The 57,671-nt window shown below is 34.6% G+C and carries 51 protein-coding genes, 2 tRNA genes, 3 rRNA genes and 1 other RNA gene (2 of these 57 running past the window's edge); 34 read left to right on the top strand and 23 right to left on the bottom strand.

The annotated features are described in order from the left end of the window. The 6 genes in view from MG290_RS04970 to MG290_RS04945 are tightly spaced (at most 53 nt apart) and all read right to left on the bottom strand, a layout consistent with a single transcriptional unit that may run on beyond the window. Positions 1-1,472 carry the 5' portion of a hypothetical protein gene (locus MG290_RS04970; protein WP_264562769.1) on the bottom strand. The gene continues 46 nt to the left of window position 1, outside the view, so the window shows 1,472 of its 1,518 coding nt (coding positions 1-1,472); its start codon is at positions 1,470-1,472; its stop codon lies off the left edge, out of view. A 53-nt stretch (positions 1,473-1,525) separates the two neighbouring features. Continuing rightward, positions 1,526-2,659, bottom strand: a complete 1,134-nt coding sequence (locus tag MG290_RS04965; protein ID WP_264562768.1) for a glycosyltransferase family 4 protein — start codon at positions 2,657-2,659, stop codon at positions 1,526-1,528. 8 nt (positions 2,660-2,667) lie between these two features. Continuing rightward, positions 2,668-3,612 carry a hypothetical protein gene (locus tag MG290_RS04960; protein WP_264562767.1) on the bottom strand — a complete coding sequence of 315 codons (945 nt, stop codon included), beginning with the start codon at positions 3,610-3,612 and terminating at the stop codon, positions 2,668-2,670. Between the two features lie 14 nt (positions 3,613-3,626). Beyond that, entirely contained in the window at positions 3,627-4,577 is a 951-nt protein-coding gene (locus MG290_RS04955) for a hypothetical protein (protein ID WP_264562766.1), read from the bottom strand. Between the two features lie 9 nt (positions 4,578-4,586). Next, entirely contained in the window at positions 4,587-5,675 is a 1,089-nt protein-coding gene (locus tag MG290_RS04950; RefSeq protein ID WP_264562765.1) for a glycosyltransferase, read from the bottom strand. Next, positions 5,672-6,463 carry a DUF5672 family protein gene (locus MG290_RS04945; protein WP_264562764.1) on the bottom strand — a complete coding sequence of 264 codons (792 nt, stop codon included), beginning with the start codon at positions 6,461-6,463 and terminating at the stop codon, positions 5,672-5,674. The genes MG290_RS04950 and MG290_RS04945 overlap by 4 nt, the downstream gene beginning before the upstream one ends. Before the next feature lie 145 nt (positions 6,464-6,608). Here MG290_RS04945 and MG290_RS04940 point away from each other — a divergent pair, with 145 nt between their 5' ends. Next, entirely contained in the window at positions 6,609-7,376 is a 768-nt protein-coding gene (locus MG290_RS04940) for a lipopolysaccharide kinase InaA family protein (protein ID WP_264562763.1), read from the top strand. 1 nt (position 7,377) lies between these two features. Here the strand turns inward: MG290_RS04940 and MG290_RS04935 are convergent, their stop codons facing one another. Further along, complete coding sequence (locus MG290_RS04935) at positions 7,378-8,130, bottom strand: glycosyltransferase family 2 protein (protein WP_264562762.1); 753 nt, start codon at positions 8,128-8,130, stop codon at positions 7,378-7,380. Next, positions 8,120-8,992, bottom strand: a complete 873-nt coding sequence (locus tag MG290_RS04930; RefSeq protein ID WP_264562761.1) for a glycosyltransferase family 9 protein — start codon at positions 8,990-8,992, stop codon at positions 8,120-8,122. Before MG290_RS04930 ends, MG290_RS04935 begins: the two co-directional genes overlap by 11 nt. A 259-nt stretch (positions 8,993-9,251) precedes the next feature. Between MG290_RS04930 and MG290_RS04925 the strand changes: the two genes are divergently transcribed. Then, complete coding sequence (locus tag MG290_RS04925) at positions 9,252-10,076, top strand: glycosyltransferase family 2 protein (protein ID WP_264562760.1); 825 nt, start codon at positions 9,252-9,254, stop codon at positions 10,074-10,076. Positions 10,077-10,088: 12 nt separating this feature from the next. On the opposite strand, the gene MG290_RS04920 is transcribed toward MG290_RS04925, so the two are convergent. Further along, on the bottom strand, positions 10,089-10,301 hold the full coding sequence (locus MG290_RS04920) for a hypothetical protein (RefSeq protein ID WP_264562759.1): 213 nt from the start codon (positions 10,299-10,301) through the stop codon (positions 10,089-10,091). Between the two features lie 117 nt (positions 10,302-10,418). Between MG290_RS04920 and ettA the strand changes: the two genes are divergently transcribed. Continuing rightward, complete coding sequence (gene ettA / locus MG290_RS04915) at positions 10,419-12,107, top strand: energy-dependent translational throttle protein EttA (protein ID WP_264562758.1); 1,689 nt, start codon at positions 10,419-10,421, stop codon at positions 12,105-12,107. A gap of 37 nt (positions 12,108-12,144) precedes the next feature. Here the strand turns inward: ettA and MG290_RS04910 are convergent, their stop codons facing one another. Then, positions 12,145-12,405 (bottom strand): DUF2007 domain-containing protein, encoded by a 261-nt coding sequence (locus tag MG290_RS04910; RefSeq protein WP_257498546.1) that lies wholly within the window; start codon positions 12,403-12,405, stop codon positions 12,145-12,147. 79 nt (positions 12,406-12,484) lie between these two features. Continuing rightward, the gene (gene clpB / locus MG290_RS04905) at positions 12,485-15,070 is read right to left on the bottom strand and encodes an ATP-dependent chaperone ClpB (protein WP_264562757.1); all 2,586 of its coding nucleotides are present in this window, start codon (positions 15,068-15,070) and stop codon (positions 12,485-12,487) included. A 189-nt stretch (positions 15,071-15,259) separates the two neighbouring features. Here clpB and ytxJ point away from each other — a divergent pair, with 189 nt between their 5' ends. Together ytxJ and MG290_RS04895 are read left to right on the top strand one after the other, a co-directional pair. Further along, positions 15,260-15,589, top strand: a complete 330-nt coding sequence (ytxJ, locus tag MG290_RS04900; RefSeq protein ID WP_264562756.1) for a bacillithiol system redox-active protein YtxJ — start codon at positions 15,260-15,262, stop codon at positions 15,587-15,589. After that, positions 15,590-16,093 (top strand): hypothetical protein, encoded by a 504-nt coding sequence (locus MG290_RS04895; protein ID WP_264562755.1) that lies wholly within the window; start codon positions 15,590-15,592, stop codon positions 16,091-16,093. Between the two features lie 33 nt (positions 16,094-16,126). On the opposite strand, the gene MG290_RS04890 is transcribed toward MG290_RS04895, so the two are convergent. Further along, positions 16,127-17,131: a PhoH family protein gene (locus MG290_RS04890; protein WP_257498549.1), complete on the bottom strand. Its 1,005-nt coding sequence runs from the start codon at positions 17,129-17,131 to the stop codon at positions 16,127-16,129. A gap of 85 nt (positions 17,132-17,216) precedes the next feature. Between MG290_RS04890 and MG290_RS04885 the strand changes: the two genes are divergently transcribed. The 5 genes from MG290_RS04885 to dnaN all read left to right on the top strand — a co-directional run bounded on the left by MG290_RS04885 (position 17,217) and on the right by dnaN (position 22,011). After that, on the top strand, positions 17,217-18,041 hold the full coding sequence (locus MG290_RS04885) for an SAM hydrolase/SAM-dependent halogenase family protein (RefSeq protein WP_264562754.1): 825 nt from the start codon (positions 17,217-17,219) through the stop codon (positions 18,039-18,041). Between the two features lie 8 nt (positions 18,042-18,049). Continuing rightward, the gene (locus tag MG290_RS04880; RefSeq protein WP_264562753.1) at positions 18,050-18,346 is read left to right on the top strand and encodes a putative quinol monooxygenase; all 297 of its coding nucleotides are present in this window, start codon (positions 18,050-18,052) and stop codon (positions 18,344-18,346) included. Positions 18,347-18,403: 57 nt separating this feature from the next. Continuing rightward, positions 18,404-19,129 (top strand): gliding motility-associated ABC transporter permease subunit GldF, encoded by a 726-nt coding sequence (gldF, locus tag MG290_RS04875; protein ID WP_264562752.1) that lies wholly within the window; start codon positions 18,404-18,406, stop codon positions 19,127-19,129. After that, positions 19,129-20,808, top strand: coding sequence for a gliding motility-associated ABC transporter substrate-binding protein GldG (gldG, locus tag MG290_RS04870; protein WP_264562751.1), 1,680 nt, complete (start codon positions 19,129-19,131; stop codon positions 20,806-20,808). Before gldF ends, gldG begins: the two co-directional genes overlap by 1 nt. A gap of 84 nt (positions 20,809-20,892) precedes the next feature. Next, positions 20,893-22,011 (top strand): DNA polymerase III subunit beta, encoded by a 1,119-nt coding sequence (dnaN, locus tag MG290_RS04865; protein WP_264562750.1) that lies wholly within the window; start codon positions 20,893-20,895, stop codon positions 22,009-22,011. Positions 22,012-22,190: 179 nt separating this feature from the next. Here the strand turns inward: dnaN and MG290_RS04860 are convergent, their stop codons facing one another. After that, positions 22,191-22,655 (bottom strand): Dps family protein, encoded by a 465-nt coding sequence (locus MG290_RS04860; protein ID WP_264562749.1) that lies wholly within the window; start codon positions 22,653-22,655, stop codon positions 22,191-22,193. A 104-nt stretch (positions 22,656-22,759) separates the two neighbouring features. Between MG290_RS04860 and MG290_RS04855 the strand changes: the two genes are divergently transcribed. Beyond that, positions 22,760-23,698, top strand: coding sequence for a LysR family transcriptional regulator (locus MG290_RS04855; protein WP_264562748.1), 939 nt, complete (start codon positions 22,760-22,762; stop codon positions 23,696-23,698). 31 nt (positions 23,699-23,729) lie between these two features. On the opposite strand, the gene MG290_RS04850 is transcribed toward MG290_RS04855, so the two are convergent. Genes MG290_RS04850 through MG290_RS04835 form a run of 4 tightly spaced genes read right to left on the bottom strand, consistent with a single transcriptional unit; the run spans position 23,730 to position 25,590 of the window. Beyond that, the gene (locus MG290_RS04850) at positions 23,730-23,918 is read right to left on the bottom strand and encodes a hypothetical protein (RefSeq protein ID WP_257498558.1); all 189 of its coding nucleotides are present in this window, start codon (positions 23,916-23,918) and stop codon (positions 23,730-23,732) included. A 54-nt stretch (positions 23,919-23,972) separates the two neighbouring features. Next, a complete protein-coding gene (gene mnmD / locus MG290_RS04845) occupies positions 23,973-24,629 on the bottom strand; it encodes a tRNA (5-methylaminomethyl-2-thiouridine)(34)-methyltransferase MnmD (RefSeq protein ID WP_264562747.1) in 657 nt (218 codons plus the stop codon). Next, entirely contained in the window at positions 24,629-25,072 is a 444-nt protein-coding gene (locus MG290_RS04840) for a hypothetical protein (RefSeq protein WP_264562746.1), read from the bottom strand. The genes mnmD and MG290_RS04840 overlap by 1 nt, the downstream gene beginning before the upstream one ends. After that, the gene (locus MG290_RS04835) at positions 25,072-25,590 is read right to left on the bottom strand and encodes a DUF4920 domain-containing protein (RefSeq protein ID WP_264562745.1); all 519 of its coding nucleotides are present in this window, start codon (positions 25,588-25,590) and stop codon (positions 25,072-25,074) included. Before MG290_RS04835 ends, MG290_RS04840 begins: the two co-directional genes overlap by 1 nt. A gap of 212 nt (positions 25,591-25,802) precedes the next feature. Here MG290_RS04835 and MG290_RS04830 point away from each other — a divergent pair, with 212 nt between their 5' ends. The 8 genes from MG290_RS04830 (at position 25,803) to rrf (ending at position 36,213) form a co-directional block, all read left to right on the top strand. Continuing rightward, a complete protein-coding gene (locus MG290_RS04830; RefSeq protein WP_264562744.1) occupies positions 25,803-26,873 on the top strand; it encodes a branched-chain amino acid aminotransferase in 1,071 nt (356 codons plus the stop codon). A gap of 263 nt (positions 26,874-27,136) precedes the next feature. Then, positions 27,137-28,186, top strand: a complete 1,050-nt coding sequence (locus tag MG290_RS04820) for a hypothetical protein (protein ID WP_264562743.1) — start codon at positions 27,137-27,139, stop codon at positions 28,184-28,186. A 668-nt stretch (positions 28,187-28,854) separates the two neighbouring features. Next, positions 28,855-30,279, top strand: coding sequence for a sodium:solute symporter family protein (locus tag MG290_RS04815; RefSeq protein WP_264562742.1), 1,425 nt, complete (start codon positions 28,855-28,857; stop codon positions 30,277-30,279). A gap of 620 nt (positions 30,280-30,899) precedes the next feature. After that, positions 30,900-32,417, top strand: a 16S ribosomal RNA gene (locus MG290_RS04810). A 70-nt stretch (positions 32,418-32,487) separates the two neighbouring features. Beyond that, positions 32,488-32,561 (top strand) — tRNA-Ile (locus MG290_RS04805). A 130-nt stretch (positions 32,562-32,691) separates the two neighbouring features. Continuing rightward, a tRNA-Cys gene (locus MG290_RS04800) sits at positions 32,692-32,765 on the top strand. A 264-nt stretch (positions 32,766-33,029) separates the two neighbouring features. Then, positions 33,030-35,907, top strand: a 23S ribosomal RNA gene (locus tag MG290_RS04795). A gap of 194 nt (positions 35,908-36,101) precedes the next feature. Next, positions 36,102-36,213: ribosomal RNA gene (gene rrf / locus MG290_RS04790) — 5S ribosomal RNA — on the top strand. The 16S, 23S and 5S rRNA genes sit together here with 2 tRNA genes alongside, the layout of an rRNA operon. 836 nt (positions 36,214-37,049) lie before the next feature. On the opposite strand, the gene MG290_RS04785 is transcribed toward rrf, so the two are convergent. Both MG290_RS04785 and ffs read right to left on the bottom strand, forming a co-directional pair. Continuing rightward, positions 37,050-37,430 carry a hypothetical protein gene (locus tag MG290_RS04785; RefSeq protein ID WP_264562741.1) on the bottom strand — a complete coding sequence of 127 codons (381 nt, stop codon included), beginning with the start codon at positions 37,428-37,430 and terminating at the stop codon, positions 37,050-37,052. An 81-nt stretch (positions 37,431-37,511) separates the two neighbouring features. After that, positions 37,512-37,610: signal recognition particle sRNA small type (gene ffs, locus MG290_RS04780), an RNA gene on the bottom strand. Positions 37,611-37,699: 89 nt separating this feature from the next. Between ffs and MG290_RS04775 the strand changes: the two genes are divergently transcribed. Continuing rightward, the gene (locus tag MG290_RS04775; RefSeq protein ID WP_264562740.1) at positions 37,700-38,770 is read left to right on the top strand and encodes a glutaminyl-peptide cyclotransferase; all 1,071 of its coding nucleotides are present in this window, start codon (positions 37,700-37,702) and stop codon (positions 38,768-38,770) included. A gap of 71 nt (positions 38,771-38,841) precedes the next feature. Here the strand turns inward: MG290_RS04775 and MG290_RS04770 are convergent, their stop codons facing one another. The 3 genes from MG290_RS04770 to MG290_RS04760 all read right to left on the bottom strand — a co-directional run bounded on the left by MG290_RS04770 (position 38,842) and on the right by MG290_RS04760 (position 41,964). Next, on the bottom strand, positions 38,842-39,231 hold the full coding sequence (locus MG290_RS04770; protein ID WP_264562739.1) for an acyl-CoA thioesterase: 390 nt from the start codon (positions 39,229-39,231) through the stop codon (positions 38,842-38,844). A 15-nt stretch (positions 39,232-39,246) separates the two neighbouring features. Beyond that, the gene (locus tag MG290_RS04765) at positions 39,247-40,905 is read right to left on the bottom strand and encodes a ribonucleoside-diphosphate reductase subunit alpha (RefSeq protein ID WP_264563178.1); all 1,659 of its coding nucleotides are present in this window, start codon (positions 40,903-40,905) and stop codon (positions 39,247-39,249) included. An 84-nt stretch (positions 40,906-40,989) separates the two neighbouring features. After that, positions 40,990-41,964, bottom strand: coding sequence for a ribonucleotide-diphosphate reductase subunit beta (locus tag MG290_RS04760; protein WP_264562738.1), 975 nt, complete (start codon positions 41,962-41,964; stop codon positions 40,990-40,992). 659 nt (positions 41,965-42,623) lie between these two features. Between MG290_RS04760 and MG290_RS04755 the strand changes: the two genes are divergently transcribed. The 5 genes from MG290_RS04755 (at position 42,624) to MG290_RS04735 (ending at position 48,676) form a co-directional block, all read left to right on the top strand. Further along, positions 42,624-45,134: an adenosylcobalamin-dependent ribonucleoside-diphosphate reductase gene (locus tag MG290_RS04755; RefSeq protein ID WP_272586438.1), complete on the top strand. Its 2,511-nt coding sequence runs from the start codon at positions 42,624-42,626 to the stop codon at positions 45,132-45,134. Between the two features lie 65 nt (positions 45,135-45,199). Beyond that, positions 45,200-45,718 (top strand): transposase, encoded by a 519-nt coding sequence (locus MG290_RS04750; protein ID WP_264562736.1) that lies wholly within the window; start codon positions 45,200-45,202, stop codon positions 45,716-45,718. Positions 45,719-45,806: 88 nt separating this feature from the next. After that, complete coding sequence (gene prfA, locus MG290_RS04745) at positions 45,807-46,880, top strand: peptide chain release factor 1 (RefSeq protein WP_257500739.1); 1,074 nt, start codon at positions 45,807-45,809, stop codon at positions 46,878-46,880. A 175-nt stretch (positions 46,881-47,055) separates the two neighbouring features. Next, the gene (gene pyrF, locus MG290_RS04740; protein WP_264562735.1) at positions 47,056-47,874 is read left to right on the top strand and encodes an orotidine-5'-phosphate decarboxylase; all 819 of its coding nucleotides are present in this window, start codon (positions 47,056-47,058) and stop codon (positions 47,872-47,874) included. Between the two features lies 1 nt (position 47,875). Beyond that, the gene (locus MG290_RS04735) at positions 47,876-48,676 is read left to right on the top strand and encodes an ABC transporter substrate-binding protein (protein ID WP_264562734.1); all 801 of its coding nucleotides are present in this window, start codon (positions 47,876-47,878) and stop codon (positions 48,674-48,676) included. 102 nt (positions 48,677-48,778) lie between these two features. Here MG290_RS04735 and MG290_RS04730 read toward each other — a convergent pair whose 3' ends face one another. Continuing rightward, a complete protein-coding gene (locus MG290_RS04730; RefSeq protein WP_264562733.1) occupies positions 48,779-49,693 on the bottom strand; it encodes a phosphatase PAP2 family protein in 915 nt (304 codons plus the stop codon). Positions 49,694-49,925: 232 nt separating this feature from the next. Between MG290_RS04730 and MG290_RS04725 the strand changes: the two genes are divergently transcribed. The 9 genes from MG290_RS04725 to MG290_RS04685 all read left to right on the top strand — a co-directional run. After that, a complete protein-coding gene (locus MG290_RS04725) occupies positions 49,926-50,696 on the top strand; it encodes a ParA family protein (RefSeq protein WP_264562732.1) in 771 nt (256 codons plus the stop codon). A 2-nt stretch (positions 50,697-50,698) separates the two neighbouring features. Continuing rightward, complete coding sequence (locus tag MG290_RS04720) at positions 50,699-51,601, top strand: ParB/RepB/Spo0J family partition protein (RefSeq protein ID WP_257498431.1); 903 nt, start codon at positions 50,699-50,701, stop codon at positions 51,599-51,601. A 74-nt stretch (positions 51,602-51,675) separates the two neighbouring features. Then, positions 51,676-52,173, top strand: coding sequence for a DUF5683 domain-containing protein (locus MG290_RS04715; protein ID WP_264562731.1), 498 nt, complete (start codon positions 51,676-51,678; stop codon positions 52,171-52,173). 35 nt (positions 52,174-52,208) lie between these two features. After that, positions 52,209-52,910 (top strand): 4-hydroxy-tetrahydrodipicolinate reductase, encoded by a 702-nt coding sequence (gene dapB / locus MG290_RS04710; RefSeq protein WP_264562730.1) that lies wholly within the window; start codon positions 52,209-52,211, stop codon positions 52,908-52,910. Positions 52,911-53,131: 221 nt separating this feature from the next. After that, positions 53,132-54,703, top strand: coding sequence for a signal peptidase I (lepB, locus tag MG290_RS04705; RefSeq protein ID WP_264562729.1), 1,572 nt, complete (start codon positions 53,132-53,134; stop codon positions 54,701-54,703). Beyond that, positions 54,703-55,320 (top strand): WbqC family protein, encoded by a 618-nt coding sequence (locus MG290_RS04700; protein ID WP_264562728.1) that lies wholly within the window; start codon positions 54,703-54,705, stop codon positions 55,318-55,320. The genes lepB and MG290_RS04700 overlap by 1 nt, the downstream gene beginning before the upstream one ends. 122 nt (positions 55,321-55,442) lie before the next feature. Next, positions 55,443-56,522, top strand: coding sequence for a hypothetical protein (locus MG290_RS04695; RefSeq protein ID WP_264562727.1), 1,080 nt, complete (start codon positions 55,443-55,445; stop codon positions 56,520-56,522). Then, a complete protein-coding gene (locus MG290_RS04690) occupies positions 56,513-57,370 on the top strand; it encodes a tetratricopeptide repeat protein (protein WP_264562726.1) in 858 nt (285 codons plus the stop codon). Before MG290_RS04695 ends, MG290_RS04690 begins: the two co-directional genes overlap by 10 nt. A 58-nt stretch (positions 57,371-57,428) precedes the next feature. Further along, positions 57,429-57,671: the 5' portion of a DUF5004 domain-containing protein gene (locus MG290_RS04685; protein WP_264562725.1), read on the top strand. It continues 207 nt past the right edge of the window; 243 of the gene's 450 nt are visible here — the first part of the coding sequence; it begins with the start codon at positions 57,429-57,431; its stop codon lies beyond the right edge, outside the window.

Genomic DNA, 57,671 nt, shown 5'->3' with positions numbered 1-57,671 from the left:
GTAGTTAGTCTGCTGTTTCCCAACAAATCGTTCGGAACTTGTTGCGCAAAAAGCGGATTTCCGTAATTAATTAACGACGTTGCTTTATCGGTAATCATCATTTTATTTTTCTGTGTGTTTGAAAAATAGGGTTGATGTTCGTTGAAATTTTTAGCGATTAAATTATTGTTGTAATTTGTTGGATTATTGAAATTATAAGGAAAAACTTCGGTATTGTATCGGTTTCCTGTATTTTGAAATTTAATCAGGCAATAATTGAATGAAAAGTTGAAATTTGATTGATTATTTGCCGGAATTAATACAATTGATTCGCTGGCATTTCCATAAATAATACTGTTTTTAAATTGTGCCTGCAAAGCAAACGGAAGGGTTCCATCGCCATTATCTATTATTGCAGCGGTTTGGTTTTGTCGGCTCCAATAATTTGCAAACGTACAATGTGTAAAATCATACACGCCGCCGTTGGTAATTGCCAATGCAGCCCTACCACAATTGTTGGTAACAACATTTTTGCCCATAACATTTGCAGTTGCCAATAACAAACCAAATTGTTCGCAATTGTAAATCTGTACATTTTCTAACGAAGCTGTGCCGTTATTCGCGTTGATTAATAAGCCGTTAACTGCATTTTTGATAACGGTGTTTGCAATAGAAATGTTGCTGTTTTGCCCAATCCAAACCCCTGTCCATTGTCCGGGAGTGACTTCAAAATTGGGTTCTAAACGGTCGCCTTGCATTAAAATAGGATTTTCAATACTTCCTTGTGCATTGATTGTTGATGTAGGGAAAGCGATTAAAGCAGAATTGCGGTGAAAATGTACTTCTGTGCCAGCAGAAACGTTTAAAGTTTTACCAGGCGGAACAGCTGCTGCGCCATATATCACATACGGTTTGGTGTTGTTCCATTCTAATTCGTTGCCGTTTGTAGCATCGTTTTCATCTAAAAAGAAACCATATACTTGTTCGTCGTTTATGGTGATGCTTTCGTAAGAACCGTTTTGAAATTTCTGCGGATACAAAAAAACAGCATCTTTAACCAAAGTAACCAAATTCACTTTTTGCAGATTGCTGCCTGCCTGAAAAAGAATTTCATCGGTGTATAAAAATTCGGCTCCATTGGTTTGCTGTTTAATGTCAACCGTGGTTTCAACGAAGATAAACATACTGTCTTTTGCTAAAAGTTCTACATTTTCAAAGCTTTTTCCGGGCATTCCATCAACCATTAATCGAAAATTAGAATTATCGCCTTTACCCAATCGAATCGATGGTATTTTAATGTCTTTATTGCTGTTGTTGTAAACTCTTAAATTGTACGTACTTGAACCGATATTTGAAAAAATAGTGTCTAAATAAACAGTATCTTTAGAAAAAGTGAGTTCGGAACCTGTTGCGGGCTCAAAATTAAAATCATCGCGGCACGAAGCAAAGCTAATGATTGTTATTAAAAACAAAATGTTATAGAGGGTTTTCATTTTATTAATTTTAATAAATATAACGAAATTTGTGAATATATAATGTGTAAAAATTAATTATTTAATATACTTTTTAGTGTTTGGTAATGCAATTGATTACTTTTTGAAGCTTTTAAATTTTCATTGTAAGCTTCTAAAGCGTTGCGTGTTTTTTGTTTAACGAACGTTGGGTCATTAATTATTGATTCTATTTGTGTTACAAAATCATTAATATCTAAATAATTGGCATAAAAAACACAGTCTTCATTTAGAACATCTGATACACCAACAGCATTTTTAAACATTATTATTGGTTTTTCAAATTTTGCAGCATGCATTGCCATTAAAGAAAAGGAATCTTCTCTTGAAGGTATCAAGTAAATATGAGCAATATCTAAATAATTTAAAGGTTTGGGTGTGTGTGGAACTAATTCGATAAAATTTGTCAATTGAAGTTTATCAATATCTAACTGAATTGCTTTTAAATACTCATTGTTATTAAGAATACCTACAATATAAATTTTAAATTGTAATGAAGGATTTTTCTCTCTTAAACGGTGTGCAATTTGCGGAATTAAATCGGTTCCCTTTGTAAGGTTTGGATGACCAATTGTTACAAGAGTTAATTCAGTAGAATTAATTTTTTTTTCAAAATTAAAATCTTTGATGAACGATTCTTCTGGAATTGTAGGATAAATAATTGAGCATATTTCTGGCGGAACATTATAATTTTCAACCAAATTAGTGAGAGCAGCTTTGGAAACTGCAAAAACATAATTTATATTTTTAAACTGATTGGCAGCTTTTTGTTTCTCTAAATATATATTGGTTAAAAACGTACTTTCATGTACGTATAATAACGTTTTAATGTTGGGGTGATGTTGTTTTAAACCGCTTAATAAATTTAAAGTAACAATGGTATTCCCGTAAACTAAATCGTATTTGTTTTTTTTTAAAATGCTATGAATAGAACTGCCGAATATTTTAGCTATTTTGCCAAAAAAGGTCTTTTTTTTCTTGTGAATGTAAAAATTACGGCTAATTTCTCTTAACTCTTTTTCGATTCCGCCAAAATAACTTAAAACATAAAGATCTATTACAAATTCACCTTTGTGCTGCGTATGCAGGTATTTTAAAAAAGATAATAAAGCGTTTGGAGCTCCGGTTTGTGAATCTTCGTGTAAAACAAATAATATTTTTTTCGGCATTTTGATAATTATTTTAAAATAAAATTTAACCAGCTGCTTATATGGTATTTATTGTAAATATCTTCAGAAATCTTTTCGTAAGGTTGTTCTAAAAAGGAATTAGGAATATCTAAATTATCAAAATCCTCAATGATATAGATATTATTAGGATTATAGAAATCATATTTTTTAATTTCGCTATTGTTTGTGATCAGTTTTCGTTCTAAACCTAATGCTTCGTAAGGACGCATCGAAAGCCCTTTTTGGTTTGGGTGCGAAATATCAATAACAATTTGGGTGTTTTCAGCAAATTTATAAATTTCAGCAAATGGAATTCCATTTTTTATTATTTCAACACCATCGGTTTTATCGTTTGTAGTTTTTTTACCAACCAGTAATGCTTTGGCATTCCAATTTTTGTTTTTTAGATAAGCTATTAATTTTGATATATTATGTAATCTAGAATCTTTAGAACCAAAGAAAAAGGCATCATAATGAACTTTCTTATCAGAAAATCTATGGATATAAAAATTTGAAATTTTTTTTAAATTATATTTTAGGGCATCTTCTTCTTCAAAAGTGAAATATTGGTTAAAATAAGGTAGGGTTTCTTTAAAAGCAGGTATTTTATTAAAACTATCCCAATAAAAAACTTTTCGGATAGGAATTGTATTTTTAATTTTTTCTAGCACATTTTTTTCTAATAAATCCGGACGCATCATTAAACATAAATCGAACGGTTGATTTGTAAGTATTTCTTCCATTTGTATTTTTGCCATCCATTGCTTTTTTAAGGTTTTTTTTAAGAATATTTTTCCTAAAAAATTATATAACCTTTCCAAATTATTTTTGTAACGGTATTTATTACTAGATAATTTAGTTACCTGATATTGCTTTAGCTTTTCTAATTCTGTTAGAATAGCTTTATCAATATCAAAATGATACGGAGCATAAAATAATATTTTCTTTTTCATGGATTAATTATAAACTAGATACCAAAAACATTTTTAACCCAGGTATTTAAAGTGTATTTTTCATAAATATTTTCTGGAAGCTTTGTATAGCTACTTGAAAGAAATGAACTAGGAATTTTCGAAAAATTATCATCAATTAATAATATGTTATTTTCATTATAAAAATCATATTCAAGTATTGCTTGATTGTTGGTAATGATTTTTTTATGTAAAGCCATTGCTTCAAAAAAACGAAAACTTAAACCACTTTGATTTTCGCGTACTAGATCAATAAGAATTTCTGAATTATCCATCTTGTCATAAATAATATCCAATGAGAGCGGATTTTCTAACTGGATAATATTTTTATTTGTGTTTTTTAGGGCAGGATCAACAACAATAAATTCATAATTTGTGATGTTTTGTTCATCCAAATTATCTGCAATTCTTTTCAATATAACTTCTCGTTCTAATGAATGTAATAGAATTATAAATGCCTTCGTTTGTGGTTTATCATTAATCTTTTTATCAAGATAATTAAAATTTGTAAGTGGTTTTAAACGAGGGTTTTTCTTAAGATCATTAATGTCAAATGAAAAAACAGTATCAAATAGCTCTAAATAATTTTCTGGCAACGGATTTCGAGCTAGTGAATCATAATTATATGCAATGTATTTTCTTGTTTTTAACTTAAGATTGTTTACAATTTCAGGTCTAAAATGATCAGGATTAACAATGAGTATAACGTCTTGCATCTCTAACCTTTCAATAAGTGATAAAACAGTATTATGACGATAGTTTTTCTTAATATTTTTATTTAAAAATGTTTTGCTAAAAAAATTTTTTATTCTTTGCGATTTACTTTTGTAGGTAAAATGAATTTTGCTACTGTCAATAAAATTTACTTCAGCACCTTTGTTTTTAAGATGCTCTACGATTTTTTTATTAAACCCCCAAAGGTCAAAAGCTACAATTGTTATTTTCATAAATTGTAATTATAAATTAGTGTAAAAATTATAATAATTTTCTTCTAAGTTTTTTAAATCGAAATTATTTTTTACCAAAGTAAACGATTTTTCTTTAAAATTATTGGCTAAATTGTTGTTGTTAAGTAGCATTAAGCACTTTTCTGCAAGCGTTTTGTCGTCGCCAATTTCTGTTAAAAAACCATTTTCTCCATCTATAATTACTTCAGGAATTCCTCCGGCTTTTGTGGAAACTATTGGTATTTGCGAGGCAAAAGCTTCGTAAATTGTTAAAGGCAAACCTTCGGTAACCGAAGTCATTAATAAAATATCAAATTCGTTTAAATAATCTGCAACATTTGGCTTAAAACCTAAGAAAAACACATAGTTTTCTATTTTTTTTGTATGCACCAATTCTTTCAAGAGTTGTTCTTCTGAACCGCTTCCAAGAATAACAAATCGCACATTTTGATTTTTCTTAATTACTCTTTCAGCAGTATTTATAAAAGTAACCAAATCTTTTTGTTTAGATAATGAAGAAATGTTTCCAATGATTTGTATGTCTTGCGAAAGATTTAATTCTTTGTGAATTAACCCAACTTTATTTTTATTGCTAAATGCAGCCACATTAATTGCGTCGTAAATTGTGAGCAGTTTCTCGGGAGAAATATGGATGTCATGAAATATTTGCTCTACAGCTTTCGAAACGGATACAATTTTATGAATGTATTTATTATCGTATTTCAATTTTTTGAAAAAATTCTTTTTTATTCGATTGTTTCTTTTGCGACTATAGATGAGTTTCAACTCTTTTTTTAAACATATTTTCGCAATAATTGCTGCCGATAAAGCACTAGAATCATGAATGTGCAATACATCGATATCATGTTTTTTAACCGCATCAATTATAGGGTTTATAAGCGAAAAAACTTTATTTTTTTTGATATACGATAACACTTGAGCATCGTCTTGAACGGCTTTTTCATACAAAACGGAATTTATTGGGCACAAGATATATTGGTTAAGTGCTTTGTGCTTTTTTAACAAATTATATATCGTGTACATTTGCGCATCACCACCACGCCATTCTACAATTGAAGTTACATTTAAAATATTCATGATATGTATTTAGACCAAAATTTCACAACACCTTTTTTGTTAAATCCATGACAAGCAAAAGGTAATTTGCCATTTAAATAGGTAAACGCAACTTCAGGTTTTCTATCTACACAAAAGCGCATAGCAGTTTGATAATCGGGTTTTAAAAAAGGATATTTTTGAGGAACATATAACGACCAAAAAACATCTTCTATATGATAGTTTTCTTTTTGTTTGTTTTTTAAAAAATTGTTGATAGCAACCTCTTCTTTGGTTGAAATTTCATGAAATTTTGCAGTTTTTCTCAGAGAAAATCCACCATTTCCTACTTGGTTTATATGGTTGTATAACCTTTCTTTTAAACCGATTTTTTTCTTTATTTTATTAAAAATAGATCTTGATGTGTGATTAAACAACACTTTTTTACTGTCAAGCCATGGAGCACCAATGTAGTCAAAACCTTTTGAAACCCATGAAGATAATTCGTTTTTAAAAACATAAGCATCAGTTTGGCAAATCAGCAGGTATTCATAATTTAGAAAAGCTTTATAAAAATGCGATGAAAGTAATAATTGGTTGTATCCTTCTATTGACCGAAAATAATCATCTTCGAATCTATAAATTTCAAAATTAAAAGTAATTTCATAACGATTCAGAAAATCGGTATTTAACGATTCCGGTGCAATAAAGATGATAGGAAAATTACTAAGTTCGTTATGAACACTTTTTAGCGATTTTATTTCAAAATCATCAAAAAAATCTCTGTATATAGGAATTAAAACAACTACTTTCTGGGTGTCATTTTTCATTAAGCATCAACATTTTCCTACAAATATATGTATATTTATTATAATTGAAAGTTTATCATCTATGGCTTTGTGCGTATTGATTAAATAATAAATGAAAAGAGACAACTATTATCGCTATTTTTGTAGCATTAATACTAAAAGTAAAATGAAGTTTACAGTTCATCAAATTTTTAAGCGTTACAAAGCTGAAATAGGAAAAATTATTGAAAATTTTGAAATTACTGGGGATTTGTTTGTGAAAGGCAGCAGAAACACCATTAAAACTTTTCAGTTAAGCGATTTGGTTTTAAACATAAAAGCGTTTAAAAAGCCCAATTTATTGAATGCTTTTGTTTATCGATTTATTCGTGCTTCAAAGGCAAATCGTTCTTATGAATATGCGCTTAAATTACTCGATAAAAATATTGGAACACCGCAACCAATTGCTTTTGCAGAAGAACACCTAGGGTTGGGCTTAGGAAAAAGTTTTTACGTTTGTGAACATATTGTAACGGAATATACGTATAGAGATTTGGTACAAAATCCAAGTTTAGAAAATCACGAAGAAATTTTGCGTGCGTTTACAAGATTTTGCTATCAATTGCACCAAGCAGGAGTAGAGTTTAAAGATCATTCACCCGGAAATACGCTGATAAAAATCAATGACGACCAAACCTATTCTTTTTATTTGGTAGATTTAAACCGTATGCGTTTTCACAGCGAATTGCCTTTTGAGCAACGCATGTACAACCTTCGCCGATTAACACCCAAAATGGATATGATTGCGGTAATGGCAAATGAGTATGCAAAATTATACACGCAAAAGACCGAAACAGAAATTTTTGAGTTGTTGTGGGAATTAACCAGCGGTTTTCAGGAAAAATTTCACAGAAAGCAAAGGCTTAAAAAACGTATTAAATTTTGGAAAAAATAATTTATTTTTTCTGTAAGCGCTTCATTTCTTTGTAGCGTTCTTTAATTCCTGCCGCATATACTTTACAGATTACGAATCCTTTTTTTCCATCAAGAAAGCCCAATCTAAAAAAGTAACGGTTTAAAAAAGTGTATATGGGATGAAAAACAGCTAAAAAAGTGTTGTTTTTTGCGCCCTTTTTAATTTTTTCAATAGCTTTTAATCTGTTGTAGTAAAATACTTTTTCTTTAAAATGTTCATGATGTGCATATGAATAATGAATGAGATGATTTTTTAAAACGCCTACATTTTCATTAAAGTTTAATTTTTCGTGAACAATTCCATGGTATTGAGCGTGTTCTCTTTGAAATAAACGCAAGTTTTTATCAGACTGTAGTCCTGAAAAATGGACAGGTTTATTAAAAAAATAAAATTTTCGTTTTAAATAATAACCGCGTTTGATGTTGCTTAAGCGAAGCGTTTGTTGTATTTCATTTTTTAAATTATCAGAAATTCGTTCATCAGCATCAATAAATAAAACCCAATTTGTAGTTGCGTAACTTAAGGCAATATTTCGTTGCGAAGAAAAGTCTTTAAAAATATGCTGATAAACCTTCACTTCAGGAAAATCTTTAATTATTTCTAATGTTTGATCGGTACTGAATGAATCAACCACAATAATTTCATCTGCAAAATCTAAATTATGCAAAAGATCCCTAATGTTTTTTTCTTCATTAAGCGTAATTATTAGAGCAGTGAGTTTATTATTGTTCATTAATCAAATGTGTATTGATAAAATGGGTCAGCAAATGTCCGAAAAAATCAGGTAAAAATAAATCGTAAAGTTTATTGTTTTCTTTTTTTATTTCTTTTAAACTTTTATTGATAAAAAGGTCGGGTTTATAGTCATTTAAATGTACAGAAATATGATTTTCTTCATCTTCATAGGTATTCCAAGCTTTTTTTTCAATCCAAGGTGAAAATATTATAAAAGTAGGTTTGTTTAATGCTTTTGCCATATTCATTGTGCCTCCATCATTTCCAATCACAAAATTGCATTGATTTAATAATGCAAGTAAACCACGTAAATTTTTCCCTATAATGTTAAAGAATATTTTTTTCTTTGTTTCGGCATTACATAGGCTAAGAATTTTTTTTGCTATTTCAATTTGGTTTGGAATATAATTAAATAAAATTTGAACATCATGTTTGCCAATCAAATCAGCTATTTTAGCCATATAAGCAACAGGATATGTTTTTTCCTGGTTACTGCCTATAATATTAAGCATAACAATTGGTTTGTGCAAATCTACTTTGTTTTCTTTTAACAAATTTCTTGCATTTTGATTTTCAGAGGCAGTTATTGTTATTGCTGGATGTGTTACGTATAATTTTTCGGAAATATTTAGCGGTTCAAGAAGTTTTAAACGGTGTTCTATTACCAAGCCTAAATTGGTTGTGGGCGTTTCATGCCGGTCTATTAAGTGAGTGTATAAAAAATTAGATAACGTTTTTTTAAATGAAATCTTTATTTTTGCATTTGACAATCCAACAATTATCCAACTTTCTAATTTGCTATAAGCGTCTATAACAATATCATAATTTTCCTTTTTTAACGATAATGCAAACTTTATCAAAGCTAACTTACTATTTCGGTATTCATTTTTAAAAAAAAGTATGTTATACTTCTTATCGTTTGCAGAGATTACTGGATAGGTGTTTTCGTAAATTAGGTAATCAACTTGTGCATTTGGATAAGCTTTGCAAAGTGTTTCACACAAAATAGTACTCACCAACACATCGCCAATCATTTTTTGTTGAATTACCAATATTTTTTTCATACTTTCCTAAAAAGTTATTTTTACAAAAATATTAAAATACTCTATATTTGTCTGCATGAAACCAAATATTTCCATAATTATTAGTACATATAATTCACCTGAATGGCTAGAAAAGGTTATTTGGGGATTTTCTGTGCAAACATATAAAGAATTTGAGGTCGTTATTGCCGATGATGGCTCTACAAGTGAAACTTTTCATTTAATAGAGAAACTTCAAGCTCAAGTACCTTTTCCTATGAAACATGTTTGGCATGAGGATAACGGTTTTCAAAAAACAATTATCTTGAATAAAGCACTACTAGAAACTACTACAGATTATATCATTATGACCGATGGCGACTGTATTCCTAGAAAAGATTTTGTTGAAGTACACAAAAGGATGCGCAAACCTAATTTTTTTCTCTCGGGCGGATACCATAAACTGTCAATGGATTTATCAAAATTAATCTCAAAAGAAGATATCATTTCAGGAGATTGCTTTAATGTGAAATGGCTGATGGCTCATGGAATGAAAAAATCATTTAAAAATAATAAATTAAATTCTTTTGGATTTAAAAGTGATTTTTTAAACTTTCTCACCCCTACAACACCCTCTTGGAATGGTCATAATTCATCAGGATGGAAAAAAGATCTCATAGCAGTAAACGGTTTTGATGAGCGAATGGAATATGGTGGTGAAGATCGGGAATTAGGTGAACGATTGGTCAATAAAGGCGTTAAAGGCAAACAAATACGTTACAGCACCACTTGCATACATTTAGATCATGCTCGGGGATACGTTAATGAAAAAGCTTTAGCAATAAATAAAAAAATCAGAGCCCACACGAAAGATTTACGCAGCGTTTGGACAGATTTTGGTATTAAAAAAGGAACTTTTTAAAGTTCCTTTTAGTTATATCGTAATATAATTTACCTCATCTTCATACGACCGTACACCACCGCTTTTTAAAACAACAATTAAGCGTCCTTCATCGCTCCATCTTGCAGCTTCAATTTCTTCTCCAACAAATAGTTCTAATTCATGACCATTTGCATCTGTAATATATAGCAGTTGACCGTTTATTCTAAAATCGTTCGATTTTCTAAAGTTCTCTGTAAATTCCATATTAGTTATATTTTTCGTCAAAAATACAAAATGGTTTAATAAGTACCATCATATTATTTTTTATTAATACAAACTTTTGTGGTATTTTTGAAAGGTATTAAAATTCACTAAAAAATTATGTCAGACGATAAAAAAGTAATCTTTTCAATGTCGAAAGTGAGTAAAACCTATTCATCGACAAATAAAACAGTACTTAAAGATATTTATTTAAGCTTTTTCTACGGAGCTAAAATTGGAATTTTAGGTTTAAATGGTTCTGGTAAATCATCTTTGCTTAAAATCATTGCAGGGGTTGATAAAAACTATCAAGGCGATGTGGTTTTTGCACCCGGATATTCCGTAGGATATTTAGAGCAAGAGCCGCAGTTAGATGAAACCAAAACCGTAATTGAAGTTGTGCGTGAAGGAATGGCCGATGTGGTGGCTATTCTTGACGAATTCAACAAAATTAACGATATGTTTGGTTTGCCAGAGGTTTATGAAGATGCAGATAAAATGCAGAAACTGATGGATCGCCAAGCAGATTTGCAAGATAAAATTGATGCAGTAGGCGGATGGGAACTAGATAATAAACTAGAAGTGGCTATGGATGCCCTTCGTTGTCCGGAACCTGATACCCCAATTTCAGTACTTTCAGGTGGTGAGCGCCGTCGTGTTGCTTTGTGTCGTTTGTTGTTACAAGAACCAGATGTTTTATTGTTAGATGAGCCTACCAACCATTTAGATGCCGAATCGGTGCATTGGTTAGAACAGCATTTACAACAATATAAAGGAACCATTATTGCCGTAACCCACGACCGTTATTTCTTAGACAATGTTGCCGGTTGGATTCTAGAATTAGACAGGGGAGAAGGTATTCCATGGAAAGGAAACTATTCTTCATGGTTAGATCAAAAAGCAAAACGTTTAGAACAAGAAGAAAAAACAGCATCAAAACGCAGAAAAACTCTAGAACGTGAGTTAGATTGGGTGCGTCAAGGTGCGAAAGGCCGACAAACAAAACAAAAGGCACGTTTACAGAATTACGACCGCTTGTTGAACGAAGATCAAAAGCAATTGGAAGAAAAATTGGAAATCTACATTCCAAACGGACCGCGCTTAGGTACAAATGTGATTGAGGCGAAGGGTGTTGCAAAAGCTTTTGGCGATAAAATTTTGTATGATAATTTAAACTTTACACTTCCGCAAGCTGGTATTGTGGGCATTATCGGGCCAAACGGTGCAGGTAAATCAACCATTTTCCGTATGATTATGGGCGAGCAAACGCCTGATGCCGGAGAATTTGTAGTGGGCGATACGGTTAAAATTGCGTATGTGGATCAATCGCATAAAAATATAGATACAGAAAAGTCAATTTACGATAATTTTGCCGAAGGACAAGAGTTAATTATGATGGGTGGTCGCCAGGTAAATGCTCGTGCTTATCTATCGCGATTTAATTTTGCAGGATCTGATCAAAATAAAAAAGTTGCTACTTTATCGGGTGGTGAACGAAACCGTTTACACTTAGCAATGACACTGAAAGAAGAAGGAAACGTGCTGTTATTAGATGAGCCAACTAATGACTTGGATATTAATACCTTACGAGCATTGGAAGAAGGTTTGGAAAACTTCGCAGGTTGTGCCGTAATTATTTCGCACGACCGTTGGTTTTTAGACCGTGTTTGTACGCATATTTTGGCTTTTGAGGGTGATTCTGAAGTATATTTCTTTGAAGGATCTTTTTCAGAATACGAAGAAAACCGCAAGAAACGTTTGGGAGATGTTGCACCAACACGTATCAAATACAAAAAATTAGTACGCTAATTAAAATTAAAAAGCTGTTCATGAGAACAGCTTTTTTTTATTCTTCGCTTGTATCGTCGATTAAATCGCCCACTTCATCAATATCGTCAAAATTGGTTTCGGCTAAAGCGTAACGGGCTTTTTCTTCATCTGTTTCCAAAACAAAAATATGCACTGCTTTATCAGCTGAACCAAAACCTGCGGTGATGGCTGACTCAATATCGTTGCGTTCAATATAACCAATATTGTTTTCTTCTAAAGTGTTTTTTACCGCCATTGCCATAATAGCGCTTCCTGCAAAAATTTCTACATGTTCCATAGTTTTTTTATTGGTAAGATAGGGAATATATTTGTATAAAAAAACAAAAAGTGCCTTAATTTAAGACACTTTTTATTGTTTATTCTTGGTTTCTGAAAACCAATTGATCTTCAAAACTATCCAACAAAATAATACTGTCGGTTTTAATTTTTCCTGCTAATATTTCTTTCGAAAGCTGGTTTAAAACTTCGCGTTGAATCACTCGTTTCACCGGTCGGGCACCAAAATGCGGATCAAAACCTTTTTTAGCTAAATAGTTAATTGCTTCGGGCGTTGCATCCATTGTGATGTGTTGGTTTGCCAGCATCTTGAACACACCTCTTAATTGTATGCCTACAATTTGTTCAATGTTTCCTTTGGTTAACGGCGTAAACATTGTAATTTCATCAATACGGTTTAAAAATTCCGGGCGAACCATTGTTTTTAATTGGTTCAACACTTCTTCTTTTGCATTTTCTGCGGCAATTTCAGTTGGATGATTATCAAATTGTTCTTGAATGATCGCACTTCCCATGTTTGACGTCATGATAATAATGGTGTTTTTAAAATCAGCCAAACGACCTTTATTATCGGTTAATCGCCCTTCATCTAACACCTGTAACAAGATATTGAAAGTATCAGGATGTGCTTTTTCAATTTCATCTAACAAAATAACCGAATAAGGTCTTCTACGAACTGCTTCTGTCAATTGTCCGCCTTCATCATAACCCACATATCCGGGAGGTGCACCAACCAATCTGCTCACGCTGTGACGCTCAGAATATTCGCTCATATCAATTCGGGTCATGGCGTTTTCGTCATCGAACAAATATTCCGCTAACGCTTTTGCCAATTCGGTTTTACCCACACCCGTTGTTCCCAAAAATAAGAACGATCCGATGGGTTTTTTAGGATCTTGCAAACCGGAACGACTGCGACGAACGGCATCTGAAATGGCTTCAATTGCTTCTTCCTGACCCACCACGCGTTTGTGTAGTTCGTTTTCTAAATTCAACAGCTTTTCTCGATCGCTTTGCAACATTTTCGTCACAGGAACACCTGTCCATTTTGCAACCACTTCGGCAATATCTTCGTAAGTAACTTCTTCTTTGATTAGCGAAGTTCCCTTTTGATTTTCTTCTAATTGCTTTTGATAAGTAGCCAAACGGTTTTCTGCATCCTGAATTTTTCCATAACGAATTTCGGCTACTTTACCATAATCACCGTTGCGTTCGGCGCGTTCAGCTTCTAGTTTGTATTCTTCAATTTCTAATTTGGCATTCTGAATATTGTCAACCACATCTTTTTCCGATTTCCATTTCGAAAAAATCTGATTGCGTTCTTCTTTTAAATTTGCCAAATCAATACCTAAAGCTTTCAGTTTTAACTCGTCATTCTCACGCTTAATCGCTTCAATTTCAATTTCAAGCTGCATGATTTTTCGGTCTAAAACATCTAATTCTTCTGGTTTTGAATTGATTTCCATTCTGATTTTCGATGCCGCTTCGTCCATTAAATCGATTGCTTTATCGGGTAAAAATCTATTTGAAATATAGCGCTGTGAAAGTTCTACAGCCCCAATTATAGCTTCGTCTTTAATACGCACTTTATGATGTGTTTCGTACTTTTCTTTAATTCCACGAAGAATAGAAATGGCACTTTCAGTATCAGGTTCTTCAATAATTACCTTTTGAAAACGACGTTCTAATGCTTTATCTTTCTCGAAATATTTTTGATATTCGTCTAAAGTTGTCGCTCCGATTGCTCTTAATTCGCCACGAGCCAAAGCTGGTTTTAAAATGTTGGCTGCATCCATAGCACCTTCGCCACCGCCGGCACCAACAAGCGTGTGAATTTCATCGATAAAAAGAATAATAGCTCCATCTGACGAAGTTACTTCTTTCACCACCGATTTCAAGCGTTCTTCAAATTCACCTTTGTATTTTGCTCCGGCAATTAAGGCACCCATATCTAGTGAAAAAACCATTTTATCTTTCAAGTTTTCAGGTACATCGCCCTGAACAATTCGGTGTGCTAAACCTTCGGCAATTGCGGTTTTACCAACACCTGGTTCACCAATTAACATAGGGTTGTTTTTAGAACGGCGTGTTAAAATCTGTAAAACTCGACGAATTTCTTCATCACGCCCAATCACCGGATCCAGTTTTCCGCTGTTTGCCAATTCATTTAGATTTTTGGCGTATTTATTCAAAGAGTTGTAGGTTTCTTCTGCTGATGCCGACGTTACGCGTTCGCCTTTGCGTAGTTCCGTAACTGCAGCTTCTATTTGTTTTTCGGTGGCTCCGCCTGTTTTTAGAAACGATGCAATTTTACTGTTCGATTTAAAAATTGACAAAAATAAATGTTCGATGGATACATATTCATCGTTCATTTTTTTGGCGATGACTTGTGCTTCATTCAAAGCATTTCCAGCCGCACGCGACAAGCCAATCTGCGCACCTTCGACCCTTGGAAACGACTCAATAATTTGATCGTTTTGCGATTTTAATTGATCGATATTTATACCGACTTTTTTTAAGATAAAAGGTGTTACGTTTTCATCGACCTCTAAAATGGCTTTTAAAAGATGTTCGTTTTCTATTTGTTGTTGCCCAAAAGTTTGTACTAAAACCTGAGCTTGTTGCAATACTTCCTGCGATTTTATTGTAAAATTATTTAAGTTCATTTTTTTAATTTTTATGGTTGTGTTGTTGATATCTACTTTTCAAACGGTGTTCCAAATGTTATTTAATGACTATTTGTCTTGTTTTGAGTGTTTTAAGTAGGGTGAAAATGACAAAATGACGTTTTTAAGCTTTTACGAAAGTTATCAAATAGGATAAATTGACGTATATTTGAGATTAAATTTACAAAAATGAATTGGAAGGTTTTAGAACATATAGATCAAATTGATCAAATAATTAACGAATCTTGGAACAAACCTGTTTTGATTTTCAAACACAGCACGCGTTGCATCATCAGTAAAATGGCGTTAAAGAATTTTGAAAGCGATTTTTCATTGCAGAATGTGATGGATGCCTATTATTTAGATTTGATTGCTTACAGAAACATCTCTAATGAGATTGCTGAAGTATTTAAAGTGGAACATCAATCGCCACAAATTTTGTTGATTAAAGATGGTATAGTTATATATCATACATCGCACGAAAGTATTGATGCGAATGTTTTGATGAAGTTGGTTTAAATGAAAAGGGTATTTTTAATATTTCTCATCTCAATAAATTGTTATTCGCAAAATATTACTTATTTCAGTGATAACATTGACAAAATTGAGAATGAATTGTATTATCTTCTAGAAAATAAAGATTATATATTATTTGGGACAATTCATAAGATGAATTTAATTGTAAAGGAGGAGAATGAGTTTAGTCATTATGTGTTTGTTAATCTAAAAGAAGATATGAAGTTATTAGATTTAACAAGTATTAAAAATAATTGTTTAGAATTAGTTTTTGATAAAACTAACTATATCAAAGGAATTATTGACTCTAATTCAAATTTTTATAAAGAAAATCCAATAGAAATGATTATAGGAGACCCTTTTTATTTCTCATATAATCAAAGTTATAAAAATAGGTATTGTGAATATTTTCTAACAACAGGTATGAAACCAAACCCTATCAAACAAGAAGTGAATACTTATTTAGGATCTATAATGATTGGATATTCATATAATTGTGAATATTAATAAAAGTAATCTATAATTAAACAAAAAATCCGACTAACTCGTCGGATTTTCTGTATTTTGATTATTCTGATAATAATTTTGATGTGATGCAAACTCGTTGGCAGTTTCAACCTTTTTGTAGGCTTCCACAATTTTCTTAACCAAACGGTGGCGCACAATATCTTTATCGTCTAAAAACACAAAACCAATACCTTCTACACCTTCTAAAATTCGTAAGGCTTCACGCAACCCCGATGTTACTTTTCGTGGTAAATCAACCTGACCAGGATCGCCCGTAATGATAAACTTGGCATTTTTACCCATACGCGTTAAAAACATTTTCATTTGGCTGTGGGTGGTGTTTTGGGCTTCGTCTAAAATCACAAAAGCATTGTCCAACGTACGTCCGCGCATAAATGCCAAAGGCGCAATTTGTATAATTCCTTTTAACAAGTAATCTTCTAAGGTGGTTGGTGGCAACATATCGCGCAAAGCATCATATAAGGGCTGCATGTACGGATCGAGTTTTTCCTTCATATCGCCCGGTAAAAAACCTAAATTTTCGCCGGCTTCAACTGCTGGGCGGGTCAAAATAATGCGCTTTACCTGCTTTTCTTTCAACGCTTTTACCGCCAAAGCAACTCCGGTGTAGGTTTTACCGGTTCCCGCAGGACCAATGGCAAAAACCATATCGTTTTTAAAAACCAAATCGACCAACTTCTGCTGATTAGGTGTGGTGGCTTTAATGAGCTTTCCACCCAAACCGTGCACCAAAATTTCATCTGATTTATCCATTCGTTGCGGAACATCATCTAAAATCAATCGTTCAATAATGTTTTCGTTGAGCTGGTTGTATTTATCGTAATACTTTAAAATACGTTCAAAACGCGTTTCAAACTGATCCAAAATTTCAGCTTCGCCAAAAATTTTCATGGTAGTTCCGCGGGCTACTATTTTTAGTTTTGGATACAGCTTTTTAATCACCTCTAAATGTATATCTTGCGGACCCCAAAAATCTTTCGGGGTAATGTGTTCTAATTCTATGATTCTTTCGTTCAAAAGCTACATTGTTTAATTAAAATAATTAGTTTTGCATATATCAAATCTAATAAAAAAAAACAAAAAACACTAACAAAAAAAGCGAATGTCAATTATTACATTAACAACAGATTACGGTATAAAAGATCATTTTGTTGCAGCGGTTAAAGGTAAAATTTTATCGCGCATGCCGTTGGTTCAAATAGTTGATATTTCGCATTGTATTGATTTTTACAATATTGCCAACGCAAGTTATGTGCTTTATGGGGCATATAATAATTTTCCGAAAGGTACTATTCACATGGTTTTGGTGGAAGCAGAAATGTTTGATCAAACATCGTTTTTGCTTGCAAAATTAAACGGTCACTATATTTTAACGGCCAACAATGGTACCATTACGCTATTGGCTTCTGCCGAAGATGCGATTGAAATTATTGATTTAAAAATACCCGATTTTTGTTCGGATACCATTTCGCTTTACAATCATGTGGCAGAACGTATTTTAAACAAGGAACCTTTTAAGGAATTAGGTGCTCCAATCGATTATAACGATTGCGAATTGTTGGTGGAATTGCGCCCAAAAGTTGCAGACGACGAAAACGCCATTAAAGGTTCTGTGATTTATATTGACCATTACGGAAACGCTGTTACCAATATTACCAAGGAACTGTTTGAACGTGTTCGGAAAGAACGAAAGTTTGAAATTGCTGCCAAAAGATACCGCATTAACCGCATTAATGCTTTTTATGGTGATTTTAATACAGAAAACAAGTCGTTGCGCGAATTTGAAGGCGATATGTTGTTTATTTTTAATGATTTGGGTTTTTTGCAAATGGCAATATATAAGTCTGATTTAGAAAATGTGGGCAATGCCAAAAGCTTGTTTGGTGTGTCATACCGCGACACCGTAATTATTGAATTTACCGAATAAATAAAGATATGTTTGTAAGAATAGTTAAAATGAGTTTTCACGAAGAGAAGATTCCGTTGTTTTTAGAGAGCTTTCACAGTGTTAAAAACGATATAAGAAATTTTCCAGGAAACAATTTTTTAGAGCTTTATCAAGATAAAAGCAATCCAAGTATCTTTTTCACATATTCTATTTGGAATGAAGAGGAAGATTTAGAAAAGTATCGAAATTCCGAGCTTTTTAAAGAGGTTTGGGCTTTTACAAAAGCATTTTTTAATGATAAACCCCAAGCGTGGAGCGTTGATAAATTGGTTACATTGGATTGATTTGTTCAAAATTGCATAAATTTTACCACCTTTACACTATTAAATTGAATTTATAGAATGAAAGCATTGTTATTAAGAGAAATCAAATCGTTTTTTGGTTCGCTTACCGGCTATTTGGTTATCGCCGTATTTTTAATTTTAAATGGAATTTTTCTGTGGATTGTTGACGGATCTTATAACATTCTGCAAAGCGGCTATAATGATTTAACCCCGTTTTTTCAACTAGCACCGTTGGTTTTGCTTTTGTTGATTCCGGCAATTACCATGAAAAGTATTTCAGACGAGCGCAAACAAGGAACTATTGAATTATTGGTAACCAAACCATTGAGTTTAAACCAAATCGTTACTGGTAAGTTTTTTGGTGCTTTTTTGTTGGTTGTTATCGCTATTTTACCAACGCTTTTATACATCATCATATTAAATCCGTATGGTTTGCCGGCAGGAAATATGGATATGGGCAGTACCATTGGTTCTTATTTGGGATTATTGTTTTTAATGGCTGCTTACACGAGTATCGGTATTTTTTGTTCGTCGTTATCTGAAAATCAAATTGTAGCGTTTATTACAGCAGTAGTCATTTGCTTTGTTTTGTATATGGGGTTTGATCAATTAGCAGAATTGTTCAAATCATCGGCAACCTTAATAGAAAAAGTGGGAATGAGCTATCATTTTAAAAGTATGAGTAGAGGGGTAATTGATACCCGAGATGTTATTTATTTTGTATCATTAACTATTTTCTTTTTAATGGCAACTGTGTTTAACCTTAAAAGCGTGCGTAAATAATGAAAAATAGTAAAAGAATTCAGTCGTTTTTAGGCATTGCAATTGCATTGATTGTTTTAAATATTGTAGGAGGATATGTGTATCATCGCTTTGATTTAACTTCAGACAAACGCTATACATTATCCGAAACTACTAAAAACATACTTGATAAGGTAAACGAACCCGTTTTTATTGATGTGTATTTAGAAGGAGATTTTCCTGCGGAATTGCGCAAACTTCAAACCGAAACCAAGCAGTTATTAGAAGAGTTTCAGGCATATAACAGTGCGGTTAATTTTATTTTTGTAAACCCACTAGCCAACGAAAACGAAGCTACACAAATGGCAGAACAACTGTATGCAAACGGTATGAAACCCATAAATATTTCGGTGAACGACAAAGGCAAACAGTCGCAAGAAATGGTTTTTCCGTGGGCAGTGGCAACCAAAGGTGAAAACCATGCAAAAATACAATTGCTAAAAGGCATGATGAGTGCTTCAACCGAAGAAAAAATAGCATCTTCTGTGCAACATTTAGAATATGCAATTACTGAGGCAATCTATAAAGTGAATACTGAAAAGTCTAAAAAAATAGCCATTATTAAAGGAATTGGCGAACCCAATGATGTGTACATTGCCGATTTTTTGCGCACCTTAAAAGATAGTTATTTTATTGCACCTTTTACGTTAGACAGCGTTGCGGTAAATCCACAAAAAACATTAAAAGATTTACAAGCTTATGATTTAGCCATCATCACAAAACCCACAAAAGCCTTCGATGAAAATCAAATACAAGTGTTGGATCAATTTGTAATGAACGGTGGTAAATCAATCTGGATGTTGGATCAAGTACAAGCAGATATGGACAGTTTGTACAATCCAAGCAGCGAAATGTTGGCTTATCCAAAAGATCAAAGTTTGGGCGAAATGCTTTTTAAATATGGCGTGCGTGTAAATCCTGATTTGGTGAAAGACGAATACGGATCGCCTATAAAACTGGCAGTTGGTCAGCAAGGCAGCGAAACCGTTTACGAAACGTTTAACTGGAAATTTGCTCCGTATGTAGTGAGCGGATCCAATCATCCAATTGTAAAAAATATCGAAGTAGTGAAATTCGATTTTGCAAACAGTATTGATACCTTAAAAAACAACATCAAAAAAACGGTATTGCTGGCTTCGTCACCGCTTTCTGTTAAAGTAGGAACGCCAAGTGTCGTGAGTTTATCAAACACTATTAATGAAAAAATAGATCCTAAAAAAGTAAAAATGCAATCGTTTCCGTTGGCAGTTTTGTTAGAAGGAAGTTTCACATCGGTCTTTAAAAACCGCATAGTTCCTTTTCAATCAGAAGGTTATCTGAATGAAGGAAAAGCTACAAAAATGATTGTGATTTCCGATGGCGATGTAGTTCGCAACCAGCTTGATCAAGATTATCAACCAATGGAACTAGGTTATGACAAATGGACAAACACCTTGTATGGAAACAAAGAATTTTTGGTAAATGCGGTGAATTATTTGTTAGACGATACCGGACTGATGGAATTGCGAACCAAAGAAGTGAAATTAGCATTGCTTGATAAAGAAAAAGTTTATACCGACTATAGTTTTATTCAAATCATAATAGTGGCTTTACCGTTGGCTGTATTGGCTGTTTTTGGATTTATTTTTACTTATTTACGAAAAAAGAAATACACAAAGTAGTCGTGAAAAATAAAGTTTTATTTTTCGCTTTAAATGAAATATATTTGTAAAAATTTGCCATAAAGGCATAAATAAAAGAAACAGATGAAATTTATTGTATCGAGCTCGTATTTATTGAAACAATTACAAGTTTTAGGAAGCGTAATAAATAGCAGCAACACCTTACATATTCTTGATAATTTCTTATTTGAACTTGATCAAAATCAATTAAAAGTATCGGCATCGGATTTAGAAACCACCATGACGGCTACTTTAGAGATCGAATCAACAAGCGAAGGTTCAATTGCCGTTCCGGCACGTTTATTATTAGAAACTTTAAAAACATTTCCTGAACAACCGCTCACTTTTACAGTGAAAGAAAACAGTACTATTGAAATCAGCTCTGATTTAGGAAAGTATGTTTTAGCATATTTGCCAGGCGACGAATTTCCCAAGGCAGAAATGTTAGAAGATCCGTCGAAAGCTGAAATTAGTGCAGAGATATTGTTCACAGCAATCAGTAAAACGATTTTCGCTGCCGGAAATGATGATTTGCGTCCGGTGATGTCGGGTGTATATTTTCAATTTGCACCAACAGGTGTGATTTTTGTTGCTACTGATGCACATAAATTGGTGAAATATTCCCGTACCGATGTGACGAGTTCTGCAGAAGCAAACTTTATCATGCCTAAAAAGCCGTTGAATATTTTAAAAAATATTTTAGCCACAGCTGATGCAGCCGTTTCTATTGAATATAATGACTCAAATGCGATGTTTAGTTTTGATAATTACACATTGATTTGTAGATTAATCGATGGAAAATATCCAAACTACGAAGCAGTGATACCAAAAGAAAATCCCAATAAATTGATTATTTCACGCACACAGTTTTTAAGTTCTGTTCGCCGTGTTGCCATTTATGCAAACAAAACCACACACCAAATTCGTTTAAAAATTGCTGGAACTGAATTGAATATTTCCGCAGAAGATATTGACTATTCAAACAAAGCAGACGAGCGTTTAACGTGTGATTACAATGGAGACGATATGCAAATAGGGTTCAATTCGCGCTTTTTAACCGAGATGTTGACCAACTTGCAGTCCGATGAAATACAATTGGAAATGTCGTTACCGAACCGCGCCGGTATTTTAACTCCGATCGATGGATTAGACGAAGGCGAAACAGTTACCATGCTTGTTATGCCGGTAATGCTGAATAATTAATATTCTATACCAGATTATTTCTTCCACTTTTTAGGAAATTCTATAAAAACAAAAACCTCAATAGCCGGATGCTGTTGAGGTTTTTGGTTTTTAAAACAATTTCGCTGCATAAATCTATACAATCAAAATCATTAACTATAAATTAGAGAAATTGTTTTTGAAAGAGTAAATATTTAAAATTACCCCAAAAACGCCTGCATCATCCATATTTGTTTTTCTTGTTCAGTAATTAAATCACTCATCATTGCGTTGGTTCCTTCATCGTTAATAGCGCCCGATTTTTCTAAAAGTTCGCGTTCAATTACCAATAAATCGGCTAATGAATTCACAACCATTTCCACCGCTTTTTCGTCGTTTGTTATGTTTTTCGCAACATTGAGTTTGTTGTTTGCTAAATAATCCTCAAAAGTATGTAAAGGAGTGCCGCCTAATGTAAGCACACGCTCTGCAATTTCATCGATTCGCAATTGGGCTTGATTGTACAATTCTTCAAACTTTACGTGTAGTTCAAAAAATCGCTTTCCACGAATGTTCCAATGCAAGCCGCGCAAATTTTGATAATATACTTGAAAGTTCGATAAAAGAACGTTTAAAAGCTCAATGTTTTCTTTGGTTTCCTTCTGTGGTAATCCTAAAATTTTCATGTGATTAATTTTTTGTATTCATTCAAATTTACAAATAAATAGCCGATATTTGTGTAGAGAAACAATCGATAGTACTTATGATTCAATAGATAAAATCATTAAAAATGACTATTACACAACTAAATTACGTACTTGCCGTAGCCGAATTTCAAAATTTTACCATTGCTGCCGAAAAGTGTTTTGTAACACAACCCACATTAAGCATGCAAATTCAGAAGTTAGAAGAGGAACTTGAAGTGAAAATTTTTGACCGTAATAAAAAACCTATTCAACTGACCGAGGTGGGCCAACGGATTGTTGAACAAGCAAAAAGCATTGTAAACGAAGCCGATCGTATTAAAGACATCGTAGAACAGCAAAAAGGCTTTATTGGTGGCGATTTTAAGATAGGAATCATTCCTACAATTATGCCCACTCTTTTGCCAATGTTTTTAAAGAATTTTATTAAAAAATATCCTAAAATTAATTTAATTGTTGAGGAGCACACTACAGATGAAATCATTAATCGGTTAAAAAAGGGGCAATTAGACGCTGCAATTGCCGCCACTCCTTTAAAAGAAAGCGATTTAAAAGAAATTGTACTGTATTATGAACCTTTTGTGGGGTATTTTCCAGCTGATTATAGAAAAGACTTGGTGCAACTATCTGCTAATGATTTGAATATTAATGATATTTTATTGTTGCAAGATGGGCATTGTTTTACAAATGGAATTTTAAATATTTGCAAGGCATCAAAATTAGATGCTTTTCGCAGGTTTGAACTCACTTCGGGAAGTTTTGAAACATTGATTGGCTTGGCAAATGAAGGTTTGGGTGTAACTTTTTTGCCCTATCTACACACTTTAAACTTGAATGAAAACGATCAAAAGAATATCATTGAATTTGAAAATCCAAAACCATCAAGAGAAGTAAGTTTAATTTTTCCAAAAAACGAATTAAAAATTCATATCATTGATGCGCTTCGAACCACAATAAGCGGGGTTGTTAAAGGCGCTATTGCTTTTCAAGATATAGAAATTATCAGTCCGAAAATTACTGCTTAAAAAAGCTGTCCAGAAAGGACAGCTTTATTTTTTATACTAATGCCAAAACTTCTTCAAATTCGGTTTTGTTTTTTGTGTAATCGATGATCCATTCTTTTAATTGATCTATCTCGAAAGGCAGTAAAAAATTAATCGCTTTAGTAAATTCTTTTATAAATAAATCTTTATTAAAACTTACTTTTTCTAAAATTTTTATAGTGTGAATTAATCGCTCGGTCATAACATTTAATTTTTATATAAATATACCACACGAATTGATTTAATTCTAGTTTTTTTAGATTTTTTTAACAGCAAAAACCATCTCTCTTTTTCCTGGTGGTCCTTGTAATTTTTTTACCTTAAAGCCAATCTCTTTTAATCTGCGGTTTATTAAGCCTTTACACGCATAGGTTACAAAAATGCCGTTTGGTTGTAGTAAATTGTATGCTTTGCGTAATATTTCTTCAGACCATAGTTCGCTTTGGTAATCGTATCCAAACACATCAAAATAAATAATATCAAAAAGCTTTGTTGAAGCAAAATCTTCAATTTTGCAAAAATGCTTCAAGATACTAAAATGTGCTGTAACTTTTTCCAACTTATTGCAAGCAAGTTCGTGTAAATGCTGTAACGATACTGTTGTTTCCACAAAATTGTTGTAATTCAACGCTTGATATTCTTGTGCTACTAGCGGATAAGCTTCAATGGTTTCGTAATGAATTGTAACGTTATTTTCACTAGCATATTGCATGGTTAGCAATGCGTTTAAGCCTGTTCCAAAACCAAATTCCAAAACGTTAATTGGGTTTTTACAAACGTGTTCCAATCCATTCTTTATATAAACATGTAGCGATTCTTGTACAGCGCCATGCTTAGAATGAAATGTTTCGCCCATGTTTGTAACCAGTAAACTATGCGATCCGTCGTTTGTAAGAATCAGCTCGCGTTCCATTAGGGAATATAAAGCTTTTTGATTCTTGGAATGGGTCCGCCGCATTTTTTTGCATGGCATTCCAAACATTGATTCACCATTTTATTGAAATTTTCTTTGGCAGAAACCGTATCGGCATATATAGCTTTTTGTGCTTCAATAAATAGTGCGGCTTGTTCATTAAAAAAAACATCTCTATCGGCACTTTCTGTTAAGGTTGCCGTGTGAATTTTGTCAAACGCCATCGGATATACACCCAAATCTTGATTGTTCACAATACGTTCTTTTAGCTGTGTATTGTATGCATACATTTGTTCCATTAAAGCAGCCATTTCGCTCATTTCATACATTTTAAAATCTGAAGAAACGGTGTCTTTTGCGGTATTTGTTTCATCCGCTTTGTTTTGATTGTTGCAACTCACAGCAAAAGCTGAAAGCAACACTAAAAGAATTGTTTTTTTCATTAATTTTCAGCAATTAAAACACCATCTGCCATAAAACGATATTCTACTTTAGGTTCTGTGATTGCAGCAATTTCAGCATCAGTCTTACCTGCATCTTTTGCATAATGCTTTAATTCATCAACCGGTGTTGTTTCTATAAAAGCTTTTCCTGATATAATGGTTCTATGATTTTCTGCACCTTCTTTAGGAACAAAAAAAGCATAATCTTTAAATTTTACAAAAGCTTCTTTATCCTTGCCCAATTTCAAGGTCATCCAACAACCTTTCTTTTTGCATGTAGCAATTATTTCTGAATCTAATTTAACAGCTAACGTGTCGGTTGGTTTCATGTCTTCATATTTTGCCAACATTTCTTCCTTCGAAATAGCGACTTCGGCAGAAATGCTGTCACCATACACCTGGAAATTCATTTTCTCATCGGTTGTGTTGCTAGCGGTTTCGGTAGCGTTGCTGTCTTGTTTTTTATCACATGCAACCAATAAAGCAGTTGCTGCAAAAAAGAATACGATTTTTTTCATTGTTCTTATTTTTTACAAATATAGAAATTGTTCATTAAAGTGAATAACATTTTGAATAGCTTGTATTTAGATTGATTAAAGATATTGAAAGATTTTCATTGAAAGTTTACTTATAATGTAAATCGCATAATTTTAGGTAATTAAAACTCGATTTTTTTTCTAACTTTGCAAAACAGACAACATAACGAATTTAACAGCATAAAAACAACAAAGTGGATTCAAACATTTTAAACAACTTACAACTAACTAAAGTTGCCGTTTCAAAAATAGATACTTTTGATTTTGAAAATGTAAAATTTGGTGCCAAATTTACCGATCACATGCTAACATGTGCATACAAAAATGGTGAATGGGGTGCTTTAGAAATTAAACCCTACGCTCCAATTACTTTAGATCCTTCAGCAAGAGTTTTTCATTACGGACAAGCTATTTTTGAAGGAATGAAAGCATATAAACAAGACAATAATGATATTTGGTTGTTTAGACCCGATGAAAACTTTCACCGCTTCAATAAATCGGCAATTCGTTTAGCAATGCCAACGATCGATGAAACACGTTTTATTGGTGGATTAAAAGAGTTGATTAAAGTTGAAAAAGAATGGGTGCGCAAGGGCTTAGGTAATTCATTATACATTCGCCCATTTATGATTGCCACTGAAAGCGGCGTGATTGCAAGCCCTTCAAGCGAATTTTTATTCTGTATTTTGTTGTCTCCGGCAAAATCGTATTACTCCGGAAAAATAAAAGTGCAAATTGCTGATTATTACAGCCGTGCAGCAAATGGAGGAATTGGCGCTGCAAAAGCGGCTGGAAATTATTCGGCACAGTTTTATCCAACCAAACTTGCTCAAGAAGCAGGATATAACCAAGTAATTTGGACCGATTCTACGCACACACATTTAGAAGAATCTGGAACCATGAACGTGTTTTTTAGAATCAATAATACCTTATACACTGCACCAACATCTGATCGTATTTTAGATGGTGTAACCCGTAAAAGTTTAATTGCGCTTGCAGAACATTTTGGATATCAAGTGAAAATTGAACCTGTAAAAGTAGAAACCATTATTCAGGCAGCAAAAGATGGTAGTTTAAAAGAAATTTTTGGAGCAGGAACAGCCGCAGTTGTTAATCAAATTGAAGGATTTGCTTACAAAGATGACTATTATGAACTGCCCAATATTGCCGATGAAGACGCTTATGCGTTGCAGTTGAAAAACGCACTGACAAAACTTCAAAATAAATCAACCGACGATCCATTTAACTGGACAGTGAAAATTTAATACAAAGCTTGCATTGCGCAAGCTTTTTTTATGTTGTTAAAATACATATATTTGTATAAAAAAGAGATGTTTACCCAAGGACAAATTATTTTTGCAGTTGCTTTTATCGTAGTTTTTGTTAGCCTAATAGTTATTATGTATCGCAAAGATTTAAAAATGCACAAAATATATTACAAAGGCAGTTTGTGGGTTTTACTTACTTTTTTATTGTTTATGGGCATATTATTCATTATTAAAACTACCTTAAAAAGCTAAAATTGTTTATGAAAATTGTAAAGTATGTATTTATCATCGCTGCTTTGGCAGCAGTTTTTCTAACCGTTTATATCGCAACAGGAAAAAGCGAATATGAAATAAATGTGAGTGAAAAAACCGAATTATCTAATCAACGATTGTTTCGTTATGTGAATAATTTGCAAAATTTCCCTGATTGGAATGTCTATGAAAACAATCCTGAAAGTTTTAAGTTAGATTCTATCTACAAAGGAACCAACTCCAAAATAGTGTGGAGCAATAATGAAGTTTCCATCTCCAAATCAATTCCTAATGATACCATATATTTAAAGATGAATATAGACGGAAATGAGTACGATACCCAAATGTTTTTTGATGAGGTAAATGGAAAAACTACCATTGGTTGGAACATAAAAGGAAACTTATCATTTAAAGAAAAGTTCGAGATTTTTTTCCAAGGCACGCCTCAATCACTTATCGGACCTATTTTTGAACAAAGCTTATCAAAAATTAATAAAAATATCACTGAAAGTCTTAAAAATTTCACTATTAAAAATGAAGGCATTGTGATGATTCCTGAAATGTTCTATATGAAACAAATAGTAGAATCTGATATTGAAAACCTTGGCGATAAAATGTTTCAAAGTATGGAACACATGAATAATTTCGCAAAAAACTTTGAATTGAAACCTTACGGAGCACCTTTTACCATTTTTGAAAACATCAACGTATTATCCGGAACTGTACGTTATTCCGTATGTATGCCGATAAAAAACTTCTTTAGTACAGCAGAGGGCAGTGATGTAATGTGTGAAAAAATGCCCGCTTTTCATGGATACAAGACTGTTTTAACAGGCGACTATATCCATAGCGACAAAGCTTGGGCAGAAGTGAAGCAAGAAATAGCTAAGAAAAATTTAACGCAACGTGCCGATTTAAAACCTATTTCATTTTACAAAACTTCCACCTTAAACACACAAAAATCAAACGAATGGGTTACTGAATTTATTATTCCGGTAAACGAAACAGTAATTCCAATTGTTGATACCCCTGCTGATAGTTTAAATGTAAGCAATTAAAGATGTAGATATATCTAAGGATAAATTCGAAAACCATCAAGTCATTACAAATAAAAAGACAAAATTAATAGATAAATTAGTTTTGTCTTTTTTAATTTATATGTTTCATAAATAGCGATTTGTTAAAAAACCGGTTGTTTTAAATCGCTTTTATGTTGAAAGCAAAAGAGAAGTTGTGTATATGCTTGCTTTTTTTTCTTAGCTTCTTTAAACAGAACTCATTATTAAGCTTGGATTTATTCTTTTGTATTTATAAGTTATATTATCTGTAGATTATTTTGTTTTAAACAATTCATCTAAAAAGGGTGTTTTTATTGAGTTTTTTATTATATTTATGCTTCGAAACGTGTTTAACTTACGATTTTTTTATTTTTTTAGCACAATATGCTACCACTTAAAAAAATAGAGTTAAACAGCAGTACGAATTTTTTAAACTCATAAAACTTAAATACGCGTTGTTTTAAATAATTTAATGACTGTCTTTTATAAAACGTTGATTTGTTGCTATTTTTTCTACCATACATTGAATCAACTATATGGATTTTTAACTAGTCAAAAAATTATAGAAGGGTTGTTTTAAAAATCGGTCTTTAGCAAGTGTAAAATATTCTCATGCTGCTGATAATATTCAATAAATTTATTGTTAAACTAAATAAAAAAGAAAAAAAATGCCACATTGGATTGATGTATTAATTTTTATAATTTATTTTTTGGGAATGCTAGGGGTGGGGTTCTATTTTGCAAATAAGCACACCGACGAACGAGATTATTATACAGGCAGCGGTACTTTGTCAGCAGGTCATGTGGGGCTATCGGTAGTAGCAACAGATGTAGGCGGCGGTTTTTCAATAGGTTTAGGAGGAGTTGGTTTTACAATGGGTTTATCGGGTTCGTGGTTGCTTTTTACAGGTTTAATAGGGGCATGGTTAAGTGCTGTTTTTTTAATACCAAAAGTTTTTGAATGGCAGCAAAGAAGAGGCGGGTATTTTCTTACACTTCCTCAAGTTTTCAAATATCTATACAATAAAAAAGTAGCACTAGTGGCAGCAATCATTTGTATTATTGGCTACACAGGTTTCACAAGTTCGCAATTTTTGGCAGGAGCAAAACTTTCAACAGCTGCTTTTCCCGCAGTTGATACCCAAACCATGCTTTGGATAATGGGAATAATTGCCGTTTTTTATACCATGCTTGGTGGGATGAAAGCGGTAATTTATACCGATACTGTGCAATGGATTATTTTACTTGCGGGATTAATGCTCGTTGCAATTCCTGTTGCTTATATTAAATTAGGTGGAATGCAAGGTATACTGCCTTATTTAAACCAAGACATGCTTTCTCTAAAAAATATTACTTGGCAACAAATTATTAATTGGAGTGTAACAATTATACCCATTTGGTTTGTTGGAATGACACTTTATCAGCGTATATTCGCTTGTAAGGATGTTAAAACAGCAAAAAAAGCTTGGTATTTTGCAGGTTTTTTAGAATGGCCTATTATGGCTTTTACAGGTGTTATTTTAGGAATGCTTGCAAATGTGGCTATTCAACAAAAGTTAGTACCCATTGAAGGCGGTGTTTTAAACGATGTAGAACTAGGACTACCTTTACTAATAAAAAATATTTTACCTATAGGTTTAACCGGCGTTGTGATGGCAGCTTATTTTTCAGCAGTTTTATCCACGGCCGACAGTTGTTTAATGGCGGCCTCTGGTAATGTGGTTGGAGATTTAATACCAGATCATAAAAAGAAAAACAGCCATACCATTATTAGAATGTCTAAAATTTCTACCTTACTCATCGGATTTCTCGCCATATTACTTGCTTCGGTTATGGAAAATGTATTAGCATTAATGCTTTATGCTTATGCATTTATGGTTTCAGGTCTTTTAGTACCCGTAATTGCCGCAATAGTTTTCAAAAAACCAAAGCCTACTCCCGCATTAATTTCTATGATAGTAGGTGGTGGTCTTTCCATTTTTTTAATTATAATAGATATAAAGCTACCATTTGGACTAGATGCCAATGTTTTTGGACTTAGTGCTGCAATTTGCGCCTATGGAATTGCTAGTATGTTCGTAAAATCTGATTGATTTTAAAACTAGATTTAATTCTACTAAGGATATTCAATGAATTTTCTCTTATCCAAAAAACTCTTTTTCGTGCATTAAAAACGATTTTTGAAACGATCAAAACTGTCAGATTTAATCATTAAACCTATATTTTTTATTGAGGTTAAAAAAACTATCAATCGCAACTGTTTGAAAACAAGATTGTAAGATCTTTTTAATTATTTTTTTTTAAAAAAACCTTGTCAGAATAAAAAAACGCCCTACATTTGCATCACTAAAAAATCAGACACACGTTGTTTAATAAGTTTTTTTAGAAAGCAATTTAAAGAGCGTACTATTTAAACTATTTTAAAATTGCAACAAGATATTTGAAATACTGCAAAAGGAAAAAGTGATAAAAAACTGTAGCATAAAGATGTGATTAAAGTTTTTTAAAATTCACAAAAAAAACTTTTTCAAAAAAAAGCAAAAATAAATTTGCTGATTAAAAAATAAGTTTTACTTTTGCAACCGCTTTGAGAGAGAAGCGAATGTAAGAAGAGCAAGTTCATAGACATATTGGATTAACAGAGAATTAAAGAGTAAAAGCTCTTGGGCAACCAAGAGGTTTTAAACGACACATCAACAATAAAAAAAATTATACGATGAAGAGTTTGATCCTGGCTCAGGATGAACGCTAGCGGCAGGCCTAACACATGCAAGTCGAGGGGTATCCCGCCTTCGGGCGGGAGAGACCGGCGCACGGGTGCGTAACGCGTATGCAATCTACCTTATACTAAGGGATAGCCCAGAGAAATTTGGATTAATACCTTATAGTTAATAGAAATGGCATCATTTATATTATAAAGATTTATTGGTATAAGATGAGCATGCGTCCCATTAGTTAGTTGGTGTGGTAACGGCATACCAAGACGATGATGGGTAGGGGTCCTGAGAGGGAGATCCCCCACACTGGTACTGAGACACGGACCAGACTCCTACGGGAGGCAGCAGTGAGGAATATTGGTCAATGGGCGCAAGCCTGAACCAGCCATGCCGCGTGCAGGATGACGGTCCTATGGATTGTAAACTGCTTTTGTACAGGAAGAAACACTCCCATGCGTGGGAATTTGACGGTACTGTAAGAATAAGGATCGGCTAACTCCGTGCCAGCAGCCGCGGTAATACGGAGGATCCAAGCGTTATCCGGAATCATTGGGTTTAAAGGGTCCGTAGGCGGCTTTATAAGTCAGTGGTGAAAGTTTTTGGCTTAACCAAAAAAATGCCATTGATACTGTAGGGCTTGAATATTTGTGAAGTAACTAGAATATGTAGTGTAGCGGTGAAATGCTTAGATATTACATGGAATACCAATTGCGAAGGCAGGTTACTAACAAATGATTGACGCTGATGGACGAAAGCGTGGGTAGCGAACAGGATTAGATACCCTGGTAGTCCACGCCGTAAACGATGGATACTAGCTGTTCGAGCTTCGGTTTGAGTGGCTAAGCGAAAGTGATAAGTATCCCACCTGGGGAGTACGGGCGCAAGCCTGAAACTCAAAGGAATTGACGGGGGCCCGCACAAGCGGTGGAGCATGTGGTTTAATTCGATGATACGCGAGGAACCTTACCAGGGCTTAAATGTAGTTTGACGTATTTGGAAACAGATATTTCTTCGGACAAATTACAAGGTGCTGCATGGTTGTCGTCAGCTCGTGCCGTGAGGTGTCAGGTTAAGTCCTATAACGAGCGCAACCCCTGTTGTTAGTTGCCAGCGAGTCAAGTCGGGAACTCTAGCAAGACTGCCAGTGTAAACTGAGAGGAAGGTGGGGATGACGTCAAATCATCACGGCCCTTACGTCCTGGGCCACACACGTGCTACAATGGCCGGTACAGAGAGCAGCCACTTGGCGACAAGGAGCGAATCTATAAAACCGGTCACAGTTCGGATCGGAGTCTGCAACTCGACTCCGTGAAGCTGGAATCGCTAGTAATCGGATATCAGCCATGATCCGGTGAATACGTTCCCGGGCCTTGTACACACCGCCCGTCAAGCCATGGAAGCTGGGGGTACCTGAAGTCGGTGACCGCAAGGAGCTGCCTAGGGTAAAACCGGTAACTAGGGCTAAGTCGTAACAAGGTAGCCGTACCGGAAGGTGCGGCTGGAACACCTCCTTTCTAGAGATGGTTTAAACATCTTTTACTCTTTAACTGTTGGTTCAAAAAAAAAGCAGAATAAAAAATACAGAGTCTCGTAGCTCAGCTGGTTAGAGTACTACACTGATAATGTAGGGGTCGGCAGTTCGAGTCTGCCCGGGACTACTTTTTGCAGTCGAAAGTCAAAAGTTCGAAAGTCAAAAGATCTGTACACTATTTATTCACAAGGAAATTCTAGAAGTTAAGAATCCACAATTCGTAATTCGTAATTAACAGATTCGTAATTAGAAAAATTGGGGGATTAGCTCAGCTGGCTAGAACGTCCCGCTACAGGCGGGAAGGTGAAGGGTTCGACTCCCTTATTCTCCACGAGATAGTATCAAGATGATAGTATCAAGTATCAAGACTAAGTCTTAATACTTAATACAAAAATCTTAATACTAAAAAAAGTTCATTGACATATTGAGATACATTTAAAAAGTAGAAATATTTAAAAAATTTTCAATAGGCATCAGTTTTAACTGGTGTTGAAAATAATATAAAGCACATTTTTTGTGTCATAAATTTTTTTAAAGTAACAAGTTTAACTTGAAACCTTAAAAAAAGAAACATGAAACAAAAAAAATAGAGCACAATAAGCAAAATAAGGGCGTATGGGGAATGCCTAGGCTCTCAGAGGCGAAGAAGGACGTGATAAGCTGCGAAAAGCTACGGGGATCGGCACACACGAATTGATCCGTAGATATCCGAATGGGGCAACCCGGCATGTTGAAGACATGTCACATCGATAGATGAGCAAACCCGCTGAACTGAAACATCTAAGTAGGCGGAGGAGAAGAAAACAAAAGTGATTCCGTAAGTAGTGGCGAGCGAACGCGGAAAAGTCCAAACCAAAGTTGTTACGGCAATTTTGGGGTTGTAGGACCACGATATTGTATGCAAAGCGAATAAGAATCATCTGGAAAGATGAACCGCAGAGGGTGATAGTCCCGTATTGGTAAGCGATGTAATACATAGTGGTATCCTGAGTAGGTCGGGGCACGTGAAACCTTGATTGAATCCGGCGGGACCATCCGCTAAGACTAAATACTCCTGAGAGACCGATAGTGAACCAGTACCGTGAGGGAAAGGTGAAAAGAACCGTGAATAACGGAGTGAAATAGAACCTGAAACCATACGCCTACAAGCGGTCGGAGCCCATTCGTTGGGTGACGGCGTGCCTTTTGCATAATGAGCCTACGAGTTACCGTTGCTGGCAAGGTTAAGTAATTAAGTTACGCAGCCGAAGCGAAAGCGAGTCTGAATAGGGCGCATGAGTCAGTAATGGTAGACGCGAAACCGTGTGATCTACCCATGGGCAGGTTGAAGTTTGGGTAACACCAAATGGAGGACCGAACCGGTTGACGTTGAAAAGTCTTCGGATGACCTGTGGGTAGGGGTGAAAGGCCAATCAAACTCGGAAATAGCTCGTACTCCCCGAAATGCATTTAGGTGCAGCGCTGAAAAAGTTTAATAGAGGTAGAGCTACTGATTGGATGCGGGGGCTTCACCGCCTACCAATTCCTGACAAACTCCGAATGCTATTAAATGATTTTCATCAGTGAGGGCATGGGTGCTAAGGTCCATGTCCGAGAGGGAAAGAACCCAGACCATCAGCTAAGGTCCCCAAATGTATGCTAAGTTGAAAAAACGCGGTTTGATTGCCCCGACAGCTAGGATGTTGGCTTGGAAGCAGCCATTCATTTAAAGAGTGCGTAACAGCTCACTAGTCGAGCGATCGAGCATGGATAATAATCGGGCATAAGCATACTACCGAAGCTATGGATTGTACAATGTACAGTGGTAGGGGAGCATTCTAAACTGGGTAGAAGGTGATTTGTGAGAATTGCTGGACTGTTTAGAAAAGAAAATGTAGGCATAAGTAACGATAATGCGGGCGAGAAACCCGCACACCGTAAGACCAAGGTTTCCACAGCTATGCTAATCAGCTGTGGGTTAGTCGGGACCTAAGGCACACCCGAAGGGGGACGTCGATGGCCAACGGGTTAATATTCCCGTACTTGTAATAGTTGTGATGGAGTGACGCAGTGGTGAAAGTACCGCGAACTGACGGAATAGTTCGTTAAAGCACGTACCTATATCCTTTATAGTAAAATGCGTAGAGGATGGAGAAATGCGATAGTACTCGGAGCCTTCGGGCAAAGAGATAGTGTACCTAAAGGCTGTCAAGAAAAGCTTCTAAACTTAGATTATTACAACCCGTACCGCAAACCGACACAGGTGGTCGAGGAGAGTATCCTCAGGTGCTCGAGAGATTCATGGCTAAGGAATTAGGCAAAATAGACCTGTAACTTCGGGAGAAAGGTCGCCCCCGCCTCGGCGGGGGCCGCAGTGAAAAGGTCCAGGCGACTGTTTATCAAAAACACAGGGCTCTGCTAAATCGTAAGATGACGTATAGGGCCTGACACCTGCCCGGTGCTGGAAGGTTAAGAGGAGATGTTATCTTCGGAGAAGCATTGAATTGAAGCCCCAGTAAACGGCGGCCGTAACTATAACGGTCCTAAGGTAGCGAAATTCCTTGTCGGGTAAGTTCCGACCTGCACGAATGGTGTAACGATCTGGACACTGTCTCAGCCATGAGCTCGGTGAAATTGTAGTATCGGTGAAGATGCCGATTACCCGCAGTGGGACGAAAAGACCCTGTGCACCTTTACTATAGCTTAGTATTGTTCTTGGATAAGTGATGTGTAGGATAGGTGGGAGACTATGAAGCGGCGTCGCTAGGCGTTGTGGAGTCATTGTTGAAATACCACCCTTTGCTTATCTGAGATCTAACCCCGCTATGCGGGGGACATTGCTTGGTGGGTAGTTTGACTGGGGTGGTCGCCTCCAAAAGAGTAACGGAGGCTTCTAAAGGTTCCCTCAGCACGCTTGGTAACCGTGCGTAGAGTGCAATGGCAAAAGGGAGCTTGACTGAGAGACCTACAAGTCGATCAGGTACGAAAGTAGAGCATAGTGATCCGGTGGTTCCGCATGGAAGGGCCATCGCTCAAAGGATAAAAGGTACGCCGGGGATAACAGGCTGATCTCCCCCAAGAGCTCATATCGACGGGGGGGTTTGGCACCTCGATGTCGGCTCGTCACATCCTGGGGCTGGAGAAGGTCCCAAGGGTTGGGCTGTTCGCCCATTAAAGTGGCACGCGAGCTGGGTTCAGAACGTCGTGAGACAGTTCGGTCTCTATCTACTGTGGGCGTTAGAAATTTGAGTGGATCTGATTCTAGTACGAGAGGACCGAATTGGACCAACCTCTGGTGTATCAGTTGTGCCGCCAGGTGCATCGCTGAGTAGCTACGTTGGGAAGGGATAAGCGCTGAAAGCATATAAGCGCGAAACCCACCACAAGATGAGATTTCTTTAAAGGGTCGTTGGAGATGACAACGTTGATAGGCTATAGATGTAAAGGCAGTAATGTCATAGTCGAGTAGTACTAATAGCCCGTATGCTTATGTGCTCTGGAAGTTGCTTTGTAAAGAATAGTATTAAGATTTTAGTATTAAGTATTAAGACTGGAATATCTACAAAAAAAAGTATCGAAAATATGTTAACAATATTAGCCCGCCATTGGCGTGGCGTTTAAAGTTCAAAGTTTAACGTTCAAGGTTAAAACCTAAAACAAAAAAAACTTTAAACCTTAAACAAAGATTTAAGGTGGTTATAGCATCGGGGCTCACCTCTTCCCATTCCGAACAGAGAAGTTAAGCCCGATAGCGCAGATGGTACTGCATCTTCATGTGGGAGAGTATGTCGCCGCCTTTTTTTAAGAGAGGATTACTATTTTAGTAATCCTCTTTTTTGTTATAGGTGCGGCGCAATTCTCCGCCTCGGCGGATCGGGTCGCCGCCTTTTTTTAGTAAAGCCTGTCTTTTTCAAGATAGGCTTTCTTTTTTTGATATTTACTACGTACCGTTCGCTTCGCTCGGGTGGTGCGGCGCAATTCTCCGCCTCGGCGGATCGGGTTGCCACCTGTTTTTATTAACACCAGCTTAAAAGGCTTTTTATTGTTTTGTAGAATTTAGTTTAACCACATATTTATAGATTTACACTAATTTCTTTTCTAAAATGTACAGCAATACAATTTACATTATACACTATACATAAAATGTGGCTAAAGCCAATTGTAAATTTACATCATAATCATTGAACTAAAGTTCGAGGCAATTGATTTAAGAGAACTTGAAACTTGAAACCTTTAACTACAAATTTTTATAATCATCAAACAATAATATCAAACATCAATATCAAATATCAATTTCAAACACCCAACACCCAACACCCAACACCTAACATGCCACATCAAACACCCCGCAATAGGGATTGCAGCCTTGTTGGAGCTCTTTGTTTTTGCAAAAAACAAAAGCGACGGCGGAAAGCCCGACCTGAAACGTTAGTGGAAGGGATTGCCCAAGAAAAACATCTGGCAATAATCTTAAATAAACTAGCCACAGATTTAGTGATTTACTATGACTTCACCCTTTTAAAATTTTATTTAGTGTGGATTTATGCTGATATTTACAGAATTAATGCGTATGTTATTTCGCATCATACATAGAGTCTATCTCTTAAAGCAAAAAAAATAGGCGTGAACTAGATTTTCAATTCATATTTTCCAGTAGAAATTTTCTGTTATAAGCATTTAGTTCATCATCAGCCTCTGTTTCTATTGGCTGATAAGATTCAATAAGTTTAAAGCCATTTTTAGCCAAAAAATTCAGCACATCTATTTCAGAATTAAATTCCATATCTATATTGTTTTCTTTTAATATTGCAAGAGAATTTAATTGGTTTTTTGTTCTGACATTACTTGGAATTTGCCCATAATCAATCACCACAAATGATTTTCTGAAAATAGACTTTGCTTGATAATAAAAGGTGATATATTTGGCGGGAATTTCTTTCAGAGGTAAATTATTTACTTCTTGTGCCTGGAGAGTGTATCCAATTAAAATAAAGAATAGAGGGTACATACGGTTCATAGAGCCTGATACTAAATCGTTTTTTAAAACAACATATCAAACTTCATTCCAAAAAAAAAATCAACCAATAGGTTGATACAAAAAAGGCAAGCGACCTACATCGCACCGCTACAACCGCATACCTTTGCTGTGTTCCCACCCTGGAGGAGTCTGCAGGAGCTGGTCGTGTAGGACTTGCCACTGCAAATATACAAACAAATTATATTTTAGCAAGTCTTTTGTTTAATAAAAAAAGGGTCGTATAATTGTATTACTAATTAAAATCAATCATGAAAAAGTGTAAATACTTAGCATTCTTATCGTTATCATTACTTGTTTTGGCTTGTGATAAAGAAAAAAATGAAGAAAAAAAAGCCGTTACCATTGATACAACCAAATTAAAACAAACTTATTCCTTGAATGAAAGCTTGGCTTTACAGCTTACAGATGCTTCAACTATTGATTCTGTGCAATATTTTTTAAATGATAAGCAAATTGGTTCAGTGAAGGGAAATAATGCGTTGGACTATAATTTGGCAAATGAAAAATATGGTATGCAACATATTAAGGCAATTGCCTATACTAAAGGAGTGTCAGCTGAAGCAATGGCTTCTATTGCTCTTTTTTCTGATGTGCAACCTACTGTTTTATCATACACCATCGTGAATACCTATCCGCATGATATAAAAGCATATACGCAAGGGTTAGAGTTTTATGGCGATGTTTTAATTGAAAGTACCGGAAATGGTGAAGGAATTGGCACGCGAACTAAAGGAAAGTCAAGTATTCGCAAAGTGAATCCTAAAACCGGTGAGGTTTTGAAAATTAATGAATTAGATGATGCGATTTTTGGTGAAGGAGCAACCGTGCTTAACAACAAAATTTATCAATTAACGTATAAAAATATGGAAGCGTATGTGTATAACGTAGAATCGCTTCAGAAAGAAAAAACCTTACCATATTTTAAAAATACAGACGGTTGGGGCTTAACCAACGATGGCACTTACTTGTACATGACTGATGGTAGTGATCGGGTGTATAAAGTAAATCCCGAAGATTTTTCTCTGGTAGATTATTTTGTGGTATCTATTCCTAACGGCACTGTTGCAAATGTGAATGAATTAGAATGGGTTAATGGTGAAATATATGCCAACTTTTACACACAAGATGCTATTGGAATTTTTAACCCCACAAACGGAAGTGTAACCGGAGTGGTTGATTTAAGCGATTTAAAAAATAAAGTTACGCACCATCCAGATTTAGATGTTTTAAATGGTATCGCCTACAATAAGAAAACGGGAACTTTCTTTGTAACGGGAAAGAATTGGGATAAAATGTTTGAGATTAGAATTAATAAGTAAACAAAATATTAGTACTTAAATAAAAAAACCGCCTAAATTAGAGAATTTAAGCGGTTTTTTTAATAGAAAGTTTAATCCTTAATAACTTTCGTTGGGTTTTTGTCTTTATCTAAGGCAACAAATGTAAATTCGCCGTTTATTGCTAAATAGCGTATATCGGTGTACATTTCTTCGATGTAAATTTCAACCGAAACCTTTAAGCTTTTATTGCCAACTTTGGTAACTTTTCCAATCAATTCAACAATGGTTCCTGCCGGAATGGGTTTGGTAAAATCGATTTTATCAGATGAAACCGTTACCATCATTTGTCTAGAAAAACGGGTTGCGGTAATAAAAGCAACTTCGTCCATCATGTGCATGGCGGTTCCGCCAAACAGCGTGTCGTAATGATTGGTTGTATTTGGGAAAACCGCTTTAAAAATACGGGTTTCGCTGTTCTTAATTCGTTGTTCTATTGTCATTTTTAAGGATTGTTTTTATGCTTCGCAACTTGTACAAGTAACTAAATTATTTACAAATTCTTTTGATACACTCTGGCTGCGTTGATAATACAATGTTTTAACACCTAATTTCCAAGCTTCTATTAACAATCTATTTACTTCTTTCACAGGAAGGTTTGACGGAATATTGATGTTTAAGCTTTGTGCTTGATCAATGTATTTTTGACGGATAGATGCCTGCAAAATAATTTCGTACTGACTGATTTCTTTAAACGTTTTAAAAACATCTTTTTCCTCTTGATTCAGCTCTGGTAGATGTTGCACGCTTCCGTGGTTTAACATAATGCTTCTCCAAGTTTCTTCGGTGTCAAGACCTTTTTCTTCTAAGAGTGCTTTCAAATATTTGTTTTTGCGCATAAAGTTTCCTTTTGCCAAACCTGCTTTGTAATAATTGCTGCTAAAAGGTTCAATTCCAGGAGATGTTTGTCCTAAAATGGCCGATGAAGATGTTGTAGGTGCAATTGCAAGTAAGGTAGTGTTTCTACGCCCGTATCCTTTTAATACGGATGGTTCACCGTAAATTCGAGCTAAATCTTGAGACGCTTTTAATGCTTTGTCTTCTATTTCTTTGAAAATTTGATTGGTAAGCATTTTAGCTTCTAAACTTTCAAACGAAATCATGTTTTTTTGTAGATACGAATGCCATCCCATAACACCTAAACCTAAAGCACGATGATTTTTAGCGAAATTATGCGCCGATTTTAAGTAATAATTTCCTTCGGTTTTTGCAGTAAATTCACTGATTACTGCATCTAAAAAGTAAGTTGCCAATTTAACCGCTTCGGTATCTTTCCATTCATCATACAACTCTAAATTCATTGATGATAAGCAGCAAACAAACGACTCTTCTTTTGATGAAGGCAATGCAATTTCAGAACAAAGGTTACTTGCATAAATTGGCATTTCTTTGTCTTTATACACCTCTGGTTTGTTTCGGTTCACGTTGTCTGTAAAGAAAATATAAGGCAATCCTTTTTGCTGGCGGCTTTCTAAAACTTTCGCCCAAACTTCTCGTTTTTCTTTGTCGCCATCAATCATGTCTTGCATCCAATAATCGGGTACGCAAACACCTGTAAATAGATTCTGGATGGGATTTCCGATGTTTTTTATATCTAAAAATTCTTTAATATCGTCGTGATCAATATCCAAATAAGCAGCAAAAGCACCACGGCGCACACCGCCTTGCGAAATGGTATCCATCGCAGTATCGAACAATTTCATAAAGCTTACCGCACCACTACTTTTGCCGTTATCGGTAACGGCACTTCCGCGTTCGCGCAATTCACCAAAATAGCCACTTGTACCGCCACCAATCTTGGTTTGCATAATCACTTCGCCTAATTTGTGGGTAATTCCCTCGATATTATCAGGAACATACACATTGAAACACGAAATGGGTAAACCGCGTTCGGTTCCCATATTTGCCCAGATAGGTGAGGATAAACTCATCCAACCTTTTTCAATCATTTCAATGAAAGCTTCGGCCAATTCGGGTTTGTATAATTGTTTTGCTGCGGCATTGGCAACGCGCTCAATGGCTTTTTGCGGAGTTTCGCCTTTTAAAAGGTATCCGCGGTTTAATATTTGCTCGCTTTCTTCGTTAAGCCACCATAGTCTTTCCATAGTTGATTTTATTTTTAAATGTTCGATCTATCCAAGATTTAACTTTCTTAATCGGTGAATCAATTGATGTGTGTAATATAATTGTTTGCTGCTGCTTTAAAATAAATCGTCGGCAGTAATACTTTTATCGTGTTTGGTATAATCAACCGGACGTTTTGCAAAGAAATCGTCTAAACTGTTTGCAAAAATTTCCTCTTCAAACCAAATCATGGGCTGGTAAGCGTCATCGCTCACAAAAAACAATTTCTTTAAACCAATTTTTACCATGCTTTCATCTAAACGAAACTTCATAAAATTCAATAAATTCTTTTTAGAAATGGTTTCTAATTCGCCAAATTCAAAAATCCAATCTAGAATTTCACTTTCGATTTCGATTGATTCTTTTACAATTTGATTGATTTCTTCAACCGTAGCAACGTCAAAATAATCGGGAAATTCTTCTTTTATTTTATTGATGATATAAATCCCGGCATTTGCATGAATTTGCTCGTCAACAGATGTCCATGCAATAATATTACTTACATTTTTCATGGCACCTTTAAAGCGTGTAAACGATAAAATAATGGCAAATTGACTAAAAAGCGATACATTTTCAATTAAAATAGTAAATAAAATCAGTGATTTTAAGTAATCTTTCTTGTCTTCTGCTTTGGAGTGTTTTAAAGCATTTGATAAATAATCAATACGTTTTTTAATCACCGGAATTTGTACCACGTTTTCAAAAGCATTGTTGTAGCCCAAAACCTCTAACAAACGAGAATAAGCTTCAGAATGACGAAATTCGCACTCGGCAAACGTGCTTCCCAAACCATTAAATTCAGGCTTTGGCAAATGGGTGTATAAATTGCCCCAAAACGTTTTTACATTTACTTCGATCTGGGCAATTGCCAGCAAACTGCGCTTCACAATTTCTTGCTCGATAGGCGATAAATGTGAGTGGAAATCTTGAACATCGGCAGTAAAATCTACTTCGGAATGCACCCAAAACGATTTGTTAATCGCATTGGTAAACTCTAAAATCTCTGGATATTCAAATGGTTTGTAATTAACACGTTTAGAAAAAATACTCATAACTTTTAATTTTTATATGGAACAATAAAGAAGTAAATTTTATAGAAAACGTCCATATAAAAAGAAAGAGTTCTAGCCATTTACTTTTAGGTGCGAAAAGCAACGCTGTATTTTTACGAGAGGTCTGACTCACAAGTATTACTACTTATTTACAGTTGCGCAACAGTTCAAGGTTTCCACTTGATTCTCTATAAATTGTAAAAATAGTTATGCCAAAAATACTTTATTAAAAGCTATTTTGTATGTTTTTTAACCATTAAGTTATGAACAATTTTTGTTAATATTGTTAGTTGTTTGATTAGCAATGGTTTTCAATTATGAAAATTTATGTTTAATTTTTGTTTTCAAAATTTGTAAACTTTTTTAATTTTTATTTTTGTTAGTATATTGATATATAGTTTGTTGGGTTGTTTTTTTTGATAACTTTTATATTTTTTGAATAATAAACAGTTGTTGATAACTTTTTATCTTTTTTTTAATTATTTTAATTTTGTAATATAAAAGTTTGTATTTTTATGGTTCGAACAATTGATGTAAAGATAGGTTTTACTTCCTTGTTTTTGAAGATATTAAACAGAGAGAAAAATTTAAAAAATATACTATGGAATTAGCACCAGACGTTTTAGAGGCAAAAAAAAACGTACACCAATGAAGAAGCAATAAAAGCTTCAACAGCATACTTTAAGGGCGATGTATTGGCAGCAACTGTTTTTGTGAACAAATATGCATTGAAAGATTCGCAGGGGAATATCTATGAAAAAACACCTGATGATATGCATCGCCGTATTGCATCAGAAATTGCTCGTGTAGAAGCAAAATATGCCAACCCAATGAGCGAAGAACAAGTTTTTGAATTAATTAAGAATTTTACCTATATCATTCCGCAAGGAAGTCCAATGACGGGTATTGGAAATCCGTTTCAAATAGCTTCCTTATCAAACTGTTTCGTGATTGGAAACAATGGGCAAAGCGATTCGTATGGTGGTATTATGAAAATTGATCAAGAGCAAGTACAACTAATGAAGCGTCGCGGTGGAGTAGGGCATGATTTGTCTCACATTCGTCCAAAAGGTTCTCCAGTAAAAAACTCTGCTTTAACATCTACAGGTTTGGTTCCGTTTATGGAGCGTTTTTCCAACTCAACCCGCGAAGTAGCCCAAGACGGTCGCCGTGGAGCATTAATGCTTTCGGTATCGGTGAATCATCCCGATGCAGAAGGTTTTATTGATGCAAAACTAGAACAAGGAAAAGTAACTGGTGCAAATGTTTCGGTTCGAATTGACGATGCTTTTATGAAAGCCGTTCAGAACAATGAAGTTTATACCCAAAAATACCCGATTTTCTCACAAAATCCAAAGTTTTCTAAAGAATTGAATGCTGCAGAATTGTGGAAAAAAATCGTTCACAACGCATGGAAATCTGCCGAACCAGGAATTTTGTTCTGGGACACCATCATCAACGAATCATTACCAGATTGTTATGCCGATTTAGGTTACAAAACATTATCAACAAATCCATGTGGTGAAATTCCTTTGTGTGCTTACGATTCATGTCGTTTGTTGGCAATTAATTTGTTCTCGTATGTGGTAAATCCGTTTACTGCCGATGCTTATTTCGATTTTGAATTGTTCAAAAAACACGTAGCAATTGCACAGCGAATGATGGATGATATTATTGATTTAGAATTAGAAAAAATCGATGCTATCATTGAAAAAATCGACGAAGATCCAGAAGAAGCAGAAGTAAAACGCATTGAAAGAAATTTGTGGATTGAAATTCGCAAAAAAGCAGAAGAAGGTCGCAGAACAGGAGTTGGAATTACCGCAGAAGGCGATATGTTGGCTGCATTAGGTATTCGCTATGGTTCTAAAGAAGGAAACGAATTCTCTGTAAACCTACATAAAACATTGGCTTTAGCAGCATATCGTTCATCAGTAGAAATGGCGAAAGAGCGTGGTGCTTTTGCAATTTACGACGCAAAACGCGAATTAAACAACCCATTTGCGCTGCGTATTAAAGAAAACGACCCGGAATTGTATAACGATATGCAAGAATACGGACGTAGAAATATTGCCTTATTAACCATTGCGCCAACAGGTTCCACATCAATTTTGTCGCAAACCACATCGGGTATCGAGCCGGTTTTCTTGCCTGTTTATAAACGCCGTAGAAAAGTAAATCCAAACGATAAAGATGTTCGAGTTGATTTTGTAGATGAAGTAGGAGATTCTTGGGAAGAATATGTGGTTTTTCACCATAAATTTAAAATGTGGATGGAAGTAAACGGTATAGATACCGATAAAAATTACACACAAGAAGAAATCAACGTTTTAATTGAAAAATCACCTTATTACAAAGCCACTTCAAACGATGTAGATTATATTAGTAAAGTGGAAATGCAAGGTGCTATTCAAAAATGGGTAGATCACTCTATTTCTGTAACCATTAATGTGCCAAATGATGTAACCGAAGAATTGGTAGGTCAATTGTATATGAAAGCTTGGGAAGTAGGTTGTAAAGGGGTAACTGTATATCGCGACGGTTCTCGTTCAGGTGTATTGATTTCAAACGACAAAAAAGAAGAAAAGAAAACCGAAACGCTAGCAGAAAACGAAGTTTCGTTCCCAACAAAACGTCCACAAATTTTAGAAGCAGATGTAGTTCGTTTTCAAAACAACAAAGAAAAATGGATTGCATTTATTGGTAAAATAGACAACCATCCCTACGAAATTTTCACCGGTTTAGCCGATGATGAAGATGGAATCTTAATTCCGCGATGGGTAAACAATGGGTTTATTATTAAAAACCGCGATGAAAACGGAAACTCTCGATATGATTTTCAATATGTAAACCAACGTGGTTATAAAACAACAATTGAAGGATTATCGTATCGATTTGACCCTGTTTTCTGGAACTATGCAAAATTAATTTCGGGTACCTTACGCCACGGAATGAAAATTGAAAACGTAGTAGATTTAATCAACTCATTACAGTTAGATAACGAATCAATCAACACCTGGAAAAACGGAGTGGCACGCGCATTAAAACGCTTTGTGCCAGACGGAACCGAAGCCAACGGACAGAAATGCAGCAACTGTAATTCCACCAACTTAATGTATCAAGAAGGCTGTTTAACCTGTAAAGATTGCGGATCTTCTAAATGTGGGTAATCATTCAATAATAAAAAAGAAAGGAGCTTTATAGTTCCTTTTTTTGTATATTTAAAACAAAAATCATGAAAAAATGTTTACTACTTATTACCCTCTTTTTAGGCTTAAATATTTATGCACAAAAAGAATGTGATGCTTTCAAATTAGAAAATGCAACTTTAACAACCGAAAACCAATATATAAAGAAGATACTCGATATCAATAAGCCAATCGTAGAAGTTGAAAAAGACAATTTGCTTTTTCAAATTACAGATATTAAAGGAAACGCTAAAGATAAAAACATACAAATCACGTTTTTAGTAGCAACTAAAACCGAATATTTAAGCTTGTATTTAAAAGATTTTTCAATAATTGATTTAGAAGGAAATGAATACAAAGTAGATTTCATAAAATCAAGCAGTGCCAATACAGAATTGTCACAAAATGTACCATTGAAACTAACATTTTCGTTCAATGATATAAAAAACAAACCTCTTTTCTTAAAACTTCTAAAATTTAAAGCAGTTTCTAAAACTAAGAAATATGCAGTAAACGGCTTTAATTCAAATTTTGAATTTCGCGATTTAAAAGTTAGATGGAATTAACAGAAATTTCGCATAATATTTCATAAAATCAATGCCTTTTGCATTGGCTTTTTTCGTAAATTTGCAAACTGAAAATGTTCAATTTATGATGTTAGATCGTTTACAATATGTAAAACAACGTTATGATGAGGTTTCTGACTTGATTATTCAGCCAGATGTTATCGCCGATCAAAAACGTTATGTACAATTAAACAAAGAATACAAAGACTTAAAAGCCTTGGTTGAAAAACGCGAGGAATATATAAACGTAGTTGGAAATATCGACGAAGCCAAAGAAATCATTGCCGATGGCAGCGATGCAGAAATGGTTGAAATGGCAAAAATGCAGTTAGACGAAGCCCAAACACGCTTACCCGAACTAGAAGAAGAAATCAAGTTTATGCTGATTCCAAAAGATCCGGAAGACGCTAAAAACGTAATGGTTGAAATCCGTGCAGGAACAGGAGGTGATGAAGCATCTATCTTTGCCGGCGATTTATTCCGCATGTACACCAAATATTGCGAAAACAAAGGCTGGAGAACATCGGTTGTAGATTTAAACGAAGGAACATCTGGCGGTTTCAAAGAGGTTATTTTCGAAGTAACCGGCGAAGACGTTTACGGAACCTTAAAGTTCGAAGCAGGCGTTCACCGTGTGCAACGTGTGCCGCAAACCGAAACCCAAGGCCGTGTGCACACATCTGCAGCTACGGTTATGGTTCTACCCGAAGCCGAAGAATTCGATGTACAAATTGATATGAACGATGTGCGTATCGATTTCTTTTGTTCATCTGGTCCCGGAGGTCAGTCGGTAAATACCACAAAATCAGCTGTTCGTATGACCCACATTCCTACAGGTTTGGTGGCACAATGCCAAGACGAGAAATCGCAACACAAAAACAAAGACAAAGCCTTAACCGTTTTGCGCTCTCGTTTATACGAAATGGAATTAGCCAAAAAGCAAGAAGAAGATGCGAAAAAGCGTAATTCACAAGTATCATCAGGCGACCGTTCCGCTAAAATTCGCACCTACAACTATCCGCAAGGTCGTGTTACCGACCACCGTATCGGTTTAACCATCTACGATTTAGACGGTGTGATGAACGGAAACATTCAAAAAGTTATCGATGAACTACAACTTGTAGCAAACACCGAAAAGTTAAAAGAATCAGAAGTATTTTAATTTACTATATTTGTAAGCCTCTATCAAAGGGGCTTTTTTTCTATTATAAAGCATAAACATTAGGCATTTTTTTTCACATCGTCCCGCTTTCGTTCATAGCTTTGTTCCACAAAGGCTAATCCACTCAATCGGGGCTAAAACCAAACATTTTGCCTATTTTTAAAGTTTCAATAAAATGACAACAAAACAACTTTACGAGCAAATTCAGCAAAAAAAGTCATTCCTTTGTATTGGTTTAGATGTAGATTTAACCAAAATTCCACATCATTTATTAGCCACCGACGATCCCATTTTCGAATTCAACAAAGCCATCATCGATGCCACCCATGATTTGTGTGTATCCTATAAACCCAACACCGCTTTCTATGAAGCCTACGGATTAAAAGGTTGGCAATCGTTAGAAAAAACAATCAACTACATCAACGAAAACTATCCAGATATTTTCACCATAGCCGATGCAAAACGTGGCGATATTGGCAACACTTCCACCATGTATGCCAAAGCATTTCTAGAAGACTTAAACTTCGATTCAGTTACCGTTGCTCCCTACATGGGCAAAGATTCCGTAGAGCCTTTTTTGGCATTTGAAAACAAACATACCATTTTGCTGGCATTAACATCGAACGAAGGTGCATTTGATTTCCAAACCAAAGAAATAAACGAGAAACCATTGTATCAAACCATATTAGAAACATCCAAAAACTATAAAAACAGCGAAAATTTAATGTATGTTGTGGGCGCTACCAAAGCAGAATATTTTAAGGAAATCCGTAACATTGTTCCCGATTCATTTTTATTGGTTCCCGGAGTAGGTGCACAAGGCGGAAGTTTAGTAGATGTGTGCAAATTTGGAATGAACAAACAAGTTGGTTTGTTAATCAATTCATCGCGCGGAATCATTTATGCATCAAATCAACAAGATTTTGCCGAAGCAGCCCGAACCGAAGCATTGAAATTGCAAAAAGCCATGGAAATAATTTTAGAACAAAACTAAAATGATTACAATAACCGACGATTTAGGAACCATTCACCACTTTGAAGAAACTCCAAAACGAATCATTTCATTAGTGCCATCAATCACCGAAACCTTGTATGAATTGGGTTTAGAAGACCAAATTATTGGAATAACGAAGTTCTGTGTGCACCCATATCATTTAAAATCGGTAAAAATAAATGTGGGCGGAACAAAAAAAGTACATATCGAAAAAATAAAAGCACTAAATCCTGATGTAATCATTGCCAATAAAGAAGAAAATACATTGGAAATAGTAAATAGCTTAAAAGAAATTTGCCCTGTTTTTGTAACCGATATTGTAACAGTTGATGATACATTGAAAACAATTAACGATTTTGGACAACTTTTTAAACGAACTACCGATGCCAAAAAGTGGATAGAAAAAATACAGTTTGCCCATGATGATTTTGTGCATTTTATGGAGGAAAAAAACGGGCAAAAAGCGGCGTATTTAATTTGGCGCGAACCTTATATGGCGGCAGGAAGCGAAACATTTATAAACGAAATGCTGAAACTTAACAAATTTGAAAATATTTATGAACAATTTGAGGGGCGATACCCTGAAGTAGAAATAAGAAAAATGCGTATTCAAGGCGATCCAGAATTGGTTTTGCTTTCCTCAGAACCTTACCCTTTTAAAGAAGAGCATGCATTTGAAATTGGAAGAGCCACACATCACGCAAAAACCATATTCGTTGATGGTGAAATGTTTTCCTGGTATGGCACACGTTTGTTTAAAGCTTTTCAATATTTTAAAGCCTTACAAAACCGTATCGCATAATAAAAAATGTTTGGATACCAAATTATTAAGGTGTCTTTTTGTTTGATTTGTTATATTCACTTGAATTCAACTAATAAATGCAATAATGTAATTAATACCCCCCTAAAAAGTCCCAATCACCCCAACTCCGTTACCTGATAGAGAAAAATTCCAAGTGATGTTTTTCTTTTTAAATTTTTCCCAAGGGTTTTGGTATTTGGTTTGTTCAAAACGTTTAATAACCGTTTTAGTACAAAAATAAGCCAGAATTCCGCCGAAAGCTACATCGCTTAACCAATGAGCATTGGCATACATTCTGCTTGCCATAGTTATCGTTGCAGTTGTATAAAAAATTCCTTTTAACCATGTTTGATCCACTCTTTCGGCCAAAACTATCGCAGTTACAAAAGCAATTTGCGAATGTCCCGATGGAAACGAACTGAAACCCGGATCGTTTTTAAAAGGCCTAAAAGAATAGTTTCCTAAACCCTCTGTTGGCCTAGCTCTGCCCACAATTTTTTTCATTGCCGACTGCAATACACCCGATGTTGCATAAGCCGAAGTTAATATGGCAGCGGTTTCTTTTGTCCATTCATCATTAATAATCCAACCTGTTGCATAAAATCCACCGGCCACAATAACCGAAGCATAAGGCTTTCCGTTGTGGTATCCAAAATTGCCCAATTTGTTTGCAAAAGCACCTTGATCTCTGAACATAAATTCATTCATAGGTTTATCGGCCAAGCTTAAAAGCATTGTTCCTCCCAAAGCAACTCCCAAAGTGGCTAAATCGTTTTTCTGCCAGCGAATGGGTGATGACAACGTGTATAAAAAAGCATCTGAAATGCGGATAATATCTGGAGTTTTAGGAGCAATAGAATGTATGGAATCCGCAGAACTTGTTGCTATTTGCAGGGTATCGGTTAGCGGTGCTTCAAAATCAAATGTTTCAGTAGTCAATGAGTCGGTTTGTGAATAAGTGCATGTTCCACCCACAAAAAATACAATAAAAAATAATCTTTTTAGATACATGTTCATTTTTAAAAGATGCAAATATATAAAGGAAACTATTTGAAACGAATCGGTATAGCTTATAAATGTTAAATTAACGTGAATAGATGATTTTTAGTATGTTATTATAAATTGAATTTAAACACAATACGGCGCTATTAGCTAAATTCATCTTAAAAAGAAATCATAAAAGAAAAATAGCATTTTTTGTTAAGATAATTAATTGTATTTTTACACTTCAAATTTTGTAGAAAAAAAAATGGGTAAAATCATTGCTATAGCCAATCAAAAAGGTGGTGTTGGAAAAACCACTACTTCTGTTAATTTAGCAGCATCTTTGGGTGCGCTGGAAAAAAAAGTACTTCTTATTGATGCCGACCCGCAGGCAAATGCCACGTCTGGTTTAGGAATTGATGTAGAGTCGGTTGAAGCAGGAACTTATCAAATTTTAGAACACAGCGTTACGCCGCAAGAAGCTGCTTTGGAATGTTCGGCACCAAATGTTGATTTAATTCCGGCTCATATCGATTTAGTAGCTATAGAAATTGAATTAGTTGACAAAGAAAAACGCGAGTACATGCTGAAACAAGCATTGGCTTCCATTAAAGATCAATACGATTATATTATTATAGACTGTGCACCTTCGTTAGGGTTGCTCACTTTAAATGCATTAACAGCTGCCGATTCGGTGGTAATTCCTATTCAATGCGAATATTTTGCTTTAGAAGGATTGGGTAAATTGCTGAACACCATTAAAAGTGTTCAAAAAATTCACAACCCCAATTTAGATATCGAAGGTTTACTTTTAACGATGTATGATTCGCGTTTGCGTTTATCAAACCAAGTGGTGGACGAAGTGCAAAAACATTTCAACGATATGGTTTTTGAAACGGTAATTCAGCGCAACGTAAAATTAAGCGAAGCTCCTTCTTTTGGTGAAAGTATTATTAATTATGATGCTGCAAGCAAAGGCGCAAGCAACTATTTAAGCTTGGCACAAGAAATTATTCAAAAAAACAGCACTAACTAATTATGGCAAAAGCAGTTAAAAAACAAGCCTTGGGTCGTGGTTTATCGGCTCTTTTAAAAGATCCTGCCAACGATATTCAATCGGTTGAAGACACCAATGCAGACAAAGTTGTTGGCAATATTATTGAGTTGGAATTAGAGGCTATCACCGTAAACCCATTTCAACCAAGAACCAATTTTAACGAAGAAACATTACACGAACTATCTAAATCGATTAAAGAATTAGGTGTGATTCAACCCATCACCGTTCGCAAACTAGAATTCAACAAATACGAACTTATTTCAGGTGAACGCCGTTTGCGCGCTTCTAAATTGGCAGGCTTAAAAACCATTCCAGCTTATATCCGCATTGCAAATGACAACGATTCATTGGTAATGGCTTTGGTAGAAAATATTCAACGCCACGATCTAGATCCAATTGAAATTGCAATGTCGTACCAACGATTGATTGATGAAATTCAGTTAACACAAGAGCAAATGAGCGATCGTGTAGGAAAAAAACGCTCCACAATCACCAATTATTTGCGTTTGTTGCGATTAGATCCAATCATTCAAAGCGGTATTCGCGATGGATTTATTTCTATGGGGCATGGTCGTGCTATTATCAATATCGAAGATCACGAAGCCCAAACCGACATTTATCATAAAATCATTAAAGAAAATCTATCGGTTCGCGAAACCGAAGCATTGGTGAAAGCTTATCAAGAAGGGTTGTTGAACAATAACAGCGCACCTGCAAAGAAAAAAATCACTTACACGATTTCTGATTCCCAGCGAAAAATCTTTACCGATTTTTTCGGAGCAAAAGTCGATGTGAAAATTGCAGCAAGTGGTAAAGGTGCTATAAATGTTCCTTTTCATTCGGCAGAAGACTTGGATCGTATCATTAAATTGTTAAAAAAATAGTGTTTTCTAAGTTTTATATACTTGTTTTTGGATTAGTTGCCACCTGCGGCTTTGCACAAAACGATTCACTGCAAATGCTTCGCGCGCAACCCCAGCAAATACAATTAAATCAACAAGCAATGGATCCTTTGGCACCGTCTAAAGCAGCTTTTTATTCCGCAATTTTGCCTGGATTGGGACAATATTATAATAAAAGTTACTGGAAAATTCCGTTGGTTTATGGTGGTTTGGGAACCAGTATGTATTTTTACTTAGACAATCAAAAAAAATACAATCGGGCGCGCGATGAATACAAATTACGCTTGCGAGGCATCGATCAAACCAATAATCCAAAAGTAGGAACTTATACCGAAGAGCAATTGCTTGCTGTGCAAAGAAATGCACAACGAAACCGCGATTTATCGCTTTTTATTACAATTGGTCTCTATGTTTTAAATATTGTAGATGCTAATGTGGATGCGCATTTGCAACAATTCAACGTTGATGAAGATCTTACTTTTAAACCGGTTTTAGAATACAATCCATTAATTAATCAACACCTCTTTAACGTAAATGTAAGCTATCGATTCTAATAGTCATTATGCGTTAAAAAAAAAATCTATACTAAATGAAAATAGCATTGTTAGGCTACGGAAAAATGGGCAAAGAAATTGAAAAAATTGCCTTGGAACGTGGTCACGAAATAGTTTTAAGAAAGACCGAAGAAAACGATTACAGTGGTTTGGAACATGCCGATGTGGCAATTGATTTCAGTATTCCAACTGCTGCAACTGAAAATATCAGCACCTGTTTTGAGCATAACATTCCAGTAGTTTCTGGCACTACGGGTTGGTTGGAACAATACAATGATATGGTACAGTTGTGCAAAGAAAAAAATGGGGCATTTTTATATGGATCGAATTTCAGCGTTGGGGTGAATTTGTTTTTTGAACTGAATTCGTATTTGGCAAAATTAATGGCGAATATTAAAGAATACAAGGTATCGATGGAAGAAATTCATCATACTCAAAAACTAGATGCGCCAAGCGGAACAGCCATTTCATTGGCACAAGAAATCATTGCCGAAACAAATTATGAACAATGGACGATGGATTCTGCTAAAGAAAACCAGATTTATATAGATGCTAAACGAATAGAAGATGTTCCGGGAACACACAGCGTTTATTATAAATCAGCGGTTGATGAAATTGAAATAAAGCATACCGCATTTTCACGCCAAGGTTTTGCTTTGGGTGCCGTGGTAGCTGCCGAATGGATTTTGGGCAAAAAAGGCATCTTTACCATGAAAGACGTTTTGAATTTAGGATAATACACTAACCACATAGACACATAGATTATTAAAATTCTTAAACAAAAAGTATCTTATAAATACTACTATGTTTAATTTTTCTATAGACAAATCTATGTATCCTTAATTAATAAAGCTAATAGTAATAAAAAGCTATGTGGTAAAAAAACATTGGTTATTTTTGTTGCAGAGCAAAAGTAATTTTACAAAAAAAAGTATATTCGTTAAAAAATATTTAGGTTATGACATTTACACAATGGTTTTTATTTTTCCTTGCGGTTCAAGTGATTCACTTTTTAGGCACATGGAAATTATATGTAAAAGCAGGCAAAAAAGCGTGGGAAGCAGCTGTTCCTGTTTACAATGCAGTGGTTTTAATGCAAATAATCAATCGACCAAAATGGTGGGTTGTTCTTTTGTTCATTCCTATTGTAAACCTTATTATGTTTCCTGTTGTGTGGGTGGAAACCTTGCGCAGTTTTGGTAAAAATTCTACAGTAGATACTATTCTAGGCGTTGTAACTTTAGGTTTTTACGTGTATTATGTAAACTATTTTGAAAACGTTACCTATATACCAAATCGCAGCATAAAACCAAAAACCGAAGCTGGTGAAACAGTGAGTTCTATATTGTTTGCAGTGGTTGTTGCAACCATTATACATACTTTTTTTATTCAGCCGTTTACGATACCAACGTCATCATTAGAAAAAACGTTGCTTGTGGGCGATTTTTTGTTTGTGAGTAAAGTAAACTATGGTGCACGTGTTCCGCAAACAGCCATTGCTTTCCCAATGGTACACGATACCATTCCGGTTGCGAAAGTAAAATCGTACAGTAAATTTCCGCAAATACCGGCGTTGCGTTTCCCTGGTTTTGAAAAACCCGCCCACAATGATATTATGGTTTTTAACTGGCCTGTTGATACTGTTTATCAATTCTTTGATCGTTCAGGAAGAAGAGCCGATAAACCATTAGATAAAAAATCGAATTACGTTAAAAGAACCGTTGGCTTACCGGGCGACAACTTACAAATTAAAGACGGAATTGTATATATTAACGATAAAGTTTTAGATTTAGGCGATCGTGCGAAGATTCAGTACTCATATACCGTAGAAACAAATGGGGACAATACTGGATTATTCAATTTAATACAAAAACATCAGATAACCGATGGAGGTCAAAATCCACAAAACCCAAATATCTTTTTATTATCAATGACTGATGAGGCTTTTAATGATATGAAAACACTATCGTCAATTGTAAAAATAGAAAAAGATACTCGATATGGATCTGAATTAAATATTAATGATAAATTAGCTATCTTCCCACATTCAAAACCTTGGACTCGTGACAATCTAGGTCCGATTCATATTCCGGCAAAAGGCGAAGTGGTGCAGTTAAATACCGAAACATTGCCTTTTTATAAAGCCATTATTACCGATTACGAACACAATAAATTAGACGTAAAAAATGGTTCTATCTTTATAAACGATCAACCAGCAACGACCTACACCATTCAACAAGACTATTACTATATGATGGGAGACAACCGTCACAATTCAGAAGACAGTCGTTATTGGGGTTTTGTTCCGGCAGATCATATTGTAGGAAAACCCGTTTTCATCTGGATGAGTATGGATCCTAATGTGCCATTGGGTAAATTGTTCGATAAAATTCGTTGGGAGCGTTTGTTTACAACTGTTCACGGAACAGGCAAACCACATTCGTTCTTTATTTACTTCATAGTGCTTTTAGTAGGATGGATTGTGTATAGTTTCGTTAAAAAACGTAAATCAAAAAAATACAATTATTAATGGATATTTTAATACATCCAACTTATTTTGCATCGGTAAGTCATTATGTGGCAATGCTTCAAGCTGAAAATATTGTTTTCGAAGCAGATGATCATTTTCAAAAACAAACCAACCGCAACCGCATGTACATTTACAGCGCAAATGGTTTGCAGTTGCTAAACATACCCATTAAGCACAGCAAAGAACAATTGCATCAAAAATACCGCGATGTGAAAATTGAAAACGATTTTAACTGGCAAAAACAACACTTTAAGTCGTTAGAAGCCGGATACCGCACATCGCCTTATTTCGAGTTTTTTGAAGATGACATTCGACCGATATTCGAAAAGAAGCATTCTTTTTTAATGGATTTGAATTTAGAAATCCATGAAATTGTTGCAAATTGTTTAGGCATACAGCTTCCGTACACAAAAACCGAAGAATATTTTAAAGAAGTTTCGCAAACCGATTTCAGACATTTAGCAAACGGAAAGAAAGACGAAAACGTTTTTGATTCATACATACAGGTTTTTAATGAAAAACACGGTTTTTTAAACAATTTAAGCATTTTAGATTTGCTTTTTAACGAAGGCCGACACGCAGTAGACTATTTAAAAGAACAGACTTTAATGAAATAAAACTGGGCGATTTCAACTTGAAATCTCCTTTTTGTTTACATACAAAACACTTATATATTTGTTAAAAAGATTTTTTGTAAAAATTTACTTGCTATTTTCGTGGAAACACTTAAATACACAAAATGATAAAAATACTCATACTTTTTCTTTCCTGCTTGTCGATCACTTTTTCTCAGGCACAAACCAAAACCGAAAATGATTTGTATGTTGCGGGGTATCGAAATGAAGATTTTAATACAGCATATTTAGCATTTTCAAAAAAGAAAAACGATTCACTCTATTTTTTTTCAAACGATGAAAGTCAATACAATGTAATGCCATCACGTAGTTTTGAAAAAGACACCTTGGATTTAAAAATAAAATTGATTGCTACTGACAACAAAATATCTCTTTACTATATTTCTAATCAAGACAAACAAGATTATCATTATTTTAAAACGGAAAATGATGAATTTACAATTGATCAAGTGAGAGAAATTAAAGGCAAAAGATATACAACTGAATTAGATAAGGTGGCAATGATTCATAATCGGGATTTAAAAATACAGCGCGAAATTTATTTTTTAGATTCATCGAATGTAGAAATCACGTATACTTACACTTTAAATAATACGATACTTTTCACTGAAAAAGAAATTAAAAATATTGCTTTTCAACTGGTTGACAATAAAGTTTTCTTTAGTTTTTATGATGGTGAATTAAACCTTAACAATCGTTGGTATCAGTTAACAAATCTTCAAAAAGACAAATTTTCTTTTGTTCATTATGCCGAAACTAAAAAAATTGTTGATGTTTACACATTAAATTCTGCCAAAAACCAAGAGATTAATTCATCCAATTTTAAAATGTGTTGGGATCGTCGTCCGAACGAATATTACAATTTTGAACCTGACATTTCTTATACAAATGGCAATAATGCTTTATTAAAACGATTAATCGAAGATGCTCCAACAACAAAAGGCAACGGATTTATTACCATACATTTTGCTATAAATTGTGAAGGAAAAGTGGGAAGATTTGGTTTAGAACAAATGGACACAAATTATCAATCTGCTTCTTATAATCCAAAATTGATTAAACATTTAATACAACAAATAAGCAAAATTACTGAATGGGATCTTCCTGAAAAAATTCAGACAGATACGCATCGTTTTTTAATGTTTAAAGTTACTGATGGAAAAATAACTGAAGTATGGCCTTAAAGAGAATCTTTTTATATAATATTTTTATTTTTATCGGGATTTATCATTCTTCGTATTCTCAGGAATCCAATCCGTTTTCTCATTTATCAAAAGAAGAACGTATGAAGTTGGCTGATAAATATCACGACTTATCACAAACTGTTTATCAAACTTCGGAAATGCATCGAACATACAAAGACAGTGCCTTAATGGCGGTTCCTAATCATGTGGAATATATGCAGCGGGCATCATATTCTTATAAAAAAGCAGGTGAACACATAAAAGCTATGGAAATGCTTAATAAAGCTGTGAAGATTGATACAACAAACGGAAAAACAGCCGCATTGGAATACAAAGCGTGGAGCATGTTGTATTTTTACCGCGATTACGAAAGTACTATTAAAGATGTGGATAAAGTAATTGAAATTAGTAAATTACCCTACAAAGCGTGTCATGGCGAATCGTGTTTACTTTTAAAAGCGCAAGCATACTATCAGTTGGGTAAATATAAAAAAGCAATTGATACCTTTAATTATTTGTTTGCCCTGCTTAAAGAACAAGGTGCTGATCCAAAAGACGATTTTTTAAGTAATTTTTATTTGGCACGGTGCTATTTTAAATTGAATGATTTTGATAAATCGCTTTACTATTTAGAAGAACAATTGGCGATGCCCTATAGTGTGAAAGCTGAATTGAATTTTTATGCCGGACAGATTTATGTGTTAAAAAACAACACCGAAAAAGCAAAACAACATTTTTTAAAAGCAAAAGAACTATATCTGCAAAATGATAAATTGAACGAACCTTATATTGAACGCTTCGACGAAATATTTTTACACGATATTGAATTGGAAATTAGTGAATTATAAAAATTTGTTTTATTCATTTATAAAACTATCTTTGCTGAAAATTTAATAATATTTACTTATGAAAAAATTAGTATTTTTTTCTGCATTATTATCATTAGTTAGCTGTAAAGACGACGATAATACTACAACTCCTGTTACGCCTGAAGCTAAATTAGAAGGAAAATGGAATTTAGTTAAGTCTGAAACTTACGAAGATGGTACATTAACCGATACTGAAGATTTAAAATCAGAACCTTGTGATTATGATTATTACGATTTAAAAGTTGGTGGCACTAAAGATGAGGTGTACCACAACCCAACT

It is taken from the genome of Flavobacterium sp. CBA20B-1 (genome assembly GCF_028473145.1).
GTDB lineage: Bacteria > Bacteroidota > Bacteroidia > Flavobacteriales > Flavobacteriaceae > Flavobacterium.
Note: the sequence above shows the minus strand (reverse complement) of the source record. Positions and strands in the feature narration are given on the sequence as shown.

Bases quoted from the DNA above. Each gene is read 5' to 3' on its own strand.
- MG290_RS04965 (WP_264562768.1), bottom strand. From the start codon at position 2,659: ATGCCGAAAAAAATATTATTTGTTTTACACGAAGATTCACAAACCGGA.
- MG290_RS04960 (WP_264562767.1), bottom strand. From the start codon at position 3,612: ATGAAAAAGAAAATATTATTTTATGCTCCGTATCATTTTGATATTGAT.
- MG290_RS04955 (WP_264562766.1), bottom strand. From the start codon at position 4,577: ATGAAAATAACAATTGTAGCTTTTGACCTTTGGGGGTTTAATAAAAAA.
- MG290_RS04950 (WP_264562765.1), bottom strand. From the start codon at position 5,675: ATGAATATTTTAAATGTAACTTCAATTGTAGAATGGCGTGGTGGTGAT.
- MG290_RS04945 (WP_264562764.1), bottom strand. From the start codon at position 6,463: ATGAAAAATGACACCCAGAAAGTAGTTGTTTTAATTCCTATATACAGA.
- MG290_RS04940 (WP_264562763.1), top strand. From the start codon at position 6,609: ATGAAGTTTACAGTTCATCAAATTTTTAAGCGTTACAAAGCTGAAATA.
- MG290_RS04935 (WP_264562762.1), bottom strand. From the start codon at position 8,130: ATGAACAATAATAAACTCACTGCTCTAATAATTACGCTTAATGAAGAA.
- MG290_RS04925 (WP_264562760.1), top strand. From the start codon at position 9,252: ATGAAACCAAATATTTCCATAATTATTAGTACATATAATTCACCTGAA.
- MG290_RS04920 (WP_264562759.1), bottom strand. From the start codon at position 10,301: ATGGAATTTACAGAGAACTTTAGAAAATCGAACGATTTTAGAATAAAC.
- ettA (WP_264562758.1), top strand. From the start codon at position 10,419: ATGTCAGACGATAAAAAAGTAATCTTTTCAATGTCGAAAGTGAGTAAA.
- MG290_RS04910 (WP_257498546.1), bottom strand. From the start codon at position 12,405: ATGGAACATGTAGAAATTTTTGCAGGAAGCGCTATTATGGCAATGGCG.
- clpB (WP_264562757.1), bottom strand. From the start codon at position 15,070: ATGAACTTAAATAATTTTACAATAAAATCGCAGGAAGTATTGCAACAA.
- ytxJ (WP_264562756.1), top strand. From the start codon at position 15,260: ATGAATTGGAAGGTTTTAGAACATATAGATCAAATTGATCAAATAATT.
- MG290_RS04895 (WP_264562755.1), top strand. From the start codon at position 15,590: ATGAAAAGGGTATTTTTAATATTTCTCATCTCAATAAATTGTTATTCG.
- MG290_RS04885 (WP_264562754.1), top strand. From the start codon at position 17,217: ATGTCAATTATTACATTAACAACAGATTACGGTATAAAAGATCATTTT.
- MG290_RS04880 (WP_264562753.1), top strand. From the start codon at position 18,050: ATGTTTGTAAGAATAGTTAAAATGAGTTTTCACGAAGAGAAGATTCCG.
- gldF (WP_264562752.1), top strand. From the start codon at position 18,404: ATGAAAGCATTGTTATTAAGAGAAATCAAATCGTTTTTTGGTTCGCTT.
- gldG (WP_264562751.1), top strand. From the start codon at position 19,129: ATGAAAAATAGTAAAAGAATTCAGTCGTTTTTAGGCATTGCAATTGCA.
- dnaN (WP_264562750.1), top strand. From the start codon at position 20,893: ATGAAATTTATTGTATCGAGCTCGTATTTATTGAAACAATTACAAGTT.
- MG290_RS04860 (WP_264562749.1), bottom strand. From the start codon at position 22,655: ATGAAAATTTTAGGATTACCACAGAAGGAAACCAAAGAAAACATTGAG.
- MG290_RS04855 (WP_264562748.1), top strand. From the start codon at position 22,760: ATGACTATTACACAACTAAATTACGTACTTGCCGTAGCCGAATTTCAA.
- MG290_RS04850 (WP_257498558.1), bottom strand. From the start codon at position 23,918: ATGACCGAGCGATTAATTCACACTATAAAAATTTTAGAAAAAGTAAGT.
- mnmD (WP_264562747.1), bottom strand. From the start codon at position 24,629: ATGGAACGCGAGCTGATTCTTACAAACGACGGATCGCATAGTTTACTG.
- MG290_RS04840 (WP_264562746.1), bottom strand. From the start codon at position 25,072: ATGAAAAAAACAATTCTTTTAGTGTTGCTTTCAGCTTTTGCTGTGAGT.
- MG290_RS04835 (WP_264562745.1), bottom strand. From the start codon at position 25,590: ATGAAAAAAATCGTATTCTTTTTTGCAGCAACTGCTTTATTGGTTGCA.
- MG290_RS04820 (WP_264562743.1), top strand. From the start codon at position 27,137: ATGAAAATTGTAAAGTATGTATTTATCATCGCTGCTTTGGCAGCAGTT.
- MG290_RS04815 (WP_264562742.1), top strand. From the start codon at position 28,855: ATGCCACATTGGATTGATGTATTAATTTTTATAATTTATTTTTTGGGA.
- MG290_RS04785 (WP_264562741.1), bottom strand. From the start codon at position 37,430: ATGAACCGTATGTACCCTCTATTCTTTATTTTAATTGGATACACTCTC.
- MG290_RS04775 (WP_264562740.1), top strand. From the start codon at position 37,700: ATGAAAAAGTGTAAATACTTAGCATTCTTATCGTTATCATTACTTGTT.
- MG290_RS04770 (WP_264562739.1), bottom strand. From the start codon at position 39,231: ATGACAATAGAACAACGAATTAAGAACAGCGAAACCCGTATTTTTAAA.
- MG290_RS04760 (WP_264562738.1), bottom strand. From the start codon at position 41,964: ATGAGTATTTTTTCTAAACGTGTTAATTACAAACCATTTGAATATCCA.
- MG290_RS04750 (WP_264562736.1), top strand. From the start codon at position 45,200: ATGAAAAAATGTTTACTACTTATTACCCTCTTTTTAGGCTTAAATATT.
- prfA (WP_257500739.1), top strand. From the start codon at position 45,807: ATGTTAGATCGTTTACAATATGTAAAACAACGTTATGATGAGGTTTCT.
- pyrF (WP_264562735.1), top strand. From the start codon at position 47,056: ATGACAACAAAACAACTTTACGAGCAAATTCAGCAAAAAAAGTCATTC.
- MG290_RS04735 (WP_264562734.1), top strand. From the start codon at position 47,876: ATGATTACAATAACCGACGATTTAGGAACCATTCACCACTTTGAAGAA.
- MG290_RS04730 (WP_264562733.1), bottom strand. From the start codon at position 49,693: ATGAACATGTATCTAAAAAGATTATTTTTTATTGTATTTTTTGTGGGT.
- MG290_RS04725 (WP_264562732.1), top strand. From the start codon at position 49,926: ATGGGTAAAATCATTGCTATAGCCAATCAAAAAGGTGGTGTTGGAAAA.
- MG290_RS04720 (WP_257498431.1), top strand. From the start codon at position 50,699: ATGGCAAAAGCAGTTAAAAAACAAGCCTTGGGTCGTGGTTTATCGGCT.
- MG290_RS04715 (WP_264562731.1), top strand. From the start codon at position 51,676: ATGCTTCGCGCGCAACCCCAGCAAATACAATTAAATCAACAAGCAATG.
- dapB (WP_264562730.1), top strand. From the start codon at position 52,209: ATGAAAATAGCATTGTTAGGCTACGGAAAAATGGGCAAAGAAATTGAA.
- lepB (WP_264562729.1), top strand. From the start codon at position 53,132: ATGACATTTACACAATGGTTTTTATTTTTCCTTGCGGTTCAAGTGATT.
- MG290_RS04700 (WP_264562728.1), top strand. From the start codon at position 54,703: ATGGATATTTTAATACATCCAACTTATTTTGCATCGGTAAGTCATTAT.
- MG290_RS04695 (WP_264562727.1), top strand. From the start codon at position 55,443: ATGATAAAAATACTCATACTTTTTCTTTCCTGCTTGTCGATCACTTTT.
- MG290_RS04690 (WP_264562726.1), top strand. From the start codon at position 56,513: ATGGCCTTAAAGAGAATCTTTTTATATAATATTTTTATTTTTATCGGG.